The organism is Campylobacter armoricus, assembly GCF_013372105.1.
GTDB classification, from domain to species: domain Bacteria; phylum Campylobacterota; class Campylobacteria; order Campylobacterales; family Campylobacteraceae; genus Campylobacter_D; species Campylobacter_D armoricus.
Window position 1 is genome coordinate 1,093,758 of sequence record NZ_CP053825.1, and the last position, 57,671, is coordinate 1,151,428.

Here is a 57,671-nt window from a genome sequence, read left to right on the forward strand (position 1 = left end):
AATCCTATCCAAGCATTAACACCCGTTGGAGGAAGTTTTCCATATACTGTTAATACAATTAAATCAATTAATAACACCCAAAACCATACAAAAAACATTGGTCTTTCATGGGCCGGTTTCACCATATCGCTCCTATCAAGCCAAGGTAGCAAGAAAAATATAATTTGTGCTATACCAAATGCTGCAAGTCCTATATCAAAAGCTTTAATACTTCCAATATCAAAGAAAAATCCTCTCAATACTTCATAACTCCATAAGAAATACCATTCAGGATAAATATGAGGTGGAGTTTTTAAAGAATTTGCTGGGTCAAAGTTGATTGGATCCATTGCAAAATTAAATTTAAAACATACCAAATAAAAGAAGAAAATCATAAATAAAGCAATATACATAAAATCTTTAGCTAAAAATCCTGGCCAAAAAGGAATAACTTTAGAACCTTTTGTATCTCCAGCTAAATATTTTTCAGCTTCCAAATCAAAATCAATTTCCTCTGAAATTTCATTATTTACATGTGGGATTCTTAAAGAATAAAAGTGAAATGCAATAATTGCTAAAATTACAATTGGCAATAAGCACACATGCAACATAAAAAATCTAGTTAAAGTCGGATCAGATACCGCAAAATCTCCTCTTATCCAAACAACTAATGCATCGCCTATAAAAGGAATTCCACCAAAGAGTTGTGTAATAACTTGTGCTGCCCAAAAGCTCATTTGTCCCCAAGGAAGCATATATCCACTAAATGCTTCTGCTGAAAACACAACAAATAAAAGCATACCACTAATCCAAATCATTTCACGACCCTTTTTATAAGAGCCATAATAAATTCCTGTTAGCATATGAATATATATGATTAAAAATACAACTGAAGCAGCCACACCATGCATATGACGCCAAAGCCAACCATATTCTACTTCTTGCATGATAGTTTTATTTACACTATCAAAAGCCAAAGCCACATCTGGTTTATAATACATCACTAAAAACAAACCTGATATAAATAAAATAGCAAAAAGAGTAGTTAAAATAACACCCATTGCCCATAAAAAATTAATTTGTTTTGGTATCCAGTATTTAGCCATTAATACATCAAAAAGCTTATTTACAGCTAATCTTTGATCAAGCCAATCAATAATACCATTAGCTTTTTTTATATGTGCCATATTAAGCCTCCGCTATCATTTTTTTATATTCTGGACCTTCTTCACCTAAAACCAATTTCGTTCCATCGATTCTAAAAGGAGGTATATCCAAAGGTCTTGGAGGTGGACCAAACACATTTTTACCACTTGTATCAAATTCACCACCATGACACGCGCATTTAAATAATCTCTCACTTGGCACATAAGCTGGAATACAGCCTAAATGCGTACAAAGACCAATTACTACAGTATAAGCAACATCACCAACAACAACATCTCTATTGCTATCTTTAGCCATGTCCGCATCTTTTTTTAAGATAAATATAGGTTTTTTACGCCATTCAATTGTTCTTAGCTCGCCTTCTTTCATACCAGAAAGATCCACAGTAGTAACACCTGCTGCTTTAACACTTGGGAGTGGATCCCATGTTTTTTTCATTGCAACTAATGAAAAAGCACCACCCACAGCAGCTACTGTTCCAAAGGCAAAGCCCATAAAGCTTCGTCTACTTTCAGATGTAGCCATTTTACTTCCTTTGTTTTGATTTGTATGTAAAACATAGCAGTTTATCTAAAAAATGATAAATTTTTTCTTTTACAAAAAATTATATTTAAGTTTTAATTTTAAAATAAATTCATATTGATTTTAACGCCTAATATCGCAAAAAATAATAAAATACTACTGAACACAAAAGCATATAAAAAATAATCTTTTATTTTTAATTTTATATTGTATTTTAGTAAAATTCCAAACCATAACAATGTCGATAAAGAGCCTATAGGTGTAATTTTAGAGCCTATATTACAGCCTAAAATATGAATAAAAATCAATTCCTTATAGTAAAAATAATTATTAAAATAATCATTTAAAACCAAATTTCCAATCATAATAGTTGGTAGATTATTAAAAATAGAAGAAAATATAGCTGAAGTAAATCCTAAAACTATCAATCCCATAAATTCGCAATCAATCCAAAAATCTATCCATTTTAAAACAACTTCATTATTGATTTCCTTGTAAAATCCATATACAACAATATATAAACCAAAGCTAAAAATCAAAATCCCCCATGGTGCTTTTTTTAAAAAATTAATATCAATATTACTTTTGTAATTTAGTAACAAAAAAACAAATGCACTAAATAAAGTAAATACACCCATGGAAATATTTACCCTATCTATAAATAAAAGAGTAATAGCAAATACAATCAAACAACCCATATTAATCATAAAAATGTTTTTATAGCAGCTTATATTAACATCTAAAAAAATTACATTTTTAGGTAGAATTTTTCTACCTAAAACATTACACATCAAAACAAATATAATAAAAATTAAAATATTAGGTATTAACATATTTTTAAAAAAATCTAAGAAATTTATATGAAAATATTCTGCTGTAATAATATTAGTTAAATTAGAAACAATCAAAGTATTTGATAAAAAATCACAACAAAAACCTATGAATAATAGAAAATATATACATTTATATTTATCGTTTTCACTATCAAATTTAAATTTAGATATTATGGCTACAACTATAGGCGTAACAACCAAAATAGCTCCATCATTACCTAATAAACTTGCTACAATAGAGGTAAAAACCAACAAATAAAGGAGTATTTTATTTAAATTTATATTGTTTGTTTTTGTTGTTGAAAATCCAATAATTTTAATAGAAATAAAATTGAAAAATCCACTTTTTTCAAGCACCGAAGAAATTAAAATCAATCCTATAAGAGTCAAAGAACTATCCCAAATCAAATCAAAAACAAAAAACATATCTTGTATATTGATTTTATCAGTTATAAAACAAGTTATAGCACCTAAAGTAGAATATACCCATATCGGTAAAGAAAAAGGACGCCAAAATAATAAAATTAGCGTCATTAAAAAAATTAAAAAAACCATTATTTTTAATTTATTTTTTCATCTTGATATAAATATGTAAAATATCTAAAGCAGCAGGAGTGATACCACTAATTTGCGATGCAGCAAAAATAGTCGGTGGGTTAAATTTTTGCAATTTTTCTACTACTTCATTGCTCAAACCACTTACACTTTTAAAATCAAAATTTTCTGGGATTTTTACTTCGCTTAAATTTTTCATTTTTTCAATTTGTGCTTTTTGCATTGCAATATAATGATAATATTTTGCTTCATTTAAGATTTCATTTAATGAATACTCATCCATTTTTTCAAACATCCCATCTAAAGCTTTTAATTTTTCTATATTAAAACTCGCCCTTGCGACAATTTTTTGCAAACTCACTATAGAAGTGATTTTTTCCTCATCGATGCTTTGTAAAAATTCATTGTTTTGATTGCTTGGTGTCCATGTGGTTTGAAGTAAAAACTTTAATCCTTTATCAACATTTTGTTTTATATTATCAATATACGCATAATCTTCTTGGTTTAAAAGTTTAAAATTATAACCATATTCTCCAAGCCTCAAAATAGCATTTTCTTCTCTTAAAAGCAGTCTATATTCAGCCCTTGAAGTAAACATCCTATAAGGTTCTTTAGTACCCTTCATCACTAAATCATCAATCAATACTCCTATATAAGCCTCATCACGCCTCAATACAAAAGGCTCTTTTTCATCAATCGCTAAAACCGCATTCACTCCAGCCATAAAGCCTTGTGCAGCAGCTTCTTCATAGCCAGTCGTTCCATTAATTTGTCCTGCACAATATAGATTTTTTATTTTTTTAGTTTCCAAAGTATGTTTTAATTCGGTTGGATCAATATAATCATACTCTATAGCATAACCAAAACGCGTAATTTTGGCATTTTCAAAACCCTTTACACTTCTTAGCATTGCAATTTGCACCTCATAAGGCAAAGAAGTAGAAAAGCCATTGATATAATACTCTGTAGCATCTTTAGTTTGTGGTTCTATAAATAAATGATGACTTTCTTTATCACCAAAACGATTAATCTTATCTTCTATAGAAGGACAATATCTTGGTCCTATACCTTCAATTTGTCCTGTAAAAAGCGGAGCACGATAAAAATTACTTTTTATAATCTCATGTGTTTTTAAATTTGTTCTTGCTATATAACATGGAAGTTGATTTGGTTTGAAATTTTTTGTTCTAAAACTAAAGGCTTTAGGATTTTCATCTCCAGGTTGAAATTCTAATGTACTAAAATCAATACTTTTAGCATCTACTCTTGGACAAGTCCCTGTTTTTAATCTTCCTACTTTCAAACCACTTTGTTTTAAATACTCACCCAAACTTACAGAAGCAAGCTCACCTACTCTACCTGCTTGGAGTTTTGTTTCACCTATATGAATAAGTCCATTTAAAAAGGTTCCGGTTGTAAGTATAATTTTTTTTGCAAAATATGTATTTTCTAAATTTGTTTTAACCCCTTTAAGCTCATCATTTTCAATAAACAAAGATAAAACTTGCTCTTGAGAAATTTCTAAATTTTCAAGTTTTAAAAGCTTGTTTCTAGCACAAATTCTATAAGCATCCATATCAATTTGTGCTCTACTTCCACGCACTGCAACACCTTTGCTTTCATTTAAAATTCTAAATTGAATTCCAGTCTCATCGGTAATTTGTCCCATAAGCCCACCCATAGCATCAAGCTCTTTTACTAAATGTCCTTTTGCTAAGCCACCTATGGCAGGATTACAACTTGCAGCACCAATTTGTTCAATTAAAGTAGTTAAAAGTAAAGTTTTTTTGCCCATTCTAGCAGCAGCAGCACTGGCTTCTACCCCAGCATGTCCGCCACCTATTACGATTATATCATACATATATTGCCCTTATTTTTACTAAAAAAGGCAAAAATTATATAATATTTTTTAAAATAAAACACTAAAAATACTTTTTGAAATTTAAAAGTTTTAGATAAAATCTCATAAAAATTAAAGGTATTGAATGTTTAATGGATTAATCCGCGAATTAGCCTTTGTTAAATCATATCAAAATAACACTTTAAGATTAAAAGCAAGCTACAAACCAAAACTAGGCGATAGTATAGCAGTCAATGGTGCGTGTTTGAGCGTAACAAAACTTTTTGATGATGGTTTTAATCTCGAACTTTCTTATGAAACAAGAACTCATATAGCTGTTGAAAATTTAAAAGATTATGTTCATATTGAACCTGCATTAGCTTATGGTGATAGGATAGATGGACATTTAATGCAAGGACATATTGATGGTATAGGTGAAATTACTAATATTTCCAAAAAAGAAAACGGGGTTGATTTTTACATAAAATGCCCTGAAGATATACAAATTTATATGGCAAATAAAGCAAGTGTAGCCATAGATGGAGTAAGCTTAACCATCAATGAAGTTTTAAAAGATGGTATTCGTTTAACCATCATTCCTATAACCTTTAAAGAAACCTTATTTAAAAGCTACATTATAGGAAGGCGTGTTAATATAGAAAGCGACCTTTTAGCTAGATACATACATAGACAATTAAATTATAAAAAAGAATTCTCATGGCAACAAATAGACAAAATCACATCACTTTATTAGAAAACAATTCTATAAAAGCTTTTATAGCTTTTGATCAAGATTATAATATTTTTAGAGCAAAGATTTGTAATAATATTTTTCCTTGGGAAGATTCGATAAAAAAATGTGTATTTTTAAATCAAATTCACTCAAATATCATTACTCATTATAAAAAAGATTTTCACTTTAATGCCGATGGGATAATTAGTGATGAAAAAAATGTGGCTTTATGTATTTTAAGTGCTGATTGTCTGCCTTTGCTTTTGTATGATGATAAAAAAAAGACCATAGCGGCATTACATTCAGGTAGAAAAGGCTGTTTTGAAAATATCTTAAAAGAAGCTGTTTTGAAAATGCAAGAAAGTTTTAATACCCAAACAAAAAATTTAAAACTCATCATTTCAACAGGAATTTGCGCTAAAAATTATGAGATTAATGGTGAAATTTTGGACTATAGCAAAAAAAATTTTGCTTCATTTTTACACGAAAATAAGCTTGATTTAAAAGCTTTAGTTAAATTTCAAGCAAATAATTTAGGAATTAAAGATATTTTTGATATTAATCTTTGCACTTTTGATGATAAAAGATTTTTTTCCTATAGAAAAAATCAAACCCAAAAACGCATTGTCAGTGTAATTTATCTAAAGGATTAAAATGAATGAAGTAAAAAATTTACTTGCCTTAAAAATATTACAAAAAGCTAGAGAATTTGGTGATAATGATTTAAGCAATGAACTTTTAATCACTCAAATACTAAATCACAATCCACAAATTCTAAGCCAAAACGATACCAGTAGCATAAATGAATTTATCACAACACTTATAAATGCAAAAGAAAAAGCCAAAATGAGTAATAAATAATTTTAATTTTTCCAAGTTAAAATAAATTTTGTTCCTTTATTTAACTCACTTTCTACTTTTATATTAATGTTATGATCTTTACAAATTTTATCGACCAAAGAAAGTCCTATGCCAAAACCACCTTGATTTTCATTAAACCTTGAATAACGCTCAAAAATATTAGCCAAATTTTCTTTTGCAATACCACAACCGCTATCTTTTATTATAAGTTTTTGCTCTAAAAGTATGATTTTTATTTGTCCGTTTTTTTTATTGTATTTTATTGCATTGTTAATAAGATTATCAAACATTTTAAAAAACTGCTCTTTATTAGCATAAATTTTTCCATCGTTTTCTAAAACAAGCTCCAAACTAATATTTTTTTGTTCTAAAAAGATTTTAAAATACTCCATTCTTCCTTTAATCAAATCTTTTAAAAATATCCAATTTTTCTTTGCCTCATAAGCTTGAGAAAAATTTAAAAAAGTTAAATCTGAATACAAATGACTCAAAGTTAAAGCAGCTATTTTTACACGCTTTAAAGCCTTAATTTCCTCAAAATCCTTTTTTCTTTCTAAACTCTCTACGCTCATTAATATAGCACTAATTGGAGTATTAATCTCATGAGTAGTATCTTTTATAAAATTATTTAAAAATCTTATCCTTATTTCTAAAGGCTTAAGTGCAAATTTAAGTATCAAATATCCCATTATACTTACAAAAACTAAAGAAAAAACCATAGCTAAAGCTACTTTAAACCTTATAAATCCAAGTTCTTTAGAAATATCATCACCTTGTATCAAAACTCTCAAACGATTTACATCACCTAAAATCTCTAAAGCATTTTGATTTTGAGTATTTGCAAGCAATAAATTGTTTAAATTCACATCAGCTATATAGATCAAAGTATTGTTATTATAAATATTTGTATTATTTAGTTTAAAAAAAGTTGTTTGAGCAGGCAAGTCAAGATTAGAAAAATATACTCTGGTTCTATCGAAAATGGCAAATTTTATTTTTGAAATTTTAGAAATTTTTTCAGCACTTTTTTCTATAGGTTCAAAACGATCTTTTTGCATTTGCAAAATCACAAAACGATGCTCTTGTCTTAGTTGCAATGTATGATTATCCATAAGATCTTCAATTAATTTAGCATACCATACTCCAAAAAGTATAACAAGAACACCTCCTATGCTCAATAAATATAAAGCTAAAATTTGCCATGCGACACGCTTAGCTTCATACATAGCAATACCCTCTTCCTCTCTGATTAATAATATTATCTTTCCCTAAAAGTTTTCTCAAATTTTTCACATAAGCTCTTAAACTAAGTTCACTTGGCTCTTGATCATACTCCCAAATTTCTTCAAAAATGCATGCAATATCTATAAATCTTCCTTTATTTTTAAGCAACAAAGCCAAAAGTTTTAATTCTTTTAAAGGCAAAGATAAAGGTTTATCGTTCTTATATAAAGTTTGAGAAAGCAATGCAAACTTAAAACCATTTCCTAAATCTTCATAATCTTCGTTTTTATGAGCAAAAGAGCGTTTCAAAATTGCATTAATTCTAATTTTTAATTCCTCTAATTCAAAAGGTTTTTTAATGTAATCATCACATCCACTTTCAAAACCTTTTTGCAAATCTATAGTAGTATTTAAAGATGTCATAAAAATAGCTGGTGTATATTTTCCCGACTCTCTTAAATTTCTAAGAATACTAAAACCATCACCCAAAGGAACTTTTACATCTAAAATCCATAAATCAAAATTTTTTTCATATGCTTTATCTTGTGCTTCTTGTGCATTATCCACTAAAGTTACATTAAAACCTTCTTCATCCAAAAACTCACTAACAATTTCACCTAAATTTATATCATCTTCTAACAAAAGAATTTCAACTGCCATTATTTCTCCAAAAGTTAATGTAAAAGTATAAATTATATTTTTTTTGTATAAATTTAAGGTGAATTTAGTATATTTAAAGGCTATTGTTTATAAAATATTAATTATTATAAAATACATAGGATTTATTATGTTTCCTGAATGGGATCAAAAATATAGTATCAATAATACAAAAATTGATGCTCAGCACCAAAAACTCTTTGAACTTGCTGCTAGAGTTGAAGAAATTTCTGATAGAGCAATCTATCAAGTAGAACTTAAAAAAATTATAGCGGATTTTTTTAACTATATTAAAATCCATTTTCAAGATGAAGAATCTTATATGTTTAAAATTAATTATCCTTATTTAAATCAACACAAACTTATGCACAAGCAAATCACCCGTTCAATGATAAAACTAATACAAAGCGTAAAAAGCACTAATGATTTAAAAGAAAAACTCTATATAGTAGTTAATTCCTGGCTTATAGAACATATATTACAGCATGATATGATGATAGAATATTGGAGAAAAAATAATCGACACAATAAACAAGAGCATAATCTCGAAGAAGAGTTTGTTGAACCTATAAAATTTTTATATGAATGCCAATGTGAAAATAAAATATATAAAATTCCTTACGATATTCATCTTAAAATGCAATATTCTAAAACACAATTTAAATGTAAAAAATGTTTAAGCAATTTAATTTACTGCAAAGAGCAAATAAAAAATTAATAAAAATTAATTTTATTTTAAAACAATATTAGTTATGATTTCTATACACAAAAATTTCTATAAATTTCAGTGAATTAATCAAGGAGATTAAATTATGCTGCCAAAGTGGTGTGATAAATATAGTATTCACAATGATGAGATAGATAAACAACACAAAAAACTTTTTGAACTTGCTGCAAATGTTGAAATGATTTCAGATAAGCCTATACACAAAGGACAAATTAAATTTTTACTTGCTGATTTTTTTAACTACATGAAAGAACATTTTGCAGAAGAAGAAAAATATATGGCTAAAATAGGCTACCCTGAATTATCTAATCATCAAAAAATCCATAAAAGCATTATACAATCTATGATAGATCTTATCCAAAATATCAAAAGCACTAATGATTTAAAAGAAAAATTAAATGTAATTGCATCCAAATGGCTTTTGGAGCATATCCTTAGGGAAGATATGAAGATAGAAAAATGGCATCAAGGTCAATTAGGTAAAACAAATACAACAAACAAAGATGAAAAACAGAAAAATTATGAATACATTTGTTCTTGTCCAGGTAAAATTCATAAAGTTCCTTATGAAATTCACCAAAAAATTAGCTCAAGCAATGCTAGTTATAAATGCAAAACCTGCCAAGAAGCAATAAAACAAAAATAAAGGTAAAAAAAATGAATAAACGATACACCTTAACATTATCTAAAGATCTTTATGAACGCTTAGATCAAACAGCTAAATTATCAAAAAAGAAAAAATCAATAATACTTCGCAATGCTTTAGAAAATTATTTAGACGAAATGGAAGACTTTGCTCCAGCAATTGAAGCATTAGAAGAACTAAAACAAGGCAATAGCAATAAACTTGATAGTATAATAAAAAAACTAAAATGCTAAAGTTTCCAAACATTAACTATCAAAGAGCATAATTACAATTGTAAAAGCAAACATTCATAGATAACTCCTTAGTTTTTAAAGATCTAGTTTCAAACTAGATCTTTAAAGATATTTATAGAGTTTAAAATATACGCAATTAAAATTTATACTCTTTGCTTTATATATTTAAAATCCATCAATAAACTTTTTTAATCAATATTTATTTACTTTAAGATTTCTTATATAAAACTATGCTATAATACAAGCCATAGTTTTAATTTTAATAAGGAGAATTCTCATGAAACTAGTTAAACTTAGTTTAGTAGCAGCTTTAGCTGCAGGTGCTTTTTCAGCAGCAAATGCTGTTTCACTTGAAGAAGCTATAAAAGATGTTGATGTATCAGGAATGTTTAGATACAGATTTGAATCTGCTAGATTAGAACAAGGAAATACTATTTCTGATGGTTACAATGGAAAAAAAGAAAACAGACACAGATTTAAATCTCAATTAAACTTCAAAGCAGCTTTAGATGATAATTTCAAAGCTTTTGTTCAATTCCAATATGACAATACAGGCGAGTTAGGTTTTAATAGTCCAAGTGCTAAAGCTGAAACTAACACAGCTCAAAGCTTTGATGTTGAGCAAGCATACTTAGAATACACTAACGAAGCTTATGCTACAAGTGTAACTTTCGGTAAAATGGAAGTTGGTTCAATTTGGACTGATGATGCTATCGGTACAGGAGCTAAAATCATTAACAACTCTATCGAAGGTTTAACTTTTGCAGGTTACTGGTTTGATAGTTTTAATGTTACAGATGATGGTGATTTTACTGGTTTAGGTATAGCTGATGCTTCATTATATGGCGCTGCTGTATTAGGTGATTTTGATCCATTTGCTTTCCAATTATGGGCTGCTTATTCAAATAATTGGGCATTCTTATATGCAATAGATGCTAGCTATAAATTCAGCTTTAATGATGTAGCTAATTTCAAAATCCAAGGTCAATACTTAGGAAATAGCCTAGATAGCGATAAAGAAAAATTAGGTCTTGACAATGGTAATTTCTATGCTGCTCAATTACAAGGTCAAATTTCAGCATTTGATTTTAAAGCAGGTATAGTTGGTTATGGTGAAAAAGATAAAGCTAGCTTAGTTGTATTAGAAGATCTAGGTAAAATAATTAAAGCAGGTGAAAGAATTTATTATTCTCAAGGTAGTGATGTAAGAGGTGATGTAGGTGAAAACTTCTTCTATTTTGCAGGTTTAGGTTATACTTTTGCTGAAACTGTAAGAGTAGGATTTGATTATGTAGGTGGTAAATCTGAGCAAGTTGGTTATGATATAGATAAAAACGAATATGTAGCAAGAGTATCATATAAATATAGTCCAAAACTTACATTTAGTGGCTTCTATTCTTATCTAACTGAAGATTTAAATCAACAAGGTATTGATGATAAAGATAATCAACATATCAGACTTGAAGCTCTATACAAATTCTAATTATAAAAGCTAAGCCAAAAGGCTTAGCTTACTATATCTAAAATTATCTCTTCTTTTAATCCTTGTATTTTAATTTCTTTGATTTTTTTATATAAATTAAAAATTATTTATTTTTTTTAGATATAATCGAGCTTATTTATATTCAGAAAAAAGGTATATTAATGTTACGCTTGTTAGCTATGATTGGTATTTTATTTATAAGTTCTTCAATAGCCTTTAATATAAAATCTCTACTTACTTATACTTTCAATGATAATGTAAGTTATGACTTAACCAAGGCAAAGGATATTTATTTTAAAAATAAATGCAATACTTGTCATGGAGATAATGGTGAGAAAAATTCTTATGGTAAAAAAGCTATTAAAAATTTAAGCCCCGAAGAAATTAAGGGTTCGCTAAAAGATTTTGCAAATGGCTATTATAAAAATAACAACAGCGAAAATATTCAAATGAGTATTTATGCAAAACAACTAAGTGATGATGATATGAATCATATTATTGCATACCTCAAAGGACAAAATTTCTCTATAGAATTAAATCAACAAGATTTATTAGAAGAAGAACCAAAACAAAAAACTAAACATAATACATTTTTAAAATAACAAAAAAGGAGTTAATATGAAAAAAAATCTACTACTAATTAGTCTATTTTGCGCTAGTGCAATTTATGCAGCAGAAGTAAAAATAGGGGTTGTTCTTCCACTAACTGGAAGTTTAGCTGCCTATGGTAATGATGTATATGAGGGTATCAAACTAGCCAATACCTTAAATCCCAATCTAAAAAATGGAGATAATATCAAAATTATAGCCATAGACACCAAAGGAGATAAAATAGAAACAGCTAGTGCCACAACAAGACTTATTTCTCAAGATAAAGTTTTAGGACTTATAGGAGAAGCTGTTACCCCAAATACCATGCAAGTTCTATCTATAGCCGAAGAAAGAAAAATTCCTGCTATAGCACCAGTTGCTTCAGGGGATAAGCTTTTAGATAAAAAAACTTATGCTAGTAGAGTTTGTTTTATGGATAGTTTTCAAGGAGATAAATTTGCAAATTATGCATATAAAGATTTAAATCTAAAAAGCGTGGTGGTAATTGTTGATCAAAGTAATGTATATTCACTAGGTTTGGCCAAAGCTTTTGAAAAAGAATTTAAACAAAATGGTGGAAAAATTCTAAAAAAATTAACCATATCTTCTGGAGATAAGGATTTTAAAGCTATAGTTTCTCAATTAAAGAACATTAATCCTGATTTTGTTTATATGCCTATTTATCATCCAGAAGCTGCTTTAATTGCAAGACAAGCAAAAGCTGTGGGTTTTGATAAACTTCTAAGTGCAGGCGATGGAGTAAATAATAAAACCTTTATCGAACTAGGTGGTGATGCGGTAAATGGAGTTGTATTTACAGATAGTTTTGATTATAACAATCCTCCAACAAAATTATCTAAAAATTTCATACAAGCATATGAAAAAGAGCATGGCTCAAAAGAACTCCCAGCATTTTCTGCAATGGGTGCAGATGCGTATTATGTAATGGTAAATGCAATGAATGAATGCCTTGATACTCTAAATTCAGAATGTATCAATGAAAAAATACACTCTACTTTAAATTTTGAAGGAGTTGGAGGGTTTATAAGTATTGACAAAAGTGGCAATGCAAGCCGCTCTGTAGTTATAAAAGAAATACAAGAACAAAAACAAGTTTATAAAACTATTATTAATCCTTGAAAGGTAGGACAATGAAAAAAATCAGTATAGCTATATTATCCATTATAGCTGCTAACTTTATACAAGCAAAAGAAATAAATATCGGTGTTGTTTTGCCTTTAACAGGATCAACAGCAGCTTATGGACAAAGTGCTTTAGATGGTATTAAAATTGCCAATTCAATGAAAAATACTTTAAACAATGGAGATAAAGTAAATCTTGTAGTAGTGGATACAAAAGGTGACAAGATAGAAAGTGCTAACGCAAGCACAAGATTAGTTTCACAAGATAAGGCCTACGCATTAATCGGAGAAATGCTAACAGCAAATACTTTACAAGTTATAAGAATTGGAGAAGAAAAGAAAATTCCTGTGGTTGCCCCCGCAGCAACAGCCGATAAGCTTTTAAATAAAAAATTATACGCTAGTAGAGTTTGTTTTATGGATAGCTTTCAAGGCTCTTCTTTAGCGACTTATGTTAAAAATAAACTAAACTACACCAAAGCTGTTATAGTCAGTGATCAAAGTGCTGATTATTCTTTAGGATTAACTAGGGCTTTTGAAAAAGAATTTAGCAAACAAGGTGGAAAAATTTTAGATAAGTTTAGAATTACTGCAGGTGATAAAGATTTCAAAGCCATTCTTTCACAAATTAAGAATTTAAATCCTGATTTCATTTATTTACCTGTGTATTATACCGAAGCTTCTTTATTTGTGCGTCAGGCAAAAGCTATGGGTATAAATATACCTATGGGTTCAGCTGATGGAGTAGCCGATGAAACATTTATAAATCTAGCTCAAGATGCAGCAGAAGGTTATTTATTTACTGATAGTTTTGATTATCACAATCCTCCAACACAACTTTCAAAAGATTTTATTTTAGCTTATGAAAATGAAAAGCAAAACAAAGAAGTTCCAAATTTCACTGCTATGGGAGCTGATGCATATTTTGTTATTTTTGAAGCAATGCAAAAATGTCTTAACAATTTTAATAGTGAATGTATTAACAATAATATCCATACCACTTCTAATTTTGAAGGCGTGAGTGGGGTTATTAGTATTGATAAAAGTGGAAATGCAAGTCGTTCGATTGTGATAAAATCAATAGAAAATCAAAAACAAGTTTATAAAGACTTAATTCTTCCATAAATAAGAGGTTTAATGGATAATTCTTTAATATTGCAACAAATTATAAATGGTTTTAGTCTAGGCAGTATGTATGCACTTATTGCCATAGGCTATACAATGGTTTATGGTGTTTTAAGATTGATTAATTTTGCACATGGTGATATTATGATGGTAGGTGCATACACAGCTTTATTTTGTGTTACAAGTATGAATGTACCTTTTTTAGGAGCACTTTCTTTAGCTATGCTTTTTGCTGCAGCTTTAGGTATAGCCATAGACAAAATCGCATATAAACCTTTAAGAAAAGCGCCTAGAATCTCCTTACTTATTACTGCTATAGGCATAAGTTTTTTAGTACAAAATATTTTTAATGTCTTATTTGGTTCTACTCCAAAATATTTTCCTGTGCCAAATTATCTTGAAACAGTGATTAATTTTAGCAATCTTAGCATTGGTGTTAATAGTATCTTAGTGCCAATTTTAACTTTTTTTATATTATTAGTAGTTTTATTTATACTTTATAAAAGTAAATATGGGATTGCTATTAGAGCTTTAGCTTTTGATATTCACACGGTTAATTTAATGGGTATTGATGCAAATCGTATTATAGCTATTGTTTTTGCTTTAGGTTCAGCTTTGGCAGCTATTGGGGGAATTTTTTGGGCCGTTAGTTATCCTTCGGTTGAACCTAGTATGGGAACCTTAATAGGACTTAAAGCTTTTGGAGCTGCTGTATTAGGTGGAATTGGTTCTGTTGCTGGTGCAGTTTTAGGTGGTTTGATCATAGGTTTTACAGAAGTGGTGGTGGTTGCGATTTTTCCCGATCTTTCCGGTTTTAAAGATGCTTTTGCTTTTATCTTTTTGGTATTAATTTTACTTTTTAAACCAACTGGAATTTTAGGTATAAATTTTGAAAAGAGTAGGTTTTAATATGGTTGCAAGAAAAATTACGCATTTGGGATTTTTTGTCATAGCTCTTGCTTTTCTTTTTATTTCTCCTTATTTTTTTAATGACTATAAAATAGGAATTATAAGTAATATTGCTATTTTTGTAATCTTAGCAGTAAGTTATAATCTTATCAATGGTGTAACAGGTCAATTTTCACTAGAGCCAAATGGTTTTGTAGCAATAGGTGCTTATGTTGCTGCATTGGTTTTGCTTACGAGTGAAAGTAAAATTGATCAATTTTCTCTAGAAGATCCAAGTAATTTAATTTTAATGATACATTCACCAAGTTTTATCATAGCTTTACTTGCTGCAGGTACATGTGCTATGCTTTTATCTTTAATATTGGCCTTTGCTGTATTTAGAGTTAGAGGAGATTATTTGGCTATAGTAACATTAGGTTTTGGTATTATTATCAAACTAATGGCAATTAATTTTGCTTCTATAACCAATGGTTCTTTAGGTCTAAATGATATTCCAAAGCATACTACTTTATATTGGAGTGGTGGGATTGCAATTTTTTCTGTGATAATTATTTTAAATATTGTTAATTCTAAATTTGGAAGAGCTATGAAAGCTATTAGAGATGACGAAGATGCCGCTTTGGCAATGGGAATTAATACTTTCAATATAAAAACACTTGCTTTTAGCACTTCGGCATTTTTAGAAGGAGTTGGTGGAGGTCTATTAGCCTGTGCTTTAGCTTCAGTATCACCTGAACAATTTGACTTTTTATTTACATTTCAACTTCTAATAATTATTGTTTTAGGAGGATTGGGTTCTACAACTGGTGCAATTATAGGAGCTATTTTAGTAATTGGTGGAAGTGAATATTTACGATTTTTAGATGAAAGTATGAATATCTTTGGTTACGAAACTCCTGCTATGCCTGGACTTAGAATGGTGGTATTTTCAATCATATTAATACTGGTTATGCTTTTTGCTAGAAGAGGAATAATGGGAGATAAAGAATTTACGGACTTTTTGTTTAGGTTTTCTAAAAGGAATAAAAAATGATTTTAGAACTTAAAGAAATTCATAAGAATTTTGGTGGAGTTACTGCTATAGCTAATACTTCTTTTTCAATCAAAGAAAGTGAAATTTTCGGACTTATAGGTCCAAATGGTGCAGGCAAAACAACACTATTTAATATCATTACAGGAAATTACAAGCCAAGTAGTGGAGAAGTTTTTTTTCTGGAAAAAAAGATTGACCATTTAAAACCTCATAAAATAGTTCATCTAGGTATTGCAAGAACTTTTCAAAATATTAGACTCTTTTCGAGTATGAATGTTTTAGAAAATGTATTGATTGGCTTTGATAAAAGCATTAAATATAATATTTTTGAAGCTTTCTTACATTTGGGAAGATTCTCTAAAGCTGAAAAAAATGCAAAAAAAGTAGCTTATGAAATTTTAGAACAACTAAATATTGCTCATTTAGCTGATGAAAAAGCTACTAGTTTAAGTTATGGACAACAAAGAAAAGTTGAAATAGCAAGAGCTTTAGCAACAAAACCTAAGCTTTTATTGCTAGATGAACCCGCAGCAGGTATGAATTCGACAGAAAGTGATGATTTAGCAGAATTAATTTTTGATATAAGAGATAACAGAAAAATAAGTGTATTGCTTATAGAACATGATATGAAATTCGTCAATAAGCTTTGCGATAGGGTTATGGTGCTTGATTATGGTAAGACTATATTTGAAGGAAAACCTAGTGATGCGGTACAAAACCCAGAGGTAATTAGTGCATACTTGGGAGATTTTAATGCTAGTTGTTAAAGATTTACATGTTTATTATGGTCTTATAGAGGCTGTTAAAGGTATTGACTTTACCATAAAAACTGGAAGTATTGTAAGCTTAATAGGATCTAACGGAGCTGGCAAAACATCTACTTTAAATGCTATGTTAAATTGTGTCAAAAAAACTGGAGAGGTAACTTTTCTAGGTTATGACACACAAAGACACTTATCACATACTTTGGTTCAAAAAGGTATAGCTTTGGTACCAGAAGGTAGAAGAGTTTTTATCAATCTTACTATTGAAGAGAATTTAAAAATTGGTGCATTTAATAATGCAGAAAACTATGAACATTTAAAAAATCAAATGTATAGACTTTTCCCAAGACTTAAAGATAAAAAAAACGCATTAGCTGGGACTTTAAGTGGTGGAGAAGCACAAATGCTAGCCATCTCAAGAGCACTTATGAGCGAACCTAAACTTTTAATGTTAGACGAACCATCTTTAGGACTAGCACCTAAAATAGTTGGAGAAGTATTTGATATTATTGTTAAACTAAAAGAAGAAGGAATTACTATTTTACTTGTTGAGCAAAATGCTTTTTCTGCTTTAAAAATTAGTGATTATGCTTATGTATTAGAAAACGGAAAAATCGCTATGCACGCACCTGCAAAAGATCTTATTGGAAATGATGAGATTAGAAAAAAATATCTTGGAGCTTAAATATATGAAAAAACAATTTTTAGTTTTTGGTGATATAAAAATTTCTATTTTTTTATTTTTAGTTTTTGCATTGTTTTGCGCCTTAGCAACTTTTATTGAAAGTGCATACAATACTCCGACAGCTTGGGCGATGATATATGGTACCTCCTGGTTTGGGTTTATACAATTTATATTAGGATTGAATCTTTTAGTAGCTTTATTTAAATACAAAATGTTTAATAAGAAAAAAATACCTCTTTTAATTTTTCATATTTCATTTTTATTTATTTTGCTAGGTTCAGCAATGACTAGATATATGGGATTTGAGGGTAATTTACATATTAGGGAAAATGAAAAAAATAATATAATAGAAACTTCAAAAAGTTATATATATATAGCAACACTAAAAGATGATAAGGTTTATAGTGCATCAAAATCTGAATATATATCAACATTGCCTTTTGTTAATAATTTTTCTTTTGATTTAATAATGCCTGATGAAAAAGCTAATGTAAGTTATAAAAATTTAATTTTAGATGCTAAAGAAATTTACATAGATGATAACACCTCATCTCCTTTACTTTCAATCATGATATCTCAAAATAACACCACAGAAGAACTCATTTTTAAAAAAGGAGATATAGAAAATATAAACGGCATTAATATAGCATTTTTAAACGACTCAGTATCTAGTCCTTATATTAAAATTGATGAAAATTTGAGTCTAAGTTCGGATTTTGATTTAAAATATATGTCTATGGACGATGGAAAAGAAAATGTTTTAAAAGCTAAACAAAAAACTTTAGCAAACGAACCAAAATTATATTCTTTTAACGATATTAATCTGGTTGTAAAGTTTGTTTCTTTACATGGTAAAAAAACACTAGAGGGTATAAATCAAGCACAAGATGAAAGTTTTTTTACTTGGTTTAAAAATAGTTGGATGGAATTGGGACGAAATGCCTTAATTTCTTTATTTGGTGAAGCAAAATATTGGAACAATTCTTTGTTAAATAACTTCAAAGATTTTGCTCAAACTACAAAATATATGCCAACACAACTTTCAGAAAATGCCATCAATGTTTTAAATTTAAATGTAACTTATAAAGGAGAAAGCAAGGAAATATTTTTATTAGAATACAATTCTCCTGTCCGTGTTGATATAGCAGGCCAACCTTTCTTTTTAAGATGGGGTCCTAAAGGAATAGAAATGCCATTTGAAATGTATTTAAAAGATTTTGAACTAGAACGCTATCCTGGCTCAATGTCCCCTATGTCATATGCAAGCTATGTTGAAATTAATAACAGCAACGAAAAAATAGATTATAAAATTTTTATGAATAATGTTTTAGACTATCAAGGATATAGATTTTATCAAAGTTCTTATGATCAAGATGAATTAGGAACTATACTTTCAGTTAATAAAGATCCGGGTAAAATTCCTACATACATAGGATATTTTTTACTCACACTAGGAATGTTTTTAAATGTTTTAAATCCTCATTCAAGATTTAGAACTTTAGCTAAATTAATTAATCAAGACACCCTTAAAAAAACAAGTGCTATTTTAGCATTTATATTAGTCTTATTTACAAGTCAAAATACTTATGCAAATGAACCTATCAAGGTAGATGAAACACATGCTAAAGAACTTGCTTCTTTAATAGTTCAAAAGCCCGATGGTAGAATGGTTCCTTTTAATACTTTAGCTATGGAAGTTTTAGAAAAAATACATAAAAGCACAACCTTCCAAAACCAAAGCGCTGAAGCAACTATCATATCAATGATTTTTGATGGAAGCGCATGGTATGATAAAGATATTATTTTTATGCCAACAAGTCGTTTGATTAACGAGGAGATTTCTAAAATTTTAGGTATTGAGCCTAGAGCTTATACTAGTTTCAAAGACTTCTTCACTACAGATACTTATAAATTACAAAAATATGTAGAAAATGCCATTAGAAAAAATCCAAACCGCAGAAGTGTTTTTGATAAAGAAATTATCAAACTTGATGAAAGAGTTAATATTGTAAATTTAATCTTCTCAGGTGATATTTTTAGATTTATTCCTTTACAAAATAGCACTAATAACCAATGGGTAGCACCGCGTGAAGCCTATATAGGTTTAAAAGGTGAGGAAGGTAAAGAAGTAAGAAGTATTTTAGAAAATTATTTCAATGCGGTTAGTAATTCTATTATGCATAATAACTGGAATGAAGCAACTAAAAATTTAAATATCATCAAAAATTATCAAGAAAAATACGGTCATGAAGTTATGCCAAGTGCTAAAAAAATTAACACAGAAATCTTTTTTAATAAAAGTCAAATTTTTGTAAATCTTGCCCCGCTTTATCTATGTGCTGGGTTTTTACTTTTAATTATAGTTTTTGTTAAAATGCTCCTGCCAAAAATTCGCATTGATTTTATTTTTAAATGTGTTTATGTGTTTAATATTGTGGCATTTTTTATCCATACTCTAGGTTTAGCTTTGCGTTGGTATATAGCAGGGCGTGCCCCATGGAGTAATGCTTATGAGAGCATGGTTTATATAGCTTGGGCTTTATCATTATCTGGAATTTTCTTTTCTCGAAAAAGTCCTATTGCACTTTCTTTAACTTCTATTTTAGCAGGAGTTACTTTAGGGGTGGCTCATCTTAGTCAAATGGATCCACAAATTACCAACTTAGTTCCTGTATTGCAATCTTATTGGCTAACAATACATGTTTCTGTAATTACTGCTAGTTATGGATTTTTAGGTTTATGTGCATTATTGGGTATATTTGTACTTATTTTATTATGTATGCTAAAAATCAATAGCAAACATAATGAAAATATTTTAAGAAATATCACAGAAGCTACAAGAATTAATGAAATGGCTATGATTTTGGGGCTTTGCTTACTTACTGTAGGAAATTTTTTAGGTGCTATATGGGCAAATGAAAGCTGGGGAAGATATTGGAGTTGGGATTCTAAAGAAACTTGGGCTTTGATTAGTATTTTAGTTTATGCAGCTATTTTACATATGAGATTAGTTCCAAAATGGGCAAATCAATACACTTTTGCAGTATGTTCAATGTTTGCTTATTGGGTTATTATAATGACTTATTTTGGAGTAAATTATTTCTTATCAGGAATGCATTCTTATGCGGCTGGCGATTCTGTTAAGATCCCTGATTATGTTTATTGGGGATTTATATTTATGGTGCTTTTGAGTCTTATAAGTTATTTTAAAAGATCTTATGCAAGAAAAATATAGGAAAAAATAAATGAATAATTCTCTTTTTATTGTTTTAATCATTGCCCTAGTTATAATTATTATCTTGGGAATTCTTTTAGTGTTATTTTTTACCCATAAAAACGCAAATACAAAAACGGCTATCAATAACGCTAATTCTTCCATAAAAAATATCGAAGATTTTATATCTAAAGCAAATTCCGCAAAAAGTTCCCAAGAAATTCAAGCTTTAATTTTGCAATTTTTAAATTCACAAAAATTTGGATCTAATCCTAAAGATAGTGCCACAAGAAGAAAGTTTGATTTTATTAGTGCCATATCAGCAAATTCTAATGCTACTCCAAAAAACATATCGTTTTTAAATAACGAATTAAAAAAAAGATATAAAAGTTTAAAAAAAGAATTTGATGCTTATGAACAAATAGGCTTAGCAAAAAGAAAAATGAGACAATCTTAAAGGTGGGTTTTTAATGAAAAATATTAGGAATTTTTCAATTATTGCGCATATTGATCACGGAAAAAGCACCTTAGCTGATAGAATTATTAGCGAATGTGGAGCAATTAGTGAGAGACTAATGAGTGCTCAAGTAATGGATACTATGGATATCGAAAAAGAACGCGGTATTACTATAAAAGCACAATCTGTTCGTTTGAATTATAAATTAAATAATAAAGAATACATATTAAATTTAATAGATACTCCAGGACATGTGGATTTTTCATATGAAGTTAGTCGCTCTTTAGCGAGTTGTGAAGGTGCTTTACTTGTGGTTGATGCCTCTCAAGGTGTTGAAGCCCAAACAATTGCAAATGTTTATATAGCCTTGGAAAATAATCTTGAAATCATTCCAGTAATAAATAAAATAGATCTGCCATCAGCGGATATTGAAAAAGTTAAACACGAGATAGAACATATCATAGGCATTGATTGCTCTGAAGCAATTTGTGTTAGTGCTAAAACTGGTATTGGCATAAAAGAATTAATTGAAACCATAATCACAAAAATTCCTGCACCAAAAACCGATGATGAAGCACCTACAAAAGCTTTGATTTATGATTCTTGGTTTGATAATTATCTTGGAGCTTTAGCTTTAGTTAGAATTTACGAAGGAAATATTGCTAAAAATGATGAAGTTTTGGTAATGAGTACAGACAAAAAACATTTAGTGCAAGATCTATTTTACCCACATCCATTAAACCCTATAAAAACTAAAAAAATAGAATCAGGGGAAGTTGGAGTTATAGTTCTTGGTCTTAAAAATGTAGCTGATGTTCAAGTAGGTGATACCATAACACTAGCTAAAAATAAAGCAAAAGAAGCCATTGGTGGATTTGAAAAAGCCAAAGCTTTTGTCTTTGCAGGATTATATCCTATAGAAACAGATAAATTTGAAGATTTAAGAGATGCTTTAGATAAATTAAAACTTAATGATAGTTCTATAACCTATGAACCTGAAACCTCGCTAGCTTTAGGATTTGGTTTTAGGGTTGGATTTTTAGGACTTTTACATATGGAAGTTATCAAGGAAAGATTAGAACGCGAATTTAATCTTGATCTGATTGCAACAGCTCCAACCGTTACTTATGAGATTTATCAAACAGATGGTGAAATTTTAAAAATTCAAAATCCAAGCGAATTACCACCAATTAATAAAATTGACCATATTAAAGAACCTTATGTAAAAGCTACCATCATAACACCTAGTGAGTACTTAGGAAATTTAATCACTCTTTTAAATCGCAAACGCGGCATACAGGTAAAAATGGATTATATTACCCCTGAACGCGTTTTACTTGAATATGATATACCTTTAAATGAAATAGTAATGGATTTTTATGATAAATTAAAATCACTTACCAAAGGTTATGCTAGTTTTGATTATGAGCCTATTGAATTTAGAATTGGAGATCTTGTAAAACTTGATATAAAAGTAGCTGGAGAAAATGTTGATGCACTAAGCATTATAGTTCCAAATGAAAAAGCTTTAAGTAAAGGTAGGGAACTTGTCAAAGCTATGAAAGAAATTGTTCCAAGACAACTTTTTGAAGTAGCAATTCAAGCAAGTATCGGTAATAAAATTATAGCAAGAGAGAATGTAAAATCTATGGGTAAAAATGTTACTGCAAAATGCTATGGTGGAGATATTACTAGAAAAAGAAAACTTTTAGAGAAACAAAAAGAAGGTAAAAAAAGAATGAAAGCTATCGGAAAAGTGCATTTGCCTCAAGAAGCTTTTTTAAGTGTTTTAAAAATAGACTAAATCCCTAGTTTATACACTAGGGATTTTAAATTATGCATTGATATCTAAAGAATTTCCACCCATTTCATTTATTTTTTGAGTTACCTTTTCAATAGCTTTATCAATGGTCTCATAGCTAATATCAGGAAGTTTGCCACCCCACATTTTTTCTGCTTGCGCAAATCCTGCTTTTAGTCCCTCTAAGCCTTTTTGAAGTTTTTCTATATCTTCTCCAGCACCATTAATAACAAAATCAGCCAATCTCTCAGAAGTTTTTGCTATACCAAAATACCCATCTTCACTAATAAGCTCTTTTGCCTCATCAACATTTAAACTAAGTATATCCTTACCTTCATAGCCTATAGCTTGAAAATCTACATTGGATAAAATAGCTGTTAGAGAATCTCTAGATTGAGTCCCTTGAAAAACTCCAGCTTGTGATAAGCTATTAGATGAACTCATACTAAATGCTTGTTGCATAAAACTTATTGTGTAAAGCTCGGTTATTCCCTTACCACCTATACTTGCAAGCTTACCAAATTTATCTTCATTAACATTTTTAGCACTATTAGCACTTTTAGTATTGGTATCTTCAAGTTTTGTATTCAAATCAGCCTTCCTATTGCTAACTTGCGATTCCATAGCCACGCGTGAATACGAATTTATTTGCATCCTTGCTCCTTTTTTGTGGGTTTATTAAAATCGGCTAAAATATATTAAATTTTATATTAAGCCAAAAACAAAGATTTTTATAATATAATATTAAAATTACATTTATAGGATTTTTAAAATTTAGGTGATTTATGTTTTTCAAAGATTTTTTTATTGAAATTTCAGATCCGTATTTTAAAGATACTATAGAAGGTATCGAATCTCTTTATTAGCTTTATTTTATTTAATTTACAAACAATAAAATAAATATTAATAAGGAAATTTATGTCTTTACACAATTTTTATACCAATACAAATCCTAGTGTATTATTTTACAAGTGTGCCATACCAAATATAGCAAGCGCAGCTTTTATATATCTTTATGTTATTATAGATGGAATTTTTGTTGGAAGATATTTAGGTACAGATGCACTAGCTGCTATGAATTTAGTTATGCCTTTTATTATGATAAGTTTTGCATTAGCTGATATGATAGCTATAGGTTCTTCGGTGCAAATAGCTATCAATCTAGGCAAAGGAAAAATAGAAAAAGCTAGACGCATTTTTTCTTTTTGCATAATTCTTATTTTTGCAATTTCTTGTTTAATGGGAATTTTAGGTTTTTTTCTTGCAAAACCTTTAAGTGTTTTTATAGGTGCTGATGAAACCATACAAAAGCTATCAACTGAATATATGCAAATATTTGCTATTTTTGCACCTTTTACTATGCTAGCCTTTGCAATGGATAATTATTTAAGAATTTGTGGGAAAACATTCTATAGTATGCTAGTTAATATCATAACAGCTTTAAGTAATATAGTTTTAGATTGGCTTTTTATAGTAGTTTTTGAATGGGGTCTTTTTTCGGCTGCTTTAGCAACTTGTATAGGTATGTTTTTAGGAACTATTTTAGGCTTTTTACCTTTTATTTTCAAAGATTTAATCTTAAAATTTAAAAAACCTATAATTAATTTTAAAATATTAAAAAATATTATCTATAATGGTTCTTCTGAATTTTTTTCCAATATATCAAGTTCAATTTATACAATACTTGCTAATACAATATTGCTAAAAATAGCTGGCAATCAAGCATTAGCGGCATTTTCTATTATACTCTATATAAGCACTTTTACTTTTGCTTTAATTTTATCAATGTGTGAGGCTATGCAACCTGCAATAAGTTATAATTATGGATACAAAAACACCCCAAGAATCAAAGCTATATTTAAAAGAATGTTACTTGCTTCTTGCATGTTTAGCGTGTTTGTATTTCTTATAGTGTATTTTTACAATGGTTTTATAGTTTCATTTTTTAATAAAAATAATGAGATAGATTTTGCAAATTTAGCTCAAAATGCACTTATGTTGTTTTCTTTTTCATTTTTACTAAGCTGGCTTAGCAAACTTTGTGCTTCATTTTTTACATCATTAGATAAACCTATGATTTCTTTAACTATATCTATAATGCAAAGCTTAATCTTGCCTTTTATTTTTATACAAATTTTATCCAAAATTTTTGGATTAAATGGAGTTTGGCTTGCTTCTTTTGTAAGTGAAATTTGTATGAGTTTCATAGTTTTACTTTTGCTTTATAAAACTTTTAAAAATCTAAACTCTTAGCCAATTTTATGCACGAATTTAAATCTTGTTCTTTGCAAATATATAAATTTGCAAAGTCTTTCAATTTTGAAGCTGTGCTTTCACCTATGACAACTACTTTATCTTCTTTTTTTAAAGAATAAAATTTTAAAAATTGCTCAACACTAGAAGGTGCACTAAAGACAAAAACACTTGGATGGTGAATTTTTATCTCATCTTTTTTTGGTGATAAAATAATATTTTCATAAGCAATAATTTGCTTTAAATCAATCCCCTCTTCTAACAAATACTCATTAAGCCCTGAATTAATCTTCTTTGCTCTTAGGTAAATGCATTTTTGACTTTCAAATTCTGCTAGAAATTCATATGCTAAATTTTTGCCATAAGCCTTGCTAGGATATTTGACATTTTTAAATCCACATTCTTTCGCAAAATTAGCACTTTTAGCACCCACAGCATAGACTTTTATATTAAAATCAATTTTGCTTTTACTTTTCATTAGTGATTTTAAAGCATTTTTAGAACTAATTATCAAACAATCAAATCTCTCTAAATCTACACTAAAATCACAAAAATAAATTTCATTTAATTTTATAGTTTTAACTCCATCAAATTGCTCATTACCTATAAAATATATCACTACAAATTCTCTTTAACCGTTTTTATTTTATTTTTTATAGCGTTTTTTCTATTTTTATAACAATCAAATTTAGCATTTATATAATACCTTTTTGCATCCATGCACTTTGAAGCTATATGTAAAATTTTTAAAGCTTGTTTTATATTTTTACATTCTATACAAGTTCCCATACTATGGAGCTTAAAATCTATATTTTTCTCCTGTAGTTTTTTTAAAATTTTAATAACCTCTTCTTTTTTGGAAATTTCCCCACTTATACTAAATATACTAAATTCCATCAAAACACTCATTTACTAAACTCCGAAAATATTTTTTTTAAATTTAGAGTTGATAAAAAAGGATTTTTTGAATCCATTATAGCTCTAATAACCGCTACACCTTTAATCTTGCAATTTCTTAGTAAAATGACATTATTTTCATCTATACCGCCAATAGCCACTACAGGCAAAGGACTTAAATTAGCAATTTCTTTTAAACCATCTACACCCAATACCACACAATCTTTTTTACTAGGAGTAGCAAAAACAGCCCCTACTCCTATATAATCAGCTTCTTTTATGTTTTTAAGTTCATTTTTATGATTGATACTAATTCCTATAATCTTATCATTTCCCAAAAGTTCTCTAGCTTTTTTTAATGGTATATCCTCTTGCCCTATATGTACTCCACTGGCATTTACACTCATAGCTATATCTATTCTATCATTTACCACAAAAGGTGTATTATATACATCACATAGTCTTTTTACTTTTAAAGCAAGATTATAAAATTCTAATGAACTTAATTTTTTTTCCCTAAGTTGTAAAATACCTAAACCAGCTTTTAAAGAAGCTTCTATAATATTTAAAAATTCAACCTCACTTCTTAAACCCTTACTAGCAACAAGATAAATATCAAATGATTTCATATTTTGCTCTTTTTTCTATATCCGTATCACTTAAATTGCTTAAAGCATCTAATAAATTTACTCTAAAACTGCCACTTCCACTAGAGCTTTCTTGGGCAATTTCGCTTGCTATATCAAAACTAAGCAAAGCATATAAACTAGCTTGAAATTTATCTTCCAAAACACCGGAAAATACTCCACACATAGATGCACACATACATCCAGCACCAGTAATTTTAGCTGCCATAGCAGAGCCATTGTATATTTTTGCAATTTTTTCCGCACTTATAATATAATCAATTTTACCTGTTATAGCTAATATGCGTTTAGTTTTTGTAGCATATTTTTGAGCTTGTATTAAAAAATCATCATTAATCACAAAAGTACTATCAACCCCTCTTGCTTTACCATCTAAACCTATCACACTAGCCATTTCTGAGGCATTAGCTTTTATAATCTTTATACCTTGCAAATCAAGCAAATTAAAGTTAATTTCATCTCTTGCACGACTTACCCCTAAAGCAACTGGATCAAGAATTATAGGTTTATTTATTAAAGCATATTCTCTAATAGCTTTTAACATAGAATTAGCAATACTTTGATTGATAGTTCCTGTATTCAACACCAAAGCAGAACTTATTTTAGCAAAATCAGCTTGCTCTTCGTAAAAATCAGCCATAGCAGCACTTGCTCCCATAGCTATAGTAACATTTGCACAATCATTAACCGTAACATAATTAGTAATATGGTGAATTAAAGGATTTTTTTCTCTTATTGTTTTTATAATCATTACTCTTCCTTATCAAATTTGTAAAAATGATTTGTTGGACCACAACCTTTTCCAAGTGCTAAAGAATTTAAAATAGCTCCATATACATAATCCTTAGCAAGCTTTATAGCTTTATGCTTTTCCTTACCTAAAGCAAGATTACTAGCTATAGCCGAACTTAGCGTACAACCCGTTCCATGAGTATTCTTTGTGTCAATTTTTTCTGCTTTAAAAATACTAAATTCTTTTCCATCATAAAATATATCATTAGTATTATCTTTACTATGCCCACCTTTAATCAAAACACTTTTTGCACCTTCTTCATAAAGTTTTATAGCTGCTTTTTTCATATCATCTTCATTAAGTATTTTAAAGCCACATAAAAATTCAGCTTCAGGTATATTTGGAGTAAGCACATCAGCTAAAGATAAAATTTCATCTTTAAAAAACTGACAATTTTCTAAAGGCATTAAAGCATAGCCATTTTTTGCAAACATCACAGGATCTATCACTACATTTTTAGCATTAAATTTCAATAAATTTTCTTTTACGCAAGCTATAATTTCTTTTGAGCCTAACATTCCAATTTTCACAGCAGCTGGTTCAATATCTTCATAAACAGCTAACATTTGTTCATCTATTATCTTAGTTGGCACATCAAAACAAGAAATCACCCTTGCAGTATTTTCAGCCACAACACTTAAAACCACACTCATACCAAATAAATTATGCGCACTAAAGGTTTTTAAATCAGCTTGTATGCCAGCTCCACCACTACAATCACTTCCAGCTATAGTTAAGATAGGAATTTTGATTTTTGTTTTTGCTTGTATCATTTTTATCCTTTATAAAAAAGGAAAGTTTTTGCAAGAATTCAAAGTTTGCATTACCAAACTTCTCAAGGGTCGAAGTCAAACTTCCTCTCAGCAAAAGCTCCCCGTTTAAAAATTATACCTTAGTTTTAATTAATCCAAAAAGTATTTTTTAAATATTGGTATAATTTTAATTTATAAAAAATCCAAGGAATTTTATGGTTAAAATTGTCTTTGTTTGTTTGGGTAATATATGTCGATCTCCTATGGCTGAATTTATCATGAAAGATCTTATATCAAAAGCAAATTTAAATGATAAATTCATTATTTGTAGTGCTGGAACATCTGGCTATCATGATGGAGAAGATATGCATTATAAAACAAAATCTTTGTTAAAAAATAAAAATATTATTTCAGAACCATTTTATAGTAAAAAACTAACTGAAAAAATATGTAAAGAAAATGATTATATCATAGTGATGGATAATACTAATTACAAAGATGTAAATAAAAATTTTCCTAATTTTAAACATAAAATTAGGAAAATTACTTCTTATGCTCCAAAATTAGGTTATGACGAAGTTCCTGATCCATGGTATAGTGGCAATTTTGATGAAACATATTACATACTCTCAAAAGTATGTATTAATTTATTAAACTCATTTTATAAAAATTTATCATTTAAATAATATTTAATCAATTTTATATCTTTAATAATATAATTAAATTATTCTAAGTATCTCACAAAAAACATAATGAGGAGTCTATATTTATGAAAAGTATTAAATTAAAAATTTCGTTAATTGCAAACATTGTAGCAATTGTTTGTCTTATAATACTTGGTATCATAAGTTTTATTTTTACAAAAAAAGCTTTAAATCATGAGGTTGTTAAAGCAGAAACAAACTATGTTAAAACTGCAGAAAGCTCAATAAGAGAATTTAAAGATTTCAATACACAAACTTTAAAAAAACTATCCGAAGCTATTTTAAAACTTCCTTATAGCGGACTTAACTCGCAAGAAAAACTTATGGAAAATACAGGAAAAATCCTTAAAACTTATAGGGATATAAATAATTATTTAGCAGTTTATATAGCTCAACCAAATGGAGAATTAATAGTAAGTGATCCAGATAGTGATAGCAAAGGCTTAGACTATGGTATATATGGAAAAGCAGATAATTACGATGCAACAACAAGAGAATTTTATATAGAAGCTAAAAGGAAGAATAATCTATATATAACTGCTGCATATATTGATACAACAACAGGCTTACCATGTTTTACCTATGCTATGCCTTTAAATAAAGATGGAAAATTTATAGGTATTTTAGCAATTGATGTTTTAGTGGAAGATTTACAAAATAAATTTGGTGAATTACCAGGAAGAACTTTTGTATTTGATCATGCATATACCGTATTTGCTTCAACTGATAAATCTTTGATAAGCGAAGAACAAAATCTAGATATTATTACAGTTGCCAAAGCTTTTGAAAAAGCTGGAGATTATAATATCTTTGACTATACAACCCAAAATGGACAAGATAAATTTGGTATTTGTGTGAAAATTGATACCTATACAACTTGTGCTGGAGAAAATGTTGAAGTTATTGAAACACCTGCATTGAAAATAGCATATATTCAAACTACAATTGTAATATTTACAAGTATAGCTAGTATTATTTTACTATATTTTATTATTTCTTATTATCTATCCCCACTTCAAGCAATCCAAACCGGCCTTAACTCATTCTTTGATTTCATCAATCATAAAACAAAAGACTCTACTATGATTAATGTTAATACTAATGATGAGTTTGGTGCTATGGCTAAAGCTATCAATGAAAATATCACTAAAACTAAAAATGCACTAGAACAAGATGCTAAAGCAGTAGAACAATCAGTAGATACAGCTAAAGAAATAGAAAGTGGTAATCTAACAGCAAGAATTACTGCAATTCCTGCTAATCCTCAATTAATAGAATTAAAAAATGTATTAAATGAAATGCTTAATGTATTAGAAGCAAAAATTGGTTCTAATATGAATGAAATTAATAGAGTATTTGATAGCTATAAGGCATTAGACTTTACAACTGAGGTTAAAAATGCTAAAGGTGGAGTTGAAGTAACTACTAATACCTTAGGTAAAGAAATAGTAGTTATGTTAAGACAATCATCAGAATTTGCTTCTTTACTTGCTACTGAAAGTGGTAAATTACAAAGTGCTGTTAAAGATTTAACAGATTCTTCATCAAGCCAAGCTTCTTCTTTAGAAGAAACAGCAGCAGCACTAGAAGAAATTACTTCTTCTATGCAAAATGTATCTCATAAAACTAGTGAAGTTATTGCTCAAAGTGAAGAGATTAAAAATGTTACTTCTATTATAGGTGATATTGCTGATCAAATTAACTTGCTTGCATTAAATGCTGCTATTGAAGCTGCTCGTGCAGGAGAACACGGTAGAGGCTTTGCTGTTGTTGCTGATGAAGTTAGAAACCTAGCTGAAAGAACTCAAAAGTCTTTAGGTGAAATAGAAGCTAATACTAATATCTTAGTTCAATCTATTAATGAAATGGGTGAGAGTATTAAAGAACAAACTACAGGTATTACTCAAATAAATGATGCTGTAGCTCAAATTGATCATGTAACCCAAGAGAACTTAAAAATAGCTAATGATAGTGCAGTAATATCTGATAATGTTAATAAGATAGCTAATGATATCTTAGAAGATGCTAGGAAGAAAAAATTCTAAAAAGTTAAACCCTAAAAAGGGTTTAACTTTAACCAATATAAGATTTTAAACAAACCCCATCTACACTTAATTCGTATGCTTTTTTTAAATTATTTTCCAAGCTATCCAATAAAAATAAAATTTTAGAATCAAACATATAAAATTCAGCCATACTTGAAGCAATTTTTGCCAAATTCTCATTTTCTATTAAAATATATTTTGCTCCTAATGCATTTGAAAGTAAAATTTCTTCTTCATTTTTTGCAAAAATAGCAAAATCACATTTTCCTTCTTGTGCTTTTTTGATTATGTTTTCATTATATAAAAAACAATTTACATTAGCTTGAATAAAATCATCTTCAAAATGACTAAATTTTTGCATATTTATTAAAGGGTGTCCGAAGATTAACATAATTTTTCCTTTATTTTCAAAAGACAATAATTTCTAAAACCTTGATTGAAAATCCGATAATCTTTCAAGTCTTCTAATTCTTTATAAACCTCACTACCTTTATAAAGTAAAAATAATGTTTTATCATCATAAAAACCACTTGAAATTTTCACTAAAGGTTTTATATCCATCAAGGCTCGTGAAGTAATCAAATCTACTTTAAAAGATGGATAATTTTCTATTTTTTCCTTTATAATATTTACATTTTTTAAATCAAGCTCAGTTTTCACTACTCTTAAAAAAGATGCTTTTTTGGCACTAGGCTCGAAAAGGAAAAATTTACTCTCTTGTAAAATACATGCTAAAAATACAGCTGGAAAACCTGCACCACTACCAATATCAATTATTTTTTTAAAATCATTTAAATCATAAAAATCTAAAATCTTAATACTATCAATAATATTTTCATCAATATCATTAAGATGAGTTAGATTATGCACTGCATTGAATTTTTTTAGTAAATCTTTATATAAAGATATTTTTGTAAAAAATTCATCTATATTGCTAAAATCTTTTAAAAATTCTAGTTGTTCTTTATATTTATTCAACTTAAATGTCCCATTTGTGTATGTTTAATCTCTAAATAATCTTTATTAAAACGATTAGCCTCTACCAAGATGGGTATTCTTAAATTTATTTTTTCTTTTAATGAATGAAGTTTTTCTGGATTATTAGTCAAAAGATTAACTTTTAAAATTCCATAATACTTTAATATAAAATTAACAATTTCATAACTACGCTCATCTGCTTTAAAACCTAGCTGATGATTTGCCTTTATAGTATCAAAACCTTTATCTTGTAATGCATAAGCGTTAATTTTATTAAAAAGTCCTATACCTCTTCCTTCTTGTCTTAAATAAATCACCATACCATTATGTTCTTGAATATATTTTAGTGAAAATTCAAGTTGCTCTCCACAATCACACTTTAAACTTCCTAAAACATCTCCTGTTAAACATTCTGAATGGATTCTAATATTTACTTCTTTGTCAAATTTTCCTTTAAAAATACAAAGATGTTCTTTATCGTTTTCTTTAAAACTCTGTATATAAAATTCTCCAAAACGAGTAGGAAGTTTTGCTATTTCAGAAATTTGAATAGTCATTATTTTATCTTACCTTTTTATAAAAAATATGCTAAAATTTAAAGAATTTTAACAAACAAAAAGGAAATTTATGTTTAAACGCTTCAGAAGATTAAGATTTAATGAAAATATAAGAAATTTAGTAAAAGAAAACACAATTAATATAGACGATTTAATTTATCCTTTATTTGTTGTTGATGGAAAAAACATTAAAAATGAAATTTCTTCTATGCCAGGTGTATTTCAAATGAGTTTAGATGAAATTTTAAAAGAATGTGAAGAATTAATTAAACTTGGTATTAAAGCTATCATTTTATTTGGTGTATTAGAAAGCTCTAAAAAAGATAGTTGTGGTAGTGATGCTTTAAGTGATGATGGTCTAATTGCTAAAAGCTTAAGAGCCATCAAAACGAAATTTCCACACTTAGTAGTAATTACTGATTTGTGTTTTTGTGAATATACTGATCATGGACATTGTGGCATAATAGATCCAAAAAGCAAAAGTGTAGATAATGATTTAACTTTAGAAATTTCAGCAAAACAAGCTTTAATTCATGCAAAAAATGGTGCAGATATGATTGCACCAAGTGGTATGATGGATGGAATAATACAAACGCTAAGAAAAGCTTTAGATGAAAATGGTTTTGAAAATTTGCCTATTATGGCATATTCAACCAAATTCGCTTCAGCCTATTATGGTCCATTTAGAGATGTTGCTGATTCTGCTCCAAGTTATGGAGATAGAAAAACCTATCAAATGGATTATGCTAATGGCAAAGAAGCCTTATGCGAAAGTTTAGAAGATGAAAAACAAGGCGCTGATATTTTAATGGTAAAACCAGCACTTGCTTATTTAGATGTGGTAAAAGATATAGCAAATCACTCTAAGCTTCCGCTTTGTGTGTATAATGTTAGCGGAGAATACGCCTTATTAAAAGCTGGTCAAAAAGCAGGTGTAATTGATTATGAAAAAGTAATGCTTGAAACAATGCTTGCCTTTAAAAGAGCTGGTGCTAAACTTATCATCACTTATCATGCAAAAGAAATAGCTAAAATATTAAAAAATAAGGAGTAATTGTTGAATAATTTAAGCAAGAAAACCTCACAAGATATTATAGATGAATTATCAAATCATTTAGGCATAGAAAAACACAACCAAACTATATTTCATCTCACTCATATAAACGAAAAAGAAAAAAAGTTAAGTCTAAAAAATGGTCATGAATTAGCACCTGAACCATGGTTTATAATAGATGAAAATGATGAAGTTAAAACTATGTTTTCTGTAAAAACTTTAATAGAATTTTTGCAAAATGCCAAAGAGATGCAAAAAGATAATTTTGAACTTAAATTAGAAAAAGCTATTTATCAACAAATACCTATTGATTTTAATGATGTATGGATTGTAGCTATGGATGAAATTAAACATCAAATAGCTAAAGGTGCGAAAGAGGTTAATATAGATTTAGATAAGTTAATTAGTAATATACACAATAAATATCCTAATTTATTTATAGATATGAAAGAAATGATGCAAAAGGTAAAATCAAATGAAAGATTATAAAAGCTTTGTTAAATACTCCAAAGCAGGGCCAAGATATACTTCTTATCCCACAGCAGTAGAATTTAACACTCATTTTAACTATGATGATTATATAGAAATTTTAAAACAACAAAAAGCACAATTGTCTTTGTATTTTCATTTGCCATTTTGCAGAAGTGCTTGTTATTTTTGTGGCTGCAATGTAATATACACTGCAAAAGAAGAAAGCAAAGAAAGATATTTAAATTATCTTTTCAAAGAACTTGATCTTTTAGCAAATATTATTGATACTCAAAGAAAAGTAGCTCAAATGCATTTTGGAGGCGGCACTCCTACTTTTTTTTCCGCCAAACAACTCGAAACTTTAATTTTAAAAATAAAAAATATTTTTCCAAATTTTACTCAAGATAGTGAGATAAGTTGTGAAATTGATCCTAGATTTTTAAACGAAGAACAAGCCGATGTTTTAATTCAAAATGGCTTTAATCGTATTAGTTTTGGTGTACAAGATTTTGACGAAAAAGTTCAAAAAGAAATTCATAGAATTCAACCCTTTGAACTTACCAAAAATGCAGTTAATATGGTAAGAAAAAAGGGTATAAATTCAGTTAATATGGACTTAATCTATGGTCTTCCCTATCAAAGCCTAGAAAGCTTTAAACAAACTTTAGAAAAAGCATTATCAATCAATCCTGATCGCTTTGCTATTTTTAATTATGCTCATGTGCCTTGGCTTAAAAAAAATATGAGAAAATTTGATGAAAATACTTTACCAAGTCCTGATATAAAACTTCAAATTTTAGAATATTGCGAAAGGTTTTTAACTCAAAATGGCTACAAAATGATAGGAATGGATCATTTTGCAAAACCACAAGATGAACTTTTTAAAGCATTAGAAAATGGTAGCTTACATAGAAATTTCCAAGGTTATACTACTAAAGGTGGAACAGATTTAATTGGTGTTGGTTTAACAAGCATTGGTGAGGGTAAAAGACATTATATGCAAAATTTCAAAGATATGCCAAACTATGAAAAAGCCATTGATGAGGGTAGATTACCTTGCGAAAAGGGCATTATGCTTGATAATGATGATGAATTAAGAAAAGCAGTGATTATGAAGCTTATGAGTAATTTTGCTCTAAATATTGAAAAAATAGAGAAAGAATTTAAGATAAATTTTTTTGAATATTTCAAACAAGATTTAAAAGAACTTCAAGAACTTAGTGAATTTGTAACAATAAATAAATCACGCATAAGTGTAAATGAAACAGGGATACTTTTAATTCGTAATATTGCTATGTGTTTTGATAAATACTTAAAACGAATTAGTGAAGACAAAAAAGTATTTTCTAAAACGGTTTAAAATGTTAAGCTCTGATAAAATATATAATGCTTGTGTAAAATGTGGAAAATGCATACCAGTTTGCACCATACACGAAATAAATCGCGATGAAAGTACTTCTCCGCGTGGTTTTTTAGATTTAATCAATGCTTATGAAAATCAAGAATTAGAACTTGATAAAAACCTTAAAAAAACTTTTGAATCCTGTTTTTTATGCACTAATTGTGTTGAAGTTTGTCCAAGTCATTTAAGAGTAGATAGTGCTATTGAAAAAGTTCGTTATGATATAGCTCAAAAATTTGGTATAGCTTGGTATAAAAAACTAGCTTTCTTTTTCTTAAGACACAGAAAAATTCTAAATATTTTAGCAAGATTAGGTTATGTTTTTCAAAGCTGTGTTTTCAAACTACAAAATAAAAACTTGGGAATGAAAACTAAATTTAATTTGCCTTTAATAAAAAAAGATCGCTTATTGCCTTCTTTGGTTAAAAAAAGTTTTTTAGAATCAAATCCTACTTTTATAAATAATCAAGGTGAAAAAACCATAGGGCTTTTTATAGGGTGTTTATCAAATTATTCTTACACCAACACAGGTTTTGCTTTGCTTGAAATTTGTAAGCATCTTAAAATTAATGTAGATTTATTAAAAGATCAATCTTGTTGTGGTGCTCCACATTATTTTACTGGTGATTTTAAAAGCGTCGAAAGTTTAGCTAAAAAAAATATCATCTATTTTGAGGAAAAATTAAAAACACTAGACTATATTATAGTTCCCGAAGCAACTTGCTCCGCAATGATTAATATAGACTATGAACATTTTTTCCATATGCAAAAAAACGAAGAATGGGCAATTAGAGCAAAAAAAATCTCTAATAAAATTTTACTTGCGACAAAATATTTTTACGAATATACAAATTTAGAAGAATTATTAAAAACGAAGAAAAAAATCAATACAAAAATTGCATATCATGATCCTTGCCATGCAAGAAAAATGCAAGGAGTTTTCAAAGAACCAAGAGCTTTACTACAACAAAATTATAATTTTAAAGAACTTATAAAATCAAACGAATGTTGTGGTTTTGGTGGTGTTAGTATGCAAACTGATTATTACGAAAAAGCTTTGCAAGTTGGCATTAAAAAAGCTCAAAATATACAAAAAAGTAATGTAGAAATTGTTAGCGCAGAATGTTCAGCTTGTAGAATGCAGATTTCAAACGCATTAGAATATGAAAAAATTTCCACAGAATTTTTACATCCTTTAGAATTAATAGCAAAAATACTTCAAGATTAATTTTGATTTTTTATATCTTCAATATTAGATCTATTTTTTTCTATTAAAATTCTATTTTGTTCAATATCTTCACTATTTTTTTTGCATTCATTTTTTAAAATTTCTATATTTTTATATAAAATTTTTATTTTTCTTTCATAGCGATTAATCAACAAAAACACTATAAATAAAAATAAAATTAAAATAGCCCAATTCAAAAATGCCATTTTTCCCACCTCTCATAAAATATAAAAAACTATCTAAACAACAATTCGCTTTAGTCGCGGAGAAAGTTTGACTAAAATTTCATAATTTATAGTATTAAAAAACTTTGCCATATCATTAGCATCGTTTATCACACATACCACTTTTCCACTATCCTCGCAAGAAAAACTATCCATAGACATTTTACCTAATATTCTTTTTTTATTTGGCAATAAAAAAATATCTTTTCCATTATAGCGAAAAAGTCCATCTGCATAGCCTAAATCATAAGTAGCAATATCAATATCTTTTTGAGCATTATATACACCACCATAACCTACGCTTTGGCCTTTTTTTAACTTTCTTTGACTTAATCTTTCAGCCCATAAACTTAGAACTTTACGCAAATTATTATTAAAATATGCATAACCAAACTGCACAAGTCCTACCCTACAATACTCATCATCTTCGATTTGGTTTGAACGAAATAATGCTTCAGAATTATGCGAATGAAATATAAGATTTTTTGCTTCATCTTGAAGCAAATTATAAATTTGTTCTTTAGCTTGCTTAAATTTTTGTTTTTGAACAAAATAACTAGCATCTATTTCATCACTACCTGCAAAATGCATCATAACTCCATGTAGTTGCAATTTTTGTTTTTTTATCGCTTCTAACACATCTTCGAGTTCTTCGGGTAAAATACCATTTCTATGCATATTTGTATCTATAACCAAATGTATTTTAGTGTTTTTTTTAAATTTATCTATATCATTTTTATCATTTAAAGCATAGATAAATTTTTCATTTTCTTTTGTATGAGGATGGTGAGATAAAATCAATATATTTTCAAAAAAAAGCTCCAACTCACCAGCTTCATCTTCATCTTTTACTGCTACAAAATTAATACCCTTTTCTTTAGCTATTGGGGCTAATATTTTGGCTCCATGTCCATACGCATTATCTTTAAAAACACATATTATTTTTTGATAACCGCCTGCTTTAGAAGCTATTAAATCAAGATTGTATTCATATGCTAAACGATTAATTTCTATATAAGCCATTATTGTTCAGCTAATATTTGCATTTTATCATCTTGAAGTTTTACATAAAGAACTTTTTCACCTTTAAATTTATAATTTAAAGTATAATAGTCTTCATAAAAACCTATTCTAAAAATTTTTTCATTTTTAATATTAGGATATGGACTTATGCTAATATCAGAAAATTTAATACTCTTTTCTTCTTTTTTTGCAAAAATTCGCTCCTTTGTTTTTGCAAATTGCTTATAATCTATTTTATTTTTATGTTTAAATATTTTTTGATCATAAAAGGAAAGGTATTTTTTTATATCACTTTTTTGCCAACTATCTTTCCAAGCATATAAATTTGCTAATAAAATAGCCACTTCATCGCTATTTGTAGTTATTTTATTTTTTTCTTCAGTCATTGCATATGCTTTTCTATCTGCTACTAATTTATTAAACTCTTCCAATAAATCATTATGAACAGCAATACATCCTCTAGTCTTATAAGTATCTAAACGCGTGCCATCTAAAGGATAACCATGAATCCAAATTCCACCACCTGTTTTTCCTAAAGTTTTATCAAGGACATTTGGATAAGTTGTAGCAAAAGCAAATGGTCCATAATAAGGATCACCAGGATAAAATTTTTTACCCAACTCATAAAAACCTATAGGTGTTTTTAAATCCCCTTCTATTTCCTTATCTCCTGCTAAACCTGTTAAAACATCTTTTTGTATGAATTTTTTTTCTATTTTTCCATTATCATAATGATAAACTCTTATAACTTTATCACTTTTATTGGTTAAAACTATAGCTACTTTTTCTTCATAATAACCCAAACTTACATTTTTATCTCTAATCTCATCTAACCAAAAATCTTTTTTACTTAATTCTTGCTCTAGTATTTTTTCAACAGCACCAATACCTTCATTTAAGTAAATTTTTGCAAGATTTTCTGCATTAGCAAATATTAATAGACCAAACAACACTAGTATAATTTTTAACAATTATTATCCTTTTTATATAAAAAATTAAAACAACAAAAACCTAATTATAGTATTTTTTCATTAAATATATTTTTAATTTTACTATGTGTATAATATGCTTAATTGTAAATATTTTTTAAGGAAAATTTATGAAAAAAATTCTAAGTTTATGTATGTTAGCTACTTTTATTTTAGCAAATGAAATCACAATTGAAGATCCATATGTTAGACAAACTCCTCCAAATTCTAAAACTACAGCTTTCTTTTTAGAATTAAAAAATAATTCTGATAAAGATATTAAACTTGTAAAAGCACAAAGTTCACTAAGCGATACAACTGAAATTCACGATCATATTATGGAAAATGGAAAAAAAATGATGGTGCAAATTCCGCAAATTACAATAAAAGCCAACTCAAGTACTCAATTAAAACCAGGTGGAAAACATATAATGGTTCTAAATCTTAAAGAAAATATCACCTCTCAAACCAAAGCTAATTTAACTCTATATTTTGATGATAATAGCACTATTGAATTAAAAGACATAAGCTCAAGAAGTATTAAAAAATAATGAAAAATTTATTTATTTTTGCTCTTGCTATAATTCTTGCTATATGTGGAGCTTATTTTTATACTAACTCAACAAACAATGGTTTGAAAAAAAGAGAGCTAATCACTACTTTATATCCACTAGAATGTGATTTAAACACACAAGAATGCACTTATAATTTTAAAAATAAACAAGTTTTAGTTACTTTAAACCCAAAACCAATTACAGCTTTAAACGAGCTTGATTTAAATATCAGTAACTTAGGAGATTATAAAAAACTCAATGCTAGAGTTTATGGACTTAATATGTATATGGGTGATATTGTTCCACAATTTAAGAAAAACAACAATACTTATTATGCTAAATTAGTTTTAAGTTCTTGTACTTTAGATATTATGCGTTTTAGAATAGAACTTTTTGATGATGAAACTCCGCTTAATTTTTATTTTGATTTTGATGTAAAAAGGTAAGCTATGAAAAAAATAAATTTATTTTTGTTAATTATTGTAATTTTTGGTGTATTTTATATTTCTGTACAATACTTTGAGAGCAATAAATATAATTTTCACTTAAATTCTGAAAAAGGTATGCTTAGTTTGAAGGATTTTATAGGTAAAAAGCTTATTGTATATTTTGGATATACCTATTGCCCTGATGTTTGTCCAACAGAACTTGCTTTAATTGGAAATGTTTTAGAAAAAATACCAAATAGAGAAAAGGCTCATATAGTATTTATTTCACTAGATCCGCAAAGAGATAGCAATTTAACACAAACTAGCCAATGGGTTAAATATTTTTATCCAAATTCTACAGCATTAGTTGCTAATAATGAAAAAGAATTAGAAAAAATTACTAAAAATTATGGCGTTATTTATGAAAAAGTGCAATTAAAAGATTCTGCTATGAAATATTCCATAGCACATAGTGGTGAATTTTATCTTATTGATGAGAAAGGAAAATTTGTAAAAACTATAAAAGATATAAGCTATGAAAATTTTTATAATGAAATAAAAAAATTTTTAAACGAATAAAAATTTATTCGTTTCTCAAAGTATCTAAAATATCCACTTGTGTTGCTTTTTTGGCAGGGTAATAAGATGATAAACTTACTATAATCACAGCACCTAAAACCGTTAAACAAAAATCAATCAATGAAAGATTTAATGGCAACTTACTCATACCATAAACATCACTTGGTAAAGAAACTATGTCAAAATTTCCAAGCACCCATAAAATTATACCTGCAAGAATAATTCCTAATACAATTCCACTACCACCTATTAAAAAACCTAAAGAAAAAAATGTTTTTTTAATCTCTAACTTACTAACCCCCAAAGAAAGTAATAAAGCTATTTCACTTCGCCTATTCATAACTATCATCAACAAAGAACTGACTATATTTAAACTTGCTACTAAAATAATCAACATTAATACTATAAATAATGCTCTTTTTTCTAAAGCTAATGCTGCAAAGAAATTTCCATTTTGCTCCCACCAACCTATACTTGCAAATTTTTTTCCAACAAATGCTTCTATTTGTTTAATATCTTCAAAAGGCTTAGCTGAGTATATATGAATACCATCATAAACACCCTTTGGATAGGATAAAATTTTAGCCAAAGCATCTACATCTACATACATATAAGCTTTATCATAAGCAAGCAATCCAGAAGAAAACTCAGCCTTTACATTAAAACGCTTAATTTTAGGTATTAATGATAATCCACTAGCATCTAAATTTGAAAAAATTAGTGTTAATTTATCATTGAAATCTAAAACAAACTCATCTTTCAACCCTTTGCCTATTAATATGTCAAATCCTTGCAATGTATTATCTTTTAAAGCTTCTAACACAACTTCATTGATTTTTTTTTCATCTTCAAAATTAACACCAAATAATACTCCACCTTCTAATTTTAGATTATTTCTTGTAATTACTTGAGTGCTAATATAAGGACTAAACAATAAATTAGGAAAATTATCTTTTAATTCTTTAATCAAATTATCATCTATACTTGCTCCAAAACGCGGCAGTATTGTAATAGGATAATTCATAGTAAAAAGTTTTTTTTCAAATTCTTTATCAAAACCATTCATAATAGCCATAGCGACTAAAAGCACACAAAGTCCTATACTTACACCCAAAAATGCTAAAATTTTTGATAGCATAATAAAAGGTTGATCTTTATCAAAACGCAAATATTTAAACAATAAATAATAAGGGACACTTTTTTGCATTATACCTCTTAATATTTTTTTAAGTATTTTACCTGAATTTAATAAATACAAACTTGCATCTATTTAAGACAATACACAAATGCTCTATCATCATGAAATTCTACACTAAATCTTAGTGGTAAAATTCTTATATAAGTTTCACTTTGCACACTTGCTTGCTCGCTTTTTACAAAATCTTTAACATCTATTTTTGAGTTAAAAAAACAATCAATTAAATCATTTTTATGAGCATTTAAAAAGTTAAATTTGTCTATTTTTTTCATTTTTTCTTCAGATATTACATTAAAACTATCACGGGGTAAATTTTTTAAATCATTTGGAGTATAAACTAATTCACAAGCATACTCTAATGTTTTATTTTTACTCTTCGTCATAGCCATAGAAATAGTTTCATTTTGATGATAAAGGATAAAGTTTTTATTAGACAATTCTGCCCAAAATATAAATTCATCTTGGGCAATAACATTAAAAATTATAAAGATTAATAAGCAAACAATTCTTTCCACTTGTCAGCATCAATTTTTAATTCTACATTTACTCTATAAAGACCATCTTTAAAATCTTGATCAACAACACTTGCATTCTTAATCAAACCATTAACTTGTGCTGTAATAGTTGAGCTTTTAAGCATTGCATCTTTTACAGTATCTTTACCATTAACTCTTACTCCGTATAATTTACTTGCTAATTGTCTATAAGCATCTGTAATAGCAGCTCTTTTAGCCAAAGCCAAAGCTTGTCCCACTGAAACTGTATTTAAAGGAGCTATACCCTCACCTACTGCTGTAAAAGTTAAATCATTATCTGTACTTGTATCATTTGCAAGCATTTTTTCTTCCCTAATGATATTACGCACATCATCTTTATCAACCTTTTGAACCACAATATCAGAGCTTGTAGCTTGAGAAGCTTGAGTTTGATTTGGATTCACACCTCTTTGATCTAATGCACAAGCACTAAAACTCAAAGCCAAACAAAACATAAAAACAACTTTTTTCATTTTTTCACCTTCAATTTATTTGATATCAATCAAAATAGCAAAAATCATTCCAATAATTTTACTATTCTAAGTTTAAATCCATATTAGTTTCATTTTCTAAATCTTCCTCTTCTTCTTTAGGACATTTAGCTATGCTTACTACTTCATCATTTTCTACATTTACAACTATAACTCCACTTGTATTTCTACCAGCCTTTCTAATACTTTGCATATCAACGCGTATCATTTTACCACTACTTGTTAAAGCCATTAAATCCATGGTTTCATCTACTATTACTATACCAATCAAATCTTTAGTTTTGGCAGTAAGCTTCATACAAATCACACCTTTACCACCCCTGCTTTGAAGTCTATACTCTCCAGCATCAGTGCGTTTTCCTATACCTTTAGCACTCACACTCAAAATTTCTTGCACATCATTTTCTATTACAACTGCACCCACAACTTCATCATCTTTTTCTTTAAATTTAATGGCAGTAACTCCTCTACTTACACGACCAATCTCCCTAACTCTAGCGAGTGGAAATTTAATACACATACCTTTTTTAGTAACAGCAAAAAGCATTTTACCTTTTGTATTTTCTTCTATATTTTCATCATCTAAAATCTCATTTTCATTAGTTTGAGAATTTAGCATTTCATTTTCATCTCTTGCTACAATAATGGCTGTTACAAGTCCATCATCTTCATCAAGATTAATCGCTCTTACACCAACACTTCTAATATTTTGATATTCACTTAAGTTTGTGCGTTTTACAATACCGTTTTTAGTAAAGAAACATAACGATTTGTTTTCATCAAAATCTGTTGTTGGAATAATCGCCATAATTTTTTCATCAGCTTGTAAATTAATAAGATTAACTACTGCTTTGCCTTTAGCAGTTCTACTTCCTTCAGGAATTTTATAGACTTTAAGCCAGTAAAGCTGGCCACGATCTGTTACAAACATTAAAGTATCATGTGTATTTGCCGTAAAGAAACTTTCTATAAAATCATCATCATAAGTTGTAACTGCAACCTTACCCTTACCACCGCGTTTTTGTTTTTCATATTGCTTACTTGGAACGCGTTTTATATAGCCACGATGAGTAATAGTAACTACCATATTTTCATTAGGTATTAGATCTTCTATATCTATATCATCATAATCATCTTCAATTTGAGTAATTCTTGGAACATCAAATTTTGCCCTAATTTCTTTTAATTCATCTTTTATTAAATTCTCAAGTAAAGTTTCGCTTTTTAAAATTTGATCAAGTCTTTGAATTTCTGCTAATAACTCTCTTAATTCATTATCAATTTTTTCTCTCTCAAGTCCTGTTAAACGACCTAATTTCATATCTAAAATTGCATTAGACTGAAGTTCGCTTAAACCAAATTTTTGCATTAGTAAAGTTTTTGCTGTTGGATTATCTGGAGAATTTTTAATTAAGGCTATCACTTCATCGATATTATCTAGTGCAATTTTTAAACCTTCTAAAATATGTGCTCTAGCTCTAGCTTTTTGTAATTCATAAATTGTTCTTCTAATAATTACAGTTTTTCTATGATTTAAAAATAAATTTAAAAGCTCGATTAAAGAAAAAACTTTTGGCTCTTTATTATGTATTGCAAGCATAATCACACCAAATGTACTTTCCATAGTAGTAGATTTAAAAAGATTGTTTAGAACAATCTCACTCATAGCATCGCGTTTTAACTCTATAACTACACGGATTCCCTCTCTATCGCTCTCATCTCTAACTTCAGCAATACCTTCGATTTGCTTTTCTTTTGCAAGCTCTGCAATTTGCTCTATTAATCTTGCTTTATTAGTTTGATAAGGAAGTTCATCTATAACAATAATGTCTTTATTAGCTCTTTTTTCAATATGAGTTTTTGCTCTTACCTTAACCCTACCCCTACCAGTACGATAAGCTTCTATAATACCTTTTTTACCAAAGATAATACCACTAGTTGGAAAATCAGGCCCTTTAATAAATTGCATAATCTCTTCTAAACTTGCGTTTTTATTATCAATTAAATAAAGCAAACCATCAATAAGTTCATTTAAACTATGAGGAGGAATATTGGTAGCCATACCTACCGCAATACCACTTGAACCATTAAGCAATAAATTCGGAACTCTAGCAGGCAAAACATCAGGCTCACTCATAGAATCATCATAATTTGGCACAAAATCAACTGTATCTTTATCTATATCACGCAAAAGCTCTTCAGCTAAAATCGTCATTCTAGCTTCAGTATAACGCATCGCAGCAGCACCGTCTCCATCAATTGAACCAAAGTTTCCTTGACCATCTACGCTCGGATAACGCATAGAAAAATCTTGAGCCATTCTAACTAAAGCATCATATACAGCAGTATCGCCATGCGGGTGGTATTTACCGATTACATCCCCTACTATACGCGCTGATTTTTTATACGCACTACGACTTCCAACACCTAAATCATTCATAGCATACAAAATTCTTCTATGAACTGGCTTAAGCCCATCTCTAGCATCAGGTAAGGCACGGCCTATAATAACACTCATAGAATAATCTAAATAACTATTTTTTATAGAACTTTCTATATCTATATTTTCAATATCTGAATCCTTAGTAAAAATATTTTCCATAAAAATCCTTAAAATTAATCTTTATATTATATCAGATTTTGCATTAGCTAAAACTAAAGCAAATAACACTTCTATGTTATTTTTTTCTAAAAGTTCTTTTGCTTCAAGTAAGCTTGAGCCTGTAGTTACAATATCATCAACTAAAATTACTGGATATTTTGGGTATCTCAAAAGTTTATACAACCTTTTATTATCTTTACGAAATTGTAAGCTTTTGCCACTATATCTTACTTTAGATGTAGCTTGTAAAGTATGATACATAGGCTTAATAAATTTTGTTCTTAAATGATGAGTTAAAATTGCTGTGTGAGAATAACCATTGTGCGTATTATCATCTAAAGCTATAGCATTAATCTTGCAATAAGGATTAAAAAAATCTTTAAATTTTGCAAAACTTAATTTTGCAAGTGCATTTAAAACGAAATATCCTTGAAATTTATGTTTGTAATAAATTAAATGCTTAATTTGCTCATATTGGTAAAAATAGTAAACCTTAAAATCATTATCAAATTTTCTTATTCCTAAAGAATATTCTAAGAATTCATCTTTGCAAGCAGAACATAAGCTTGCAAAAGAAAATCCTTGACAATTAAAACATCTCACAAAGAACTTATAATATCTGCGGTTTTATTTGCCACTTGCTTGATAAGAAGTTCTGTAAAAAAAGGTAAATCATTGATTTTATAAAAGCCTTTTACTTCTTGTCTAGTTTTAATATTAATAGTTTTATTTGTATTTATATCTTTTAAAGTTAATTGACTTGAGATTATAGAAAATAATGAATTTGCATCAAATTTAGAGTAAAAATCATTAAAACTTAAATCAACTTTTAATACATAAGGAGAATCATTTGTATTTTCCACTACAATTATTCCTCTATTTTTTAACTCTTCTTTTAAAAAAACATAAAAATAATAATTAAAATTCTCATTGATATAATAAGCATTTCCATTAGAAAATGAATATTTTTTATTTTCTTCTAAATCATAAATTCTGTGAATATATACTTTTTTTAAAGAAATACTTTTATCAATAGTTCTTTTATTTTCACAATATTTAAGCCCTACATCACTAATATATACAAGCCCTTTAATTTTAGCTTCATAAGCTTTTGCATCAGAAGGATTATAACATTGAGCTTGAATTTTTATAACTTCATTAACTTTAGCAACTCCTTGATTTTTAGAGCTAATAGCACAAGCACTAAAAAATAAAGTTAAAGATATTACTAGTATTTTTTTTATCATTATCTCCCCTTGAAATTTCTTTAATATAACTCATTTCAATCTAGCAAGAATTATACCAAAAACATATAAAATTAAACAAGATTTACTTTTTTTCACATATAGCTTTTTTACATAAAAAAATTTTATGCAAAAAATTGACTTTTGAAACAAAAATTATCTAGAATATGTTACTAAATTACAATATTAAGGAGTTCTTGAATGAGTTCGAACATAAAAACACTAATAGTCCTTGCTGATTTAGTGTTGTTTATAGCTTTGCTATATTTTTCTCCTTTTGGTGAAACTAAGGTAAATCAAGGTTTATCTTTATTAATATTTATAGCTATTTTGTGGCTTAGCGAAGCTTTACATGTTACCATTACAGCTATTTTAGTACCCGTTTTAGCTGCAATTTTAGGACTATTACCTACCTCTAAGGCTTTAACTGGTTTTGCTGATTCTAATATATTCTTGTTTTTTGGTGGTTTTGCTCTAGCAGCTGCAATGCATCATCAAAAATTAGATAAACTAATAGCACATAAAATTTTAACACTAGCAAAAGGTCATTTAGGTCTATCAAGTTTATATATTTTTATCACAACTGCATTTTTATCTATGTGGATGAGCAATACAGCAACAGCTGCAATGATGCTTCCACTTGCTATAGGAATGTTAGCTTCACTTGACCCAGAAAAAGATAGAAATACTTATGTGTTTATACTTTTAGGCATAGCTTTTAGTGCAAGTATAGGCGGTATAGGAACTATAGTAGGAACTCCACCAAATGCTATCGTTGCTACCCAGTTACACATAAGTTTTGCACAATGGTTACAATATGGCATTCCTATTGTTTTAATCTTTTTACCAGCAATGATTTTAATATTATTATTTATATTTAAACCTAAATTTAATTTACAAGTAGATTTGCATACAGAACACATTGAACTCACAAGACCTAGAATCATCACTTTAGTAATCTTTCTAGTGATAGCATTATCTTGGATTTTTAGTGGAAATATCAATCCAATTATACAAAATATATTTGGACACAAAATCGCAAATCTTGATGCAATCATTGCTTTATTGGCAGCTGTTTTAGTTTGTGCATTTAGAGTTATTGATTGGAAAAATATACAAAAAAATACAGATTGGGGCGTTTTAATGCTATTTGGAGGTGGGATAACCCTAAGTGTTGTACTAAGAGATTCAGGCGCTAGCAAAGTAATGGCTGATACCATCATATCTTTTATAGAGAATGGAAACTTATTTATTATAGGATTGATTGTTGCGTTCTTTATAGTATTTTTAACTGAATTTACATCAAACACCGCTTCAGCAGCATTACTTGTTCCTTTGTTTATATCTATTGCAGATACTCTAGGTGTTCCCGCCTTAGGACTAGCTTTAATTATCGCTATAGGTGCTTCTTGTGCATTTATGTTACCAGTTGCAACACCTCCAAATGCTATAGTTTTTGGAACAGGATACATTAAACAACAAGAAATGGTAAAAGTAGGAATTATACTAAATATATTTTGTTCAATCAGTCTTGCTATTATTGCTTATTTCTTCTGGCTTTAGTCTTAACTCAAAGACTAAAGCTTTGCTAAAAGCTCTAAGACTAAATTAGCTTGATGTCCCGCACAAATATTCACTCGTGGGGCCATAAGTCCATTACCCATTTTGGCTTCATTTTTTAAATCTCCACATATATAAAAATTATTAGCAATTTTTCTTGTTTGTATGCTATTACTATCACCATATCCTGCTAAACCTGAAGCACAAATTAGTGTTTTTTCTGGATGGTATTGATGAAAATTTTGCATTAAAAGTGCTTTATATATAGCACTATCAAAAGCTTCACAAACTATATCATCATTTATAAAAAGCTCGGCTATATTTTCTTTTTCTATTTTTAAAACTTGTGCAAAAACTTCTATAAAAGGATTAATTTTAGCGATTTGCTCTTTTAAAGCTTCAGCTTTAAATTTACCCAAATCTTCTACCATATAAGCTTGACGATTAAGATTACTTGGCTCAACCACATCAAAATCAATCAAATGAAGCCTACCAACCCCACTTCTTGCTAAATTTATGGCTATATGAGATCCTAATCCACCTAAGCCACAAACTGCTACACTTGCTTTTTTAAGTTTATCATGAAGTTTTGGGGTATGTCTTGCTCTCATCATCGCATCAAGAGCTTCATAAGGAGGTAAAGTGTTTTTTTCTATACAAAAAAGTTCATCATTTTCACTTAATTTTATTTTCTCTTTTGTCGCAAAACCATTGACTATCCACACATCATTTTCATTTTTACTTACACTTTGAAAAAATTCTAAAGTATCTTTAAAATGTGTATCTATCATACTACCATTGAATTTAATTCTCATTAATTCTCACCTAAAAATTATTAATCAAAATTCTCTAATAAATCTTTAAAAACCAAATACAATTTTTCAAGCTCTTCTATGCTCACTCTTTCATCAACGGCATGAATTCTATCATTGCATACTCCAAATTCTACCACTTTAACTCCAAATTCTGCAAAATACCTTGCATCACTTGTGCCACCTTTGGTGTTAAGTTCTGGCACTACTTGAGTGATTTTTTGCACACTTTCATTTAGCTTTTGCGCTATTTTAGAATCACTTTGTGTTAAAAAAGGCTTTGAACTTTGATCTATGCTCAACTCATAATCAAGTCCTTCGCAAATCTTTTCTACATAAGCTTTTACATCTTCTAAGCTAGTTTGTGGAGAATTTCTTACATTAAACATCAATTTTAAATCATTTGGGGTTACATTGCACACTTCCATACCACCGCGTATATCAGTAATAACGATTTTAGAAGGTGCAAAAACTTCATCACCTGGATCAAGATCAAAACCTGCTAAAAATTTCAAAGCCGAAGCAAAATTATGCACCGGATTAATACATTTTTGTGGATATGCCACATGACCTTGCTTGCCTTTGATGAGTAATTTTGCATTGATAGAACCGCGACGCCCTATTTTAATACTATCTCCAAAATTTTTATCACAAGTTGGCTCAGCAACCACAGCAAAATCAGGTAGTATATCTTTTTCTTGCATAAATTTAAGCACTTCAAGTGTGCCGTATTTTGCCTCACCTTCTTCGTCGCTTGTTAAAATAAGTGAAATTCTTCCTTTGAAATTTTCTATTTCCTTAACCGCACACATAAAAGCAGCCACACCGCTTTTCATGTCTTGTGCGCCTCTTACATAAATAAAACCATCTTTTTCCAAAGGCTCAAAAGGATCGCTACTCCAACCCTCTCCCGCAGGCACCACATCTACATGCCCACCAAAAGCCAAATGCTCACCACCATCACTAAATTTTTTAGTCAGTAAAAGATTTTTTACGCCTTCTTTTTCTATAAAAAAAGCTTCAAAATCACTTAATTCCACCGCGATATAATTTAACGCTCCATCATCATCTGGAGTGATGGATTTAAATTTACTTAATTCTTTAAAAATTTCAACTACTTGCATGTTTTATCCTATAAAAGCTTTATACAGCATAGAAAGAGCAAAATACTCTAAAATAAATGCTGAAAAAAGATTAATGTAAAATATATGTTTATTTTTCACAAGGGCTTTGAATTTAGACACAAAAAATGATAAAGTAAAAATCCAAAACACAATAAAACCCACCAAACCAAAAAGCAAAGCAAAAGAGTTTTTGCTCTGCATACTAAGCCCTGCTACACTCACCCAAAAACCTATAACATAAGGATTTGTAACATTTAAGAAAAATCCTTTGCTAAAACCTTTTAAAGGATGTGTTTTATTTACCTTGTTAAGATCGACTTTTCTTGTTTTTCTTAGCATTAAAAACACCATAAAACTCAAAAAGAAAAAGCCAAAAACTGCTAGTATTTTATAAAAAAATTCATTATTTGCAAAGCTTAAAAGTCCAAGATTAATCAAAATCAAAAAAAGTATATCAGCACTTAAAGCACCAAGCCCAACACAAAAAGCATTTTTAAAAGAAGATAAAGCAGTATTTAAGATCAAAATATTTACAGGCCCAAAAGGCACAGATACACCCATACCTAAAATAATGCCTTGTAAGATTACTTCTAGCATTTTTCTTCCAAGAAATTTTCTATATCAGTTTTGATTTTATCAATAGCTGTGCAAACATCTTCTATATAAACTTTAGTAAAATTGCTTTCTAAATATTTATCCTCATCAAGATTGTTTAATATGCTTTGCTTACATACTCTTGCATACTCTCCCACAGGTAAAACCTGTCCGCTTGTACCTATACACACAAACAAATCACAATTTTGTAATTTCTCATATAAAATTTTATAATTTGGTGCCATTTCTTCAAACATTACGATATTATGTCTTACATTTTCACTTTGACAACTTGGACAAATTTTATCATCACTACTTTCATAGCCTATGTTAAAAATATTTTCACACTCTAAACACCTAAGTTCAGGTAAAAAACCATGCAAATGCACTACTTCTTCACACCCTGCTCGCTCTAATAAATCATCTACATTTTGGGTTAAAATGCTAATTTGTTTTGGAAATTTTTGTTTTAATAAAGCGATGATTTTATGTGCATGATTTGGCTTAACACTAGCTAGTTCTTTTCTTCTTTTATTATAAAATTCCAAAACTTTTTTGGGATTTTTTCTAAAACCAGTTGCTGAACAAACTTCCATTACATCATGTTCTTCCCAAAGCCCACCACTAGCTCTAAAAGTTTTTATACCACTTGGAGCACTAAGCCCTGCTCCGCTTAAAATCATTACTTGTTTCATTTGCTAAACCTTATAAAATTTACAAAGTTTAGCGAAAAATGCTTTAAGAAAATAAATATTTTTGTAAGATTTTTTCTTTTTCTTTTTCTAATCTATCAAGTTCTATTTTACCTTCATTGATTTTTTTCTCTATTTTATCAATTATATCTGCTATTTGATTTTGGAATTCTAAAGAAGGAAGTTTAACCCTTAATGCTTTTATTCTATCTATTGAAGCTCTAAGTTTTCTTGAAAATCCTTGTTTTTTACCAGCTTCATTTAAAATAAAACTTATATATTTAGCATTTATTTTTGTATCATCAACCCTTAATACCCCGCAATGATCGGTTGGATAAAACTTTTTATTTTTTGGCATAAATCCCACCATCCAATCTCCATCTATACCCCATAAAACAGAATCATTATCATAATCTTGTAAGACTTCTTTATCAATAAATCCAAACACATTTAACACATTTGCACTATAAACAGGAATTTGTCCATTTTCAAGCAGTTCATTATTTAAAACTCTTTTTCCAATACTTAGTTTAAAAATTGGATTTGATAAAGTGTATTCTTTAATTGTTTTATTAAATGATGATAAAAATTCACTATCTAAATTTATTTTACACAAATTATTAATTTTATCTAAAATAAAATTTAGCTCATACCCCCCCCCATTATCATCTATAATGCCGCATTCTTGAAGTATTGCTTTGATTAAGTTTTGATACTCTTCTATACTCATTCTTATGGTGTTATATTGCTCTTCTACCTTTTCACACTCCGCTACGATTTGTTTTTGAATTTCAAGCGGTGGCTTTGGAATAACCATATTTTGCAAGATTCCTAAATTTATATTTTGTTGCGAAGTTGTAATAACTTCGTTAAATAATTGAAATTTAAAATAATCAATAGCATACATAAGATATTTATTTATAAATTCTTCATTCGGAATAATAGCTACTATAGCTTGATTTGTTGTCATATCTTCGCCTAATATTCCAACTCTACCTATAGTTGCATAAATTGAAACAACAACAGCACCTTTTTGTATCATTTTTACATTAGAATTCTTAAAACCCTCTCTTGTAATTTTTTCTTTAGTATCCATAATAACTTGATGGTTAGAGTAATCGCCAATTGTTAGCCACTTAATATCCCCATTCCAATAATTTATATTTTTTCTTGATGGCGTTCCTCCCATGAAAAAATCTCCACAAATTTTCAATTTAACCAATGGGTATTTAGACTTTATTTCTTCTCTTTGAGTTTTTGGATTTAAACTTATAGCTTTATTAAATTCCACTTTTTCAAAATCTATCATGTCAACAAGCCTTGCTTTACTAGCATAGCTTTGTAAATCTTTTGGTATATCGCTAAGAGTTTTTAAAAATGCTTTGCAAATTAAAGTATTAAGCTTAGTTTCATTTTGCGGATTGCCTCTTTCAAAAAGTGGACTACAATAAGGCTCGTGCAATTCTTTTAAACCTTCATCGCCTTTTCTATTGCTCCACTCGTAACCTAAAAATTTCTTTTGTTCTTTTATCTCACTTGGGGATTTTATAATTAAGACTTCTTGATTAAGACTTAGACAAAAATAAAGCAATTTATCCTTTTCGATCGCCTGAACATAAGCTAAAAAAGCTTTATCTTCTAAACTTTGTTTATCTTCACTTTCTTTATAAATTTTAGATTCTTTAAGTCTTTTATAATCGCTTGTTTGCTCAAATGCATTGCGATAATCTTTAAAGGCTTCTAGCTTTGCAAGTTTAGAATCTAAATCACCATTTAAAAAATTGCTATAAAGCTCTTTATCAAATTTTCTAAAATCACAATATGCACCTAGATAATCTTGATAAAAGTTTTCATTGTCTTTTAAATTTTCAGCTTCTATGCGTTCTTTAATCAAGCTATAATCTTGAGAAATAAGATGATTTTCTTGTTTAAAAGTTTCTTTTTTGCGTAAAAACAAAATAATCGTATTTGTCCCTGTTGCACCAAATGTTTGACTTCCAAGCTCAACAATGGCAATAAAATCAAAATTTTGAAACAATATTTCTCTTGTATTTTTATAAATAGAATCCTTATTTAAAATAGAACTTGGCAAAATAATAGCAGCTTTAGCATTATCATTTAAAATTTGATTTGCTCGCTCACAAAAAAAGCATTCGATAGAATTATTTGTTTCTATGTTTATATCGTCATTAAAAAGTTTATAGATATTTTTAGACTTATTGCTTAAAGTTTCTAAAAATCCTTTTACAGAATAAGGCGGATTTGCTATAAGTAAATCAAAACTATTTGATTCTATTTGTGGCTTTGCTTTTTCTCCTTCTAAATTATTTGTATTTGCTAGCTCAAAAGAAGCAAGTGCATCAGCATATAAAATATTGATTTCATTTTGTCCATACATAGCACTTGATACCTTAGAAACCTTACTCAAGCGATACTCTTTTTCAATACCATAAATATTTTTATAATGCTCTTTAAGCTCATCTTCTGTTAAATAACGCTTAAGCTCATTAGCATAGGTATTTAAAAAATGTCCAGCACCGCAAGCATAATCAATCACCTTTAAAGCTTTAGAATTTTCGTTTAGCATTTCTTGAAGAGGTAAAGAATACATAATAAATTCACAAATTTGAATAGGTGTAAAAAATTGCCCTTCATCTTGTTTCATACCTTTTTGCAAAAAAAGTTCAAAAAGATTACCTAAAAATTGATTTGTAGAGTTTTGAGTAAGCTTATAATTTGCAAAAAGCTCTACTATTTCTTTTAATACAAGTGCATTTTTTAAGAATAATTCTTTATTATGCACTTCTAAAAATGCAAAATCATTATTTGAATAAAATTTTAATTCTTTAATGTAATTTTGCATTACTTCTTTTAATGTTTTTATCTTTAATTGTTTAAAGTCTTTTTCTATGTCTTCATTGGATACAAAGGTGATTTTTTCTCCCAAGAATTCTTTCATAGCTTCTTTATAAAGCCACATTAATCTATCTTGCATATTTGCATAAGTATCTGCCATTACACCAAAATATCCAAATTTAAGATTGTTTTTATTAAAAGTTTCATCATAAATTTTACAAAGAAAAATATTTACAAGTTTATCAAAGGCATTTTCCTTGCCTGATATATTATGCTTGCGTAAAATTTTTGCAAATTCGTGATATTTGCCTTCTTCTTTAAGTTCTTTGAGATTATCAAAAGTTGGAGTAATTTCTAAAATTTTATAAGCATTGACATTTGCTTCAAAAATACCTTGCTCAAAATATTGTAGTTCATAACTTTCTTTCCAAGTTTTAAAAAGTTCTATATTGTTATTAGATTTTTTATAAGAATTTTGTAATTCTTTTTCTTTTAGATATTCTTCGTTATCGTAAGCTTGTATGATATAATTTTTATATTCTATCTTATCGCTAAAATCACTTGTATAAAGACAAAGATATTTTACACCTTTTTCTTGCTGAAAATAAGAAAAAAGCTGCCCACCATCTTCTTGCATTCTATTCCATTCTTTTATAAACTCACTATTTTTAGAATCTGTGGTTTTACATTCAATGATCAAATAAGGATTATTTTCATTATCTTTTATCAAAATATCAGCCTTACCACCTTTTTTATTCCTGCCAAGATTCCATTTTGGCTCTAACTCTAAATGTTCAGCTTTATAGCCTTTTTCTAAAAGCCTATGTACACATTCAAAAACTACAAAATTTTCAGGGTGTGAAAAATTAGAAGTAGTTTCATCGTGAATTTTTATTTCTCTTGGGTAATTAATATTTTGATGTTTGTAGTCTATTTTAAGTATATAGTTATTAATTTTTTTCTCATAAATTTCATCTCTGTTTTCAAATCCTAAACTTTGCAAAGCATTTTTTAAATTATTTTTTGTAATCATTTATATCCTTTACAATCTCACCACTTTAGCACCAAAGCCGCCTTGATTAATAGGTGCATCTTGAAAACTTTTTACACTCTTATGTGTTTTTAAAAATTCCCTTACTGCAAAAGCAAGCCTTCCTGTGCCTATGCCATGATAGATTAAAACCTCGTCAAATCCTGCTATCAAAGCATCTGAAATAAATTTATCAAGTCTAGCAATAGCCTCATCACTCCTAAGTCCATGTAAATCCAAACTCACACTTAGATTACTAGGTTTTGTTACGCTGATACTTGTTTTTGCCACTTTTTGCTGTATCGCTCCGCTTTTTTTAAGAAGTTTTAAAGGCACGCGAAGTTTGATCCCATCGCTTTCGACCATGGCATCGTTTTTGGAGATGGCTACGATTTTTCCTTTGATTTTTTCATATTTTACAAAATCCCCAACTCTAAGCTCTTCATTTTGTTCCATACTTGGTAAAATAATGCTTTTTTTTAGCTCATTAGCCTTATTTAAACTTCTTTGCTTTTCTTTAATATCTTTTAGATTTATTGTTTTTTTAGCTTCTTCTATGGCTTTGTGGTATTTAAGCTCTAAATTTGAAACAAGTTTTTTAAATTCTTGCTCATTTTTTTCCTTTTGTTCTTTAAGTGAAAACAAAATTTCATCTACCTTGGCTTCTTTTTTCTCAAGCTCTTCATTTTTTTTGCGCAAAGAAAGCTCAAGATTAATGTTTTTACTCACCATTTCTTCTAAATTTTCTTTATCTTCTCCATAAAGTTTTTTAGCATTTTGCACTAAATTTGCACTTATACCATATCTCAAAGCTGTTTCAAATGCATAAGATTTACCTATGGTGCCTTTTAAAAACTCATATTTTGGTCTTGAAAGCTCTTCATCATATAAAGCAGCTATAAGTTCAACTTGTGAATTTTTAGCCAAAAGCATAGCAAGGCGTTTATGGTGGGTTGTGATGATGATTTTATTATCTTGTTCTAAAAGCTTAGAAATAAGCTCAGTATATAAACACGCTGCTTCTTCAAAATCAGTTCCAAGTTCTATCTCATCAATTCCTAATAAAACATTTTTTTTACCCAAAAGCTTAGAAAAATGCAACATTCTTCCAGCAAAAGTAGAAATATCATTTTTTACATTTTGCGGATCTTCTAAAATCACATCAAATTCTTTAAAATTTCCTATTTGGCTTTTTTGCGCATTAATTCTCATAGGAAGTAAATGTTTTGCAAGTAAAGCCGCACTTAAAATTCCTTTTAAAAGCATAGACTTACCACCCGCATTTACACCCGTGATGATTAAAACTTTTTTATTAAATTCCACATTCACACTTTTTGCATTTTTTAAAGCTGGATGTGCGAAGTTATATAAACTTAGATTATTAGAACTATCAGCTAAAACAAACTCATAATCATACTTTTTAGCCATTAAAACTCTAGCACTATAATGATCAAATAAATCAAAAGCATTATTAATAAATTTCAAAAACATCAAATTTTTATAAAAAACCAAGCTGATTTTTTTGGCATATTCATAAAAAATTTCTTCTTTAGCATCTTTGATTTCATCAATTTGACTTTGGATTTTTTCTACACTCAAAGGTACCACATAAAATCCACCGCCACTACTCCTGCCTATGATTTTTGCTTTTAAGACATGATTAAACCCACCGCGTAAAAGCAAGGCTTCCATACCATTGATAAGATGAATTTGCGTATCGATTAAATACGCACTAAGACTTTTAGTATATGTGAGTTTTTTAAACTCAGTTACCAAACTTTCTTTTTTCATTTTTAAAGCTAAATTTAGATTAACAAGTCTTTCATCGATACTTTCCTTAATCTCACCCTTTTCATCAAAATACTCAAAAAGTTCTAAAATAACTTGTGGAATTTCTATCTTTAAAAGCCATTCCTTTAAACTTTCTTCAAATTTTAATTTTTTCAAATACTCAAAATACTTACAAATTTTTATAAATTCAAAACTTTGACTTAAATGCAAAATTCCTTGTTTGCTAAGATGAATTAAAGCAGCATTTAACTCATCTACCATAGGAGGAGGATTAAACTCAAGCAAAGAAAGTTCATTAAGTCTTTTAAAATGAAGCTTACTATCACCTTGCAAAAATATTTCTTTATCTCTTGCAAAAAGTCCTTTAAATTCTGCTACATATAAATCTAAATCTAACTTTTTA

58 protein-coding genes and 1 pseudogene (2 of these 59 cut by a window edge) are annotated in these 57,671 nt (G+C 28.5%); 29 read left to right on the forward strand and 30 right to left on the reverse strand.

Annotated elements, in window-relative coordinates; genetic code table 11:
- The 4 genes from CARM_RS05665 to mnmG all read right to left on the reverse strand — a co-directional run.
- On the reverse strand, nt 1–1,166 hold the 5' portion of the coding sequence (locus CARM_RS05665) for a cytochrome b (protein ID WP_139427282.1). The gene continues 79 nt to the left of window position 1, outside the view; only the first 1,166 of its 1,245 coding nucleotides appear in the window; the start codon lies at nt 1,164–1,166; the stop codon falls past the left edge of the window.
- A gap of 1 nt (nt 1,167) precedes the next feature.
- Nucleotides 1,168–1,671 (reverse strand): ubiquinol-cytochrome c reductase iron-sulfur subunit, encoded by a 504-nt coding sequence (locus CARM_RS05670; RefSeq protein ID WP_139427284.1) that lies wholly within the window; start codon nt 1,669–1,671, stop codon nt 1,168–1,170.
- Nucleotides 1,672–1,769: 98 nt separating this feature from the next.
- Nucleotides 1,770–3,056: an ArsB/NhaD family transporter gene (locus CARM_RS05675; protein ID WP_139427286.1), complete on the reverse strand. Its 1,287-nt coding sequence runs from the start codon at nt 3,054–3,056 to the stop codon at nt 1,770–1,772.
- A gap of 10 nt (nt 3,057–3,066) precedes the next feature.
- Nucleotides 3,067–4,917 carry a tRNA uridine-5-carboxymethylaminomethyl(34) synthesis enzyme MnmG gene (mnmG, locus tag CARM_RS05680; RefSeq protein WP_139427288.1) on the reverse strand — a complete coding sequence of 617 codons (1,851 nt, stop codon included), beginning with the start codon at nt 4,915–4,917 and terminating at the stop codon, nt 3,067–3,069.
- A 124-nt stretch (nt 4,918–5,041) separates the two neighbouring features.
- On the opposite strand from mnmG, the gene ribE reads away from it, so the two are divergent.
- The 3 genes from ribE to CARM_RS05695 are packed head-to-tail and all read left to right on the forward strand — an operon-like array spanning nt 5,042 to nt 6,490.
- The gene (gene ribE / locus CARM_RS05685; protein WP_139427290.1) at nt 5,042–5,650 is read left to right on the forward strand and encodes a riboflavin synthase; all 609 of its coding nucleotides are present in this window, start codon (nt 5,042–5,044) and stop codon (nt 5,648–5,650) included.
- Nucleotides 5,614–6,282, forward strand: a complete 669-nt coding sequence (gene pgeF, locus CARM_RS05690) for a peptidoglycan editing factor PgeF (RefSeq protein WP_139427292.1) — start codon at nt 5,614–5,616, stop codon at nt 6,280–6,282. Before ribE ends, pgeF begins: the two co-directional genes overlap by 37 nt.
- Nucleotide 6,283: 1 nt before the next feature.
- Nucleotides 6,284–6,490, forward strand: coding sequence for a hypothetical protein (locus tag CARM_RS05695; protein ID WP_139427294.1), 207 nt, complete (start codon nt 6,284–6,286; stop codon nt 6,488–6,490).
- A gap of 2 nt (nt 6,491–6,492) precedes the next feature.
- Here the strand turns inward: CARM_RS05695 and CARM_RS05700 are convergent, their stop codons facing one another.
- Nucleotides 6,493–7,716 carry a sensor histidine kinase gene (locus CARM_RS05700; RefSeq protein WP_139427296.1) on the reverse strand — a complete coding sequence of 408 codons (1,224 nt, stop codon included), beginning with the start codon at nt 7,714–7,716 and terminating at the stop codon, nt 6,493–6,495.
- Nucleotides 7,709–8,374: a two-component system response regulator DccR gene (gene dccR, locus CARM_RS05705; protein WP_139427298.1), complete on the reverse strand. Its 666-nt coding sequence runs from the start codon at nt 8,372–8,374 to the stop codon at nt 7,709–7,711. The genes CARM_RS05700 and dccR overlap by 8 nt, the downstream gene beginning before the upstream one ends.
- 58 nt (nt 8,375–8,432) lie before the next feature.
- On the opposite strand from dccR, the gene CARM_RS05710 reads away from it, so the two are divergent.
- The 14 genes from CARM_RS05710 to lepA all read left to right on the forward strand — a co-directional run bounded on the left by CARM_RS05710 (nt 8,433) and on the right by lepA (nt 23,184).
- A complete protein-coding gene (locus CARM_RS05710) occupies nt 8,433–9,089 on the forward strand; it encodes a bacteriohemerythrin (RefSeq protein WP_244948518.1) in 657 nt (218 codons plus the stop codon).
- 94 nt (nt 9,090–9,183) lie between these two features.
- Nucleotides 9,184–9,744 carry a bacteriohemerythrin gene (locus CARM_RS05715; protein ID WP_139427302.1) on the forward strand — a complete coding sequence of 187 codons (561 nt, stop codon included), beginning with the start codon at nt 9,184–9,186 and terminating at the stop codon, nt 9,742–9,744.
- Nucleotides 9,745–9,755: 11 nt separating this feature from the next.
- On the forward strand, nt 9,756–9,977 hold the full coding sequence (locus tag CARM_RS05720) for a ribbon-helix-helix protein, CopG family (protein ID WP_139427304.1): 222 nt from the start codon (nt 9,756–9,758) through the stop codon (nt 9,975–9,977).
- 277 nt (nt 9,978–10,254) lie between these two features.
- Nucleotides 10,255–11,460: a major outer membrane protein gene (locus CARM_RS05725; protein ID WP_176301007.1), complete on the forward strand. Its 1,206-nt coding sequence runs from the start codon at nt 10,255–10,257 to the stop codon at nt 11,458–11,460.
- Between the two features lie 161 nt (nt 11,461–11,621).
- On the forward strand, nt 11,622–12,062 hold the full coding sequence (locus CARM_RS05730; RefSeq protein ID WP_139427196.1) for a c-type cytochrome: 441 nt from the start codon (nt 11,622–11,624) through the stop codon (nt 12,060–12,062).
- Between the two features lie 16 nt (nt 12,063–12,078).
- Nucleotides 12,079–13,191 carry an ABC transporter substrate-binding protein gene (locus CARM_RS05735; RefSeq protein ID WP_139427194.1) on the forward strand — a complete coding sequence of 371 codons (1,113 nt, stop codon included), beginning with the start codon at nt 12,079–12,081 and terminating at the stop codon, nt 13,189–13,191.
- A gap of 11 nt (nt 13,192–13,202) precedes the next feature.
- Complete coding sequence (locus tag CARM_RS05740; protein WP_139427192.1) at nt 13,203–14,318, forward strand: ABC transporter substrate-binding protein; 1,116 nt, start codon at nt 13,203–13,205, stop codon at nt 14,316–14,318.
- Between the two features lie 12 nt (nt 14,319–14,330).
- The gene (locus CARM_RS05745) at nt 14,331–15,227 is read left to right on the forward strand and encodes a branched-chain amino acid ABC transporter permease (RefSeq protein WP_139427190.1); all 897 of its coding nucleotides are present in this window, start codon (nt 14,331–14,333) and stop codon (nt 15,225–15,227) included.
- A 1-nt stretch (nt 15,228) separates the two neighbouring features.
- A complete protein-coding gene (locus CARM_RS05750; RefSeq protein WP_139427188.1) occupies nt 15,229–16,260 on the forward strand; it encodes a branched-chain amino acid ABC transporter permease in 1,032 nt (343 codons plus the stop codon).
- Nucleotides 16,257–17,027: an ABC transporter ATP-binding protein gene (locus tag CARM_RS05755; RefSeq protein WP_139427186.1), complete on the forward strand. Its 771-nt coding sequence runs from the start codon at nt 16,257–16,259 to the stop codon at nt 17,025–17,027. The genes CARM_RS05750 and CARM_RS05755 overlap by 4 nt, the downstream gene beginning before the upstream one ends.
- Complete coding sequence (locus CARM_RS05760; RefSeq protein WP_139427184.1) at nt 17,014–17,709, forward strand: ABC transporter ATP-binding protein; 696 nt, start codon at nt 17,014–17,016, stop codon at nt 17,707–17,709. Before CARM_RS05755 ends, CARM_RS05760 begins: the two co-directional genes overlap by 14 nt.
- Nucleotides 17,710–17,713: 4 nt before the next feature.
- Nucleotides 17,714–20,944, forward strand: coding sequence for a c-type cytochrome biogenesis protein CcsB (gene ccsB / locus CARM_RS05765; RefSeq protein ID WP_139427198.1), 3,231 nt, complete (start codon nt 17,714–17,716; stop codon nt 20,942–20,944).
- 10 nt (nt 20,945–20,954) lie between these two features.
- A complete protein-coding gene (locus tag CARM_RS05770; RefSeq protein WP_139427183.1) occupies nt 20,955–21,380 on the forward strand; it encodes a hypothetical protein in 426 nt (141 codons plus the stop codon).
- Nucleotides 21,381–21,393: 13 nt separating this feature from the next.
- Entirely contained in the window at nt 21,394–23,184 is a 1,791-nt protein-coding gene (lepA, locus tag CARM_RS05775; protein ID WP_139427181.1) for a translation elongation factor 4, read from the forward strand.
- Between the two features lie 30 nt (nt 23,185–23,214).
- On the opposite strand, the gene CARM_RS05780 is transcribed toward lepA, so the two are convergent.
- On the reverse strand, nt 23,215–23,835 hold the full coding sequence (locus tag CARM_RS05780; protein ID WP_139427179.1) for a hypothetical protein: 621 nt from the start codon (nt 23,833–23,835) through the stop codon (nt 23,215–23,217).
- 264 nt (nt 23,836–24,099) lie between these two features.
- Here CARM_RS05780 and CARM_RS05785 point away from each other — a divergent pair, with 264 nt between their 5' ends.
- The gene (locus CARM_RS05785) at nt 24,100–25,434 is read left to right on the forward strand and encodes an MATE family efflux transporter (RefSeq protein WP_139427177.1); all 1,335 of its coding nucleotides are present in this window, start codon (nt 24,100–24,102) and stop codon (nt 25,432–25,434) included.
- On the opposite strand, the gene CARM_RS05790 is transcribed toward CARM_RS05785, so the two are convergent.
- The 5 genes from CARM_RS05790 to thiD are packed head-to-tail and all read right to left on the reverse strand — an operon-like array spanning nt 25,415 to nt 28,541.
- Complete coding sequence (locus tag CARM_RS05790; protein WP_139427175.1) at nt 25,415–26,053, reverse strand: uroporphyrinogen-III synthase; 639 nt, start codon at nt 26,051–26,053, stop codon at nt 25,415–25,417. The genes CARM_RS05785 and CARM_RS05790 overlap by 20 nt on opposite strands.
- Nucleotides 26,053–26,331 carry a thiamine-binding protein gene (locus CARM_RS05795; protein ID WP_161593869.1) on the reverse strand — a complete coding sequence of 93 codons (279 nt, stop codon included), beginning with the start codon at nt 26,329–26,331 and terminating at the stop codon, nt 26,053–26,055. The genes CARM_RS05790 and CARM_RS05795 overlap by 1 nt, the downstream gene beginning before the upstream one ends.
- Nucleotides 26,332–26,339: 8 nt before the next feature.
- A complete protein-coding gene (gene thiE / locus CARM_RS05800) occupies nt 26,340–26,960 on the reverse strand; it encodes a thiamine phosphate synthase (protein WP_139427171.1) in 621 nt (206 codons plus the stop codon).
- Nucleotides 26,947–27,729, reverse strand: coding sequence for a hydroxyethylthiazole kinase (thiM, locus tag CARM_RS05805; RefSeq protein WP_139427169.1), 783 nt, complete (start codon nt 27,727–27,729; stop codon nt 26,947–26,949). The genes thiE and thiM overlap by 14 nt, the downstream gene beginning before the upstream one ends.
- Nucleotides 27,729–28,541, reverse strand: coding sequence for a bifunctional hydroxymethylpyrimidine kinase/phosphomethylpyrimidine kinase (gene thiD / locus CARM_RS05810; RefSeq protein WP_201736627.1), 813 nt, complete (start codon nt 28,539–28,541; stop codon nt 27,729–27,731). The genes thiM and thiD overlap by 1 nt, the downstream gene beginning before the upstream one ends.
- Before the next feature lie 197 nt (nt 28,542–28,738).
- On the opposite strand from thiD, the gene CARM_RS05815 reads away from it, so the two are divergent.
- From CARM_RS05815 to CARM_RS08610, 3 genes and pseudogenes are all read left to right on the forward strand, one after another.
- Complete coding sequence (locus tag CARM_RS05815) at nt 28,739–29,209, forward strand: low molecular weight protein-tyrosine-phosphatase (protein ID WP_139427165.1); 471 nt, start codon at nt 28,739–28,741, stop codon at nt 29,207–29,209.
- 341 nt (nt 29,210–29,550) lie between these two features.
- Nucleotides 29,551–30,012, forward strand: a pseudogene (locus tag CARM_RS08605) (PDC sensor domain-containing protein); the annotation flags it as partial.
- Nucleotides 30,013–30,831: 819 nt separating this feature from the next.
- Nucleotides 30,832–31,272, forward strand: coding sequence for a methyl-accepting chemotaxis protein (locus CARM_RS08610; RefSeq protein ID WP_425321094.1), 441 nt, complete (start codon nt 30,832–30,834; stop codon nt 31,270–31,272).
- 28 nt (nt 31,273–31,300) lie between these two features.
- Here the strand turns inward: CARM_RS08610 and CARM_RS05825 are convergent, their stop codons facing one another.
- From CARM_RS05825 to ribA, 3 genes are read right to left on the reverse strand one after another with little or no spacing between them, the layout of a single operon-like run.
- Nucleotides 31,301–31,663: a hypothetical protein gene (locus tag CARM_RS05825; RefSeq protein ID WP_139427008.1), complete on the reverse strand. Its 363-nt coding sequence runs from the start codon at nt 31,661–31,663 to the stop codon at nt 31,301–31,303.
- Nucleotides 31,657–32,250: a 16S rRNA (guanine(527)-N(7))-methyltransferase RsmG gene (gene rsmG, locus CARM_RS05830; RefSeq protein ID WP_139427006.1), complete on the reverse strand. Its 594-nt coding sequence runs from the start codon at nt 32,248–32,250 to the stop codon at nt 31,657–31,659. Before rsmG ends, CARM_RS05825 begins: the two co-directional genes overlap by 7 nt.
- Nucleotides 32,247–32,807, reverse strand: a complete 561-nt coding sequence (gene ribA / locus CARM_RS05835) for a GTP cyclohydrolase II (RefSeq protein WP_139427004.1) — start codon at nt 32,805–32,807, stop codon at nt 32,247–32,249. The genes rsmG and ribA overlap by 4 nt, the downstream gene beginning before the upstream one ends.
- Before the next feature lie 70 nt (nt 32,808–32,877).
- Between ribA and hemB the strand changes: the two genes are divergently transcribed.
- The 4 genes from hemB to CARM_RS05855 are packed head-to-tail and all read left to right on the forward strand — an operon-like array spanning nt 32,878 to nt 36,962.
- A complete protein-coding gene (gene hemB / locus CARM_RS05840) occupies nt 32,878–33,861 on the forward strand; it encodes a porphobilinogen synthase (protein WP_139427002.1) in 984 nt (327 codons plus the stop codon).
- Between the two features lie 3 nt (nt 33,862–33,864).
- Nucleotides 33,865–34,350: a DUF2603 domain-containing protein gene (locus CARM_RS05845; protein WP_139427000.1), complete on the forward strand. Its 486-nt coding sequence runs from the start codon at nt 33,865–33,867 to the stop codon at nt 34,348–34,350.
- Complete coding sequence (gene hemN, locus CARM_RS05850) at nt 34,337–35,692, forward strand: oxygen-independent coproporphyrinogen III oxidase (protein ID WP_139426998.1); 1,356 nt, start codon at nt 34,337–34,339, stop codon at nt 35,690–35,692. The genes CARM_RS05845 and hemN overlap by 14 nt, the downstream gene beginning before the upstream one ends.
- Nucleotide 35,693: 1 nt before the next feature.
- A complete protein-coding gene (locus CARM_RS05855; protein WP_139426995.1) occupies nt 35,694–36,962 on the forward strand; it encodes a (Fe-S)-binding protein in 1,269 nt (422 codons plus the stop codon).
- Here the strand turns inward: CARM_RS05855 and CARM_RS05860 are convergent.
- From CARM_RS05860 to CARM_RS05870, 3 genes are read right to left on the reverse strand one after another with little or no spacing between them, the layout of a single operon-like run.
- Nucleotides 36,959–37,168: a hypothetical protein gene (locus CARM_RS05860; protein WP_139426994.1), complete on the reverse strand. Its 210-nt coding sequence runs from the start codon at nt 37,166–37,168 to the stop codon at nt 36,959–36,961. The two genes, CARM_RS05855 and CARM_RS05860, sit on opposite strands and share 4 nt — an antisense overlap.
- Nucleotides 37,169–37,201: 33 nt before the next feature.
- Nucleotides 37,202–38,209 carry an alanine racemase gene (locus CARM_RS05865; protein ID WP_139426992.1) on the reverse strand — a complete coding sequence of 336 codons (1,008 nt, stop codon included), beginning with the start codon at nt 38,207–38,209 and terminating at the stop codon, nt 37,202–37,204.
- The gene (locus CARM_RS05870; protein WP_139426990.1) at nt 38,209–39,180 is read right to left on the reverse strand and encodes a L,D-transpeptidase family protein; all 972 of its coding nucleotides are present in this window, start codon (nt 39,178–39,180) and stop codon (nt 38,209–38,211) included. Before CARM_RS05870 ends, CARM_RS05865 begins: the two co-directional genes overlap by 1 nt.
- A 128-nt stretch (nt 39,181–39,308) precedes the next feature.
- Between CARM_RS05870 and CARM_RS05875 the strand changes: the two genes are divergently transcribed.
- The 3 genes from CARM_RS05875 to CARM_RS05885 are packed head-to-tail and all read left to right on the forward strand — an operon-like array spanning nt 39,309 to nt 40,738.
- Nucleotides 39,309–39,728, forward strand: coding sequence for a copper chaperone PCu(A)C (locus CARM_RS05875; RefSeq protein ID WP_139426988.1), 420 nt, complete (start codon nt 39,309–39,311; stop codon nt 39,726–39,728).
- Nucleotides 39,728–40,177 (forward strand): hypothetical protein, encoded by a 450-nt coding sequence (locus tag CARM_RS05880; RefSeq protein ID WP_139426986.1) that lies wholly within the window; start codon nt 39,728–39,730, stop codon nt 40,175–40,177. The genes CARM_RS05875 and CARM_RS05880 overlap by 1 nt, the downstream gene beginning before the upstream one ends.
- Nucleotides 40,178–40,180: 3 nt before the next feature.
- A complete protein-coding gene (locus CARM_RS05885; protein WP_139426984.1) occupies nt 40,181–40,738 on the forward strand; it encodes an SCO family protein in 558 nt (185 codons plus the stop codon).
- Nucleotides 40,739–40,742: 4 nt separating this feature from the next.
- Here CARM_RS05885 and CARM_RS05890 read toward each other — a convergent pair whose 3' ends face one another.
- The 6 genes from CARM_RS05890 to mapA all read right to left on the reverse strand — a co-directional run bounded on the left by CARM_RS05890 (nt 40,743) and on the right by mapA (nt 46,812).
- On the reverse strand, nt 40,743–41,945 hold the full coding sequence (locus CARM_RS05890; protein ID WP_139426982.1) for an ABC transporter permease: 1,203 nt from the start codon (nt 41,943–41,945) through the stop codon (nt 40,743–40,745).
- 59 nt (nt 41,946–42,004) lie between these two features.
- Nucleotides 42,005–42,451, reverse strand: a complete 447-nt coding sequence (locus CARM_RS05895) for a hypothetical protein (protein WP_139426981.1) — start codon at nt 42,449–42,451, stop codon at nt 42,005–42,007.
- The gene (locus CARM_RS05900; RefSeq protein WP_139426979.1) at nt 42,427–42,945 is read right to left on the reverse strand and encodes an LPP20 family lipoprotein; all 519 of its coding nucleotides are present in this window, start codon (nt 42,943–42,945) and stop codon (nt 42,427–42,429) included. Before CARM_RS05900 ends, CARM_RS05895 begins: the two co-directional genes overlap by 25 nt.
- A gap of 61 nt (nt 42,946–43,006) precedes the next feature.
- Nucleotides 43,007–45,565 (reverse strand): DNA gyrase subunit A, encoded by a 2,559-nt coding sequence (gyrA, locus tag CARM_RS05905; RefSeq protein ID WP_139426977.1) that lies wholly within the window; start codon nt 45,563–45,565, stop codon nt 43,007–43,009.
- A 21-nt stretch (nt 45,566–45,586) separates the two neighbouring features.
- Nucleotides 45,587–46,168: a ComF family protein gene (locus CARM_RS05910; protein ID WP_139426975.1), complete on the reverse strand. Its 582-nt coding sequence runs from the start codon at nt 46,166–46,168 to the stop codon at nt 45,587–45,589.
- Nucleotides 46,165–46,812 carry an outer membrane lipoprotein MapA gene (gene mapA / locus CARM_RS05915; protein ID WP_139426973.1) on the reverse strand — a complete coding sequence of 216 codons (648 nt, stop codon included), beginning with the start codon at nt 46,810–46,812 and terminating at the stop codon, nt 46,165–46,167. Before mapA ends, CARM_RS05910 begins: the two co-directional genes overlap by 4 nt.
- Before the next feature lie 198 nt (nt 46,813–47,010).
- Between mapA and CARM_RS05920 the strand changes: the two genes are divergently transcribed.
- Nucleotides 47,011–48,372, forward strand: coding sequence for an SLC13 family permease (locus tag CARM_RS05920; RefSeq protein ID WP_139426971.1), 1,362 nt, complete (start codon nt 47,011–47,013; stop codon nt 48,370–48,372).
- A 14-nt stretch (nt 48,373–48,386) separates the two neighbouring features.
- Here the strand turns inward: CARM_RS05920 and thiF are convergent, their stop codons facing one another.
- The 6 genes in view from thiF to CARM_RS05950 are tightly spaced (at most 43 nt apart) and all read right to left on the reverse strand, a layout consistent with a single transcriptional unit that may run on beyond the window.
- A complete protein-coding gene (gene thiF, locus CARM_RS05925) occupies nt 48,387–49,184 on the reverse strand; it encodes a thiamine biosynthesis protein ThiF (RefSeq protein WP_139426969.1) in 798 nt (265 codons plus the stop codon).
- A 20-nt stretch (nt 49,185–49,204) separates the two neighbouring features.
- A complete protein-coding gene (dapE, locus tag CARM_RS05930) occupies nt 49,205–50,305 on the reverse strand; it encodes a succinyl-diaminopimelate desuccinylase (protein ID WP_139426967.1) in 1,101 nt (366 codons plus the stop codon).
- 3 nt (nt 50,306–50,308) lie between these two features.
- Complete coding sequence (locus CARM_RS05935) at nt 50,309–50,902, reverse strand: LysE family transporter (RefSeq protein ID WP_139426965.1); 594 nt, start codon at nt 50,900–50,902, stop codon at nt 50,309–50,311.
- Nucleotides 50,896–51,594 carry an SIR2 family NAD-dependent protein deacylase gene (locus tag CARM_RS05940; protein ID WP_139426962.1) on the reverse strand — a complete coding sequence of 233 codons (699 nt, stop codon included), beginning with the start codon at nt 51,592–51,594 and terminating at the stop codon, nt 50,896–50,898. The genes CARM_RS05935 and CARM_RS05940 overlap by 7 nt, the downstream gene beginning before the upstream one ends.
- 43 nt (nt 51,595–51,637) lie before the next feature.
- Nucleotides 51,638–55,480, reverse strand: a complete 3,843-nt coding sequence (locus CARM_RS05945) for a restriction endonuclease subunit S (RefSeq protein ID WP_139426960.1) — start codon at nt 55,478–55,480, stop codon at nt 51,638–51,640.
- A 9-nt stretch (nt 55,481–55,489) separates the two neighbouring features.
- Nucleotides 55,490–57,671, reverse strand: the 3' portion of a protein-coding gene (locus CARM_RS05950; protein ID WP_139426958.1) for an endonuclease MutS2. Its footprint extends 17 nt past the window's final position; 2,182 of the gene's 2,199 nt are visible here — the last part of the coding sequence; its start codon lies beyond the right edge, outside the window; the stop codon is at nt 55,490–55,492.

Coding starts and splice junctions, on each gene's coding strand:
- CARM_RS05670 (WP_139427284.1), bottom strand. CDS start 1,671: ATGGCTACATCTGAAAGTAGACGAAGCTTTATGGGCTTTGCCTTTGGA.
- CARM_RS05675 (WP_139427286.1), bottom strand. CDS start 3,056: ATGGTTTTTTTAATTTTTTTAATGACGCTAATTTTATTATTTTGGCGT.
- mnmG (WP_139427288.1), bottom strand. CDS start 4,917: ATGTATGATATAATCGTAATAGGTGGCGGACATGCTGGGGTAGAAGCC.
- ribE (WP_139427290.1), top strand. CDS start 5,042: ATGTTTAATGGATTAATCCGCGAATTAGCCTTTGTTAAATCATATCAA.
- pgeF (WP_139427292.1), top strand. CDS start 5,614: ATGGCAACAAATAGACAAAATCACATCACTTTATTAGAAAACAATTCT.
- CARM_RS05695 (WP_139427294.1), top strand. CDS start 6,284: ATGAATGAAGTAAAAAATTTACTTGCCTTAAAAATATTACAAAAAGCT.
- CARM_RS05700 (WP_139427296.1), bottom strand. CDS start 7,716: ATGTATGAAGCTAAGCGTGTCGCATGGCAAATTTTAGCTTTATATTTA.
- dccR (WP_139427298.1), bottom strand. CDS start 8,374: ATGGCAGTTGAAATTCTTTTGTTAGAAGATGATATAAATTTAGGTGAA.
- CARM_RS05715 (WP_139427302.1), top strand. CDS start 9,184: ATGCTGCCAAAGTGGTGTGATAAATATAGTATTCACAATGATGAGATA.
- CARM_RS05720 (WP_139427304.1), top strand. CDS start 9,756: ATGAATAAACGATACACCTTAACATTATCTAAAGATCTTTATGAACGC.
- CARM_RS05725 (WP_176301007.1), top strand. CDS start 10,255: ATGAAACTAGTTAAACTTAGTTTAGTAGCAGCTTTAGCTGCAGGTGCT.
- CARM_RS05730 (WP_139427196.1), top strand. CDS start 11,622: ATGTTACGCTTGTTAGCTATGATTGGTATTTTATTTATAAGTTCTTCA.
- CARM_RS05735 (WP_139427194.1), top strand. CDS start 12,079: ATGAAAAAAAATCTACTACTAATTAGTCTATTTTGCGCTAGTGCAATT.
- CARM_RS05740 (WP_139427192.1), top strand. CDS start 13,203: ATGAAAAAAATCAGTATAGCTATATTATCCATTATAGCTGCTAACTTT.
- CARM_RS05745 (WP_139427190.1), top strand. CDS start 14,331: ATGGATAATTCTTTAATATTGCAACAAATTATAAATGGTTTTAGTCTA.
- CARM_RS05750 (WP_139427188.1), top strand. CDS start 15,229: ATGGTTGCAAGAAAAATTACGCATTTGGGATTTTTTGTCATAGCTCTT.
- CARM_RS05755 (WP_139427186.1), top strand. CDS start 16,257: ATGATTTTAGAACTTAAAGAAATTCATAAGAATTTTGGTGGAGTTACT.
- CARM_RS05760 (WP_139427184.1), top strand. CDS start 17,014: ATGCTAGTTGTTAAAGATTTACATGTTTATTATGGTCTTATAGAGGCT.
- ccsB (WP_139427198.1), top strand. CDS start 17,714: ATGAAAAAACAATTTTTAGTTTTTGGTGATATAAAAATTTCTATTTTT.
- CARM_RS05770 (WP_139427183.1), top strand. CDS start 20,955: ATGAATAATTCTCTTTTTATTGTTTTAATCATTGCCCTAGTTATAATT.
- lepA (WP_139427181.1), top strand. CDS start 21,394: ATGAAAAATATTAGGAATTTTTCAATTATTGCGCATATTGATCACGGA.
- CARM_RS05780 (WP_139427179.1), bottom strand. CDS start 23,835: ATGCAAATAAATTCGTATTCACGCGTGGCTATGGAATCGCAAGTTAGC.
- CARM_RS05785 (WP_139427177.1), top strand. CDS start 24,100: ATGTCTTTACACAATTTTTATACCAATACAAATCCTAGTGTATTATTT.
- CARM_RS05795 (WP_161593869.1), bottom strand. CDS start 26,331: ATGGAATTTAGTATATTTAGTATAAGTGGGGAAATTTCCAAAAAAGAA.
- thiE (WP_139427171.1), bottom strand. CDS start 26,960: ATGAAATCATTTGATATTTATCTTGTTGCTAGTAAGGGTTTAAGAAGT.
- thiM (WP_139427169.1), bottom strand. CDS start 27,729: ATGATTATAAAAACAATAAGAGAAAAAAATCCTTTAATTCACCATATT.
- CARM_RS05815 (WP_139427165.1), top strand. CDS start 28,739: ATGGTTAAAATTGTCTTTGTTTGTTTGGGTAATATATGTCGATCTCCT.
- CARM_RS08610 (WP_425321094.1), top strand. CDS start 30,832: ATGCAAAATGTATCTCATAAAACTAGTGAAGTTATTGCTCAAAGTGAA.
- CARM_RS05825 (WP_139427008.1), bottom strand. CDS start 31,663: ATGTTAATCTTCGGACACCCTTTAATAAATATGCAAAAATTTAGTCAT.
- ribA (WP_139427004.1), bottom strand. CDS start 32,807: ATGACTATTCAAATTTCTGAAATAGCAAAACTTCCTACTCGTTTTGGA.
- hemB (WP_139427002.1), top strand. CDS start 32,878: ATGTTTAAACGCTTCAGAAGATTAAGATTTAATGAAAATATAAGAAAT.
- hemN (WP_139426998.1), top strand. CDS start 34,337: ATGAAAGATTATAAAAGCTTTGTTAAATACTCCAAAGCAGGGCCAAGA.
- CARM_RS05855 (WP_139426995.1), top strand. CDS start 35,694: ATGTTAAGCTCTGATAAAATATATAATGCTTGTGTAAAATGTGGAAAA.
- CARM_RS05860 (WP_139426994.1), bottom strand. CDS start 37,168: ATGGCATTTTTGAATTGGGCTATTTTAATTTTATTTTTATTTATAGTG.
- CARM_RS05865 (WP_139426992.1), bottom strand. CDS start 38,209: ATGGCTTATATAGAAATTAATCGTTTAGCATATGAATACAATCTTGAT.
- CARM_RS05875 (WP_139426988.1), top strand. CDS start 39,309: ATGAAAAAAATTCTAAGTTTATGTATGTTAGCTACTTTTATTTTAGCA.
- CARM_RS05880 (WP_139426986.1), top strand. CDS start 39,728: ATGAAAAATTTATTTATTTTTGCTCTTGCTATAATTCTTGCTATATGT.
- CARM_RS05885 (WP_139426984.1), top strand. CDS start 40,181: ATGAAAAAAATAAATTTATTTTTGTTAATTATTGTAATTTTTGGTGTA.
- CARM_RS05890 (WP_139426982.1), bottom strand. CDS start 41,945: ATGCAAAAAAGTGTCCCTTATTATTTATTGTTTAAATATTTGCGTTTT.
- CARM_RS05900 (WP_139426979.1), bottom strand. CDS start 42,945: ATGAAAAAAGTTGTTTTTATGTTTTGTTTGGCTTTGAGTTTTAGTGCT.
- gyrA (WP_139426977.1), bottom strand. CDS start 45,565: ATGGAAAATATTTTTACTAAGGATTCAGATATTGAAAATATAGATATA.
- mapA (WP_139426973.1), bottom strand. CDS start 46,812: ATGATAAAAAAAATACTAGTAATATCTTTAACTTTATTTTTTAGTGCT.
- CARM_RS05920 (WP_139426971.1), top strand. CDS start 47,011: ATGAGTTCGAACATAAAAACACTAATAGTCCTTGCTGATTTAGTGTTG.
- thiF (WP_139426969.1), bottom strand. CDS start 49,184: ATGAGAATTAAATTCAATGGTAGTATGATAGATACACATTTTAAAGAT.
- dapE (WP_139426967.1), bottom strand. CDS start 50,305: ATGCAAGTAGTTGAAATTTTTAAAGAATTAAGTAAATTTAAATCCATC.
- CARM_RS05935 (WP_139426965.1), bottom strand. CDS start 50,902: ATGCTAGAAGTAATCTTACAAGGCATTATTTTAGGTATGGGTGTATCT.
- CARM_RS05940 (WP_139426962.1), bottom strand. CDS start 51,594: ATGAAACAAGTAATGATTTTAAGCGGAGCAGGGCTTAGTGCTCCAAGT.
- CARM_RS05945 (WP_139426960.1), bottom strand. CDS start 55,480: ATGATTACAAAAAATAATTTAAAAAATGCTTTGCAAAGTTTAGGATTT.